Origin of the sequence: Paenibacillus sp. LK1 (assembly GCF_002750415.1) — a bacterium.
GTDB lineage: Bacteria > Bacillota > Bacilli > Paenibacillales > Paenibacillaceae > Paenibacillus > Paenibacillus taichungensis.
This window is the reverse complement of the sequence record NZ_PEII01000001.1, coordinates 690829-748499: the sequence shown is the minus strand read 5'-3', so window position 1 is coordinate 748499 and position 57671 is coordinate 690829. Positions and strand designations below refer to the sequence as shown.

At 46.5% G+C, this 57671-nt stretch carries 57 protein-coding genes and 1 other RNA gene (2 of these 58 only partly in view); 37 read left to right on the top strand and 21 right to left on the bottom strand.

The genetic code is table 11. From position 1 onward, the window contains the following. On the top strand, positions 1-366 hold the 3' portion of the coding sequence (locus tag CS562_RS03375; protein ID WP_099853576.1) for an O-methyltransferase. Its footprint begins 267 nt before the window's first position; 366 of the gene's 633 nt are visible here — the last part of the coding sequence; its start codon lies beyond the left edge, outside the window; its stop codon occupies positions 364-366. Positions 367-610: 244 nt separating this feature from the next. On the opposite strand, the gene CS562_RS03370 is transcribed toward CS562_RS03375, so the two are convergent. Then, positions 611-1822, bottom strand: coding sequence for an asparaginase (locus CS562_RS03370; protein WP_099853574.1), 1212 nt, complete (start codon positions 1820-1822; stop codon positions 611-613). A 507-nt stretch (positions 1823-2329) separates the two neighbouring features. Between CS562_RS03370 and CS562_RS03365 the strand changes: the two genes are divergently transcribed. After that, positions 2330-3544, top strand: a complete 1215-nt coding sequence (locus CS562_RS03365) for a cytochrome P450 (RefSeq protein ID WP_099853572.1) — start codon at positions 2330-2332, stop codon at positions 3542-3544. Between the two features lie 117 nt (positions 3545-3661). On the opposite strand, the gene CS562_RS03360 is transcribed toward CS562_RS03365, so the two are convergent. Next, on the bottom strand, positions 3662-4873 hold the full coding sequence (locus CS562_RS03360; protein ID WP_076292060.1) for an MFS transporter: 1212 nt from the start codon (positions 4871-4873) through the stop codon (positions 3662-3664). A gap of 204 nt (positions 4874-5077) precedes the next feature. Here CS562_RS03360 and hemE point away from each other — a divergent pair, with 204 nt between their 5' ends. The 6 genes from hemE (at position 5078) to CS562_RS03330 (ending at position 11640) form a co-directional block, all read left to right on the top strand. Continuing rightward, a complete protein-coding gene (gene hemE, locus CS562_RS03355) occupies positions 5078-6142 on the top strand; it encodes a uroporphyrinogen decarboxylase (RefSeq protein ID WP_063564891.1) in 1065 nt (354 codons plus the stop codon). Further along, positions 6135-7085: a ferrochelatase gene (gene hemH, locus CS562_RS03350; RefSeq protein ID WP_076292059.1), complete on the top strand. Its 951-nt coding sequence runs from the start codon at positions 6135-6137 to the stop codon at positions 7083-7085. The genes hemE and hemH overlap by 8 nt, the downstream gene beginning before the upstream one ends. Further along, positions 7085-8509, top strand: coding sequence for a protoporphyrinogen oxidase (gene hemY, locus CS562_RS03345; protein ID WP_099853570.1), 1425 nt, complete (start codon positions 7085-7087; stop codon positions 8507-8509). Before hemH ends, hemY begins: the two co-directional genes overlap by 1 nt. Before the next feature lie 188 nt (positions 8510-8697). Continuing rightward, positions 8698-10107, top strand: coding sequence for a CapA family protein (locus CS562_RS03340; protein ID WP_099853569.1), 1410 nt, complete (start codon positions 8698-8700; stop codon positions 10105-10107). A 39-nt stretch (positions 10108-10146) separates the two neighbouring features. Continuing rightward, positions 10147-10899, top strand: coding sequence for a glycerophosphodiester phosphodiesterase (locus tag CS562_RS03335; protein ID WP_076292056.1), 753 nt, complete (start codon positions 10147-10149; stop codon positions 10897-10899). Positions 10900-11004: 105 nt separating this feature from the next. Continuing rightward, positions 11005-11640: a fumarylacetoacetate hydrolase family protein gene (locus CS562_RS03330; RefSeq protein WP_099853567.1), complete on the top strand. Its 636-nt coding sequence runs from the start codon at positions 11005-11007 to the stop codon at positions 11638-11640. 117 nt (positions 11641-11757) lie between these two features. On the opposite strand, the gene CS562_RS03325 is transcribed toward CS562_RS03330, so the two are convergent. Then, complete coding sequence (locus CS562_RS03325) at positions 11758-12165, bottom strand: hypothetical protein (protein ID WP_099853564.1); 408 nt, start codon at positions 12163-12165, stop codon at positions 11758-11760. 357 nt (positions 12166-12522) lie between these two features. Between CS562_RS03325 and CS562_RS03320 the strand changes: the two genes are divergently transcribed. From CS562_RS03320 to CS562_RS03280, 9 genes are all read left to right on the top strand, one after another. Beyond that, positions 12523-13080, top strand: a complete 558-nt coding sequence (locus CS562_RS03320) for a MarR family winged helix-turn-helix transcriptional regulator (RefSeq protein ID WP_076292053.1) — start codon at positions 12523-12525, stop codon at positions 13078-13080. Positions 13081-13126: 46 nt separating this feature from the next. Then, entirely contained in the window at positions 13127-14566 is a 1440-nt protein-coding gene (locus tag CS562_RS03315) for an aryl-sulfate sulfotransferase (RefSeq protein ID WP_099853562.1), read from the top strand. An 84-nt stretch (positions 14567-14650) separates the two neighbouring features. Next, positions 14651-15643, top strand: coding sequence for an ABC transporter substrate-binding protein (locus tag CS562_RS03310; protein ID WP_373561677.1), 993 nt, complete (start codon positions 14651-14653; stop codon positions 15641-15643). A gap of 26 nt (positions 15644-15669) precedes the next feature. Next, positions 15670-16446: an ABC transporter ATP-binding protein gene (locus CS562_RS03305; protein WP_099853557.1), complete on the top strand. Its 777-nt coding sequence runs from the start codon at positions 15670-15672 to the stop codon at positions 16444-16446. A 16-nt stretch (positions 16447-16462) separates the two neighbouring features. After that, on the top strand, positions 16463-17236 hold the full coding sequence (locus CS562_RS03300) for an ABC transporter permease (RefSeq protein WP_076292050.1): 774 nt from the start codon (positions 16463-16465) through the stop codon (positions 17234-17236). A gap of 237 nt (positions 17237-17473) precedes the next feature. After that, a complete protein-coding gene (locus CS562_RS03295; protein ID WP_099853722.1) occupies positions 17474-18283 on the top strand; it encodes a DUF92 domain-containing protein in 810 nt (269 codons plus the stop codon). A 13-nt stretch (positions 18284-18296) separates the two neighbouring features. After that, positions 18297-18875 carry a TetR/AcrR family transcriptional regulator gene (locus CS562_RS03290; protein ID WP_076292048.1) on the top strand — a complete coding sequence of 193 codons (579 nt, stop codon included), beginning with the start codon at positions 18297-18299 and terminating at the stop codon, positions 18873-18875. Positions 18876-18945: 70 nt separating this feature from the next. After that, positions 18946-20883, top strand: a complete 1938-nt coding sequence (locus CS562_RS03285; protein WP_076292047.1) for an ABC-F family ATP-binding cassette domain-containing protein — start codon at positions 18946-18948, stop codon at positions 20881-20883. Positions 20884-21049: 166 nt separating this feature from the next. Next, positions 21050-21988, top strand: coding sequence for a hypothetical protein (locus tag CS562_RS03280; RefSeq protein WP_099853554.1), 939 nt, complete (start codon positions 21050-21052; stop codon positions 21986-21988). A gap of 187 nt (positions 21989-22175) precedes the next feature. Here CS562_RS03280 and CS562_RS03275 read toward each other — a convergent pair whose 3' ends face one another. The 5 genes from CS562_RS03275 to CS562_RS03255 form a co-directional block, all read right to left on the bottom strand. Continuing rightward, positions 22176-23216, bottom strand: coding sequence for a M42 family metallopeptidase (locus tag CS562_RS03275; RefSeq protein ID WP_099853552.1), 1041 nt, complete (start codon positions 23214-23216; stop codon positions 22176-22178). A gap of 116 nt (positions 23217-23332) precedes the next feature. After that, positions 23333-23722 carry a LapA family protein gene (locus tag CS562_RS03270; protein WP_076292044.1) on the bottom strand — a complete coding sequence of 130 codons (390 nt, stop codon included), beginning with the start codon at positions 23720-23722 and terminating at the stop codon, positions 23333-23335. Positions 23723-23861: 139 nt separating this feature from the next. After that, positions 23862-25652: an oligoendopeptidase F gene (gene pepF, locus CS562_RS03265; protein WP_099853550.1), complete on the bottom strand. Its 1791-nt coding sequence runs from the start codon at positions 25650-25652 to the stop codon at positions 23862-23864. A 200-nt stretch (positions 25653-25852) separates the two neighbouring features. Next, a complete protein-coding gene (locus CS562_RS03260) occupies positions 25853-26038 on the bottom strand; it encodes a hypothetical protein (RefSeq protein ID WP_024629224.1) in 186 nt (61 codons plus the stop codon). A gap of 3 nt (positions 26039-26041) precedes the next feature. Continuing rightward, positions 26042-26275: a hypothetical protein gene (locus CS562_RS03255; protein WP_024629225.1), complete on the bottom strand. Its 234-nt coding sequence runs from the start codon at positions 26273-26275 to the stop codon at positions 26042-26044. A 163-nt stretch (positions 26276-26438) separates the two neighbouring features. Here CS562_RS03255 and CS562_RS03250 point away from each other — a divergent pair, with 163 nt between their 5' ends. Further along, a complete protein-coding gene (locus CS562_RS03250) occupies positions 26439-26636 on the top strand; it encodes a cold shock domain-containing protein (protein WP_017689394.1) in 198 nt (65 codons plus the stop codon). A gap of 146 nt (positions 26637-26782) precedes the next feature. Here CS562_RS03250 and CS562_RS03245 read toward each other — a convergent pair whose 3' ends face one another. Continuing rightward, positions 26783-27952, bottom strand: coding sequence for an MFS transporter (locus tag CS562_RS03245; protein WP_099853548.1), 1170 nt, complete (start codon positions 27950-27952; stop codon positions 26783-26785). A 37-nt stretch (positions 27953-27989) separates the two neighbouring features. Continuing rightward, positions 27990-29330 (bottom strand): multi antimicrobial extrusion protein MatE, encoded by a 1341-nt coding sequence (locus CS562_RS03240; protein WP_076292041.1) that lies wholly within the window; start codon positions 29328-29330, stop codon positions 27990-27992. A gap of 179 nt (positions 29331-29509) precedes the next feature. Here CS562_RS03240 and CS562_RS03235 point away from each other — a divergent pair, with 179 nt between their 5' ends. Together CS562_RS03235 and pfkA are read left to right on the top strand one after the other, a co-directional pair. After that, positions 29510-30589, top strand: a complete 1080-nt coding sequence (locus CS562_RS03235) for a tetraprenyl-beta-curcumene synthase family protein (RefSeq protein ID WP_175381611.1) — start codon at positions 29510-29512, stop codon at positions 30587-30589. A gap of 52 nt (positions 30590-30641) precedes the next feature. After that, complete coding sequence (gene pfkA / locus CS562_RS03230; protein WP_076292040.1) at positions 30642-31613, top strand: 6-phosphofructokinase; 972 nt, start codon at positions 30642-30644, stop codon at positions 31611-31613. Positions 31614-31691: 78 nt separating this feature from the next. Here the strand turns inward: pfkA and CS562_RS03225 are convergent, their stop codons facing one another. From CS562_RS03225 to CS562_RS03210, 4 genes are all read right to left on the bottom strand, one after another. Beyond that, complete coding sequence (locus CS562_RS03225) at positions 31692-33053, bottom strand: MATE family efflux transporter (protein WP_076292099.1); 1362 nt, start codon at positions 33051-33053, stop codon at positions 31692-31694. 207 nt (positions 33054-33260) lie between these two features. Beyond that, positions 33261-34442 carry a putative glycoside hydrolase gene (locus CS562_RS03220; RefSeq protein WP_099853546.1) on the bottom strand — a complete coding sequence of 394 codons (1182 nt, stop codon included), beginning with the start codon at positions 34440-34442 and terminating at the stop codon, positions 33261-33263. 161 nt (positions 34443-34603) lie between these two features. Further along, positions 34604-34792 (bottom strand): hypothetical protein, encoded by a 189-nt coding sequence (locus CS562_RS03215; RefSeq protein ID WP_029880762.1) that lies wholly within the window; start codon positions 34790-34792, stop codon positions 34604-34606. A 175-nt stretch (positions 34793-34967) separates the two neighbouring features. Next, entirely contained in the window at positions 34968-35780 is an 813-nt protein-coding gene (locus tag CS562_RS03210; protein WP_373561676.1) for a YitT family protein, read from the bottom strand. A gap of 312 nt (positions 35781-36092) precedes the next feature. Here CS562_RS03210 and cshA point away from each other — a divergent pair, with 312 nt between their 5' ends. The 4 genes from cshA (at position 36093) to CS562_RS03190 (ending at position 39518) form a co-directional block, all read left to right on the top strand. Further along, the gene (gene cshA / locus CS562_RS03205; RefSeq protein ID WP_076292037.1) at positions 36093-37676 is read left to right on the top strand and encodes a degradosome RNA helicase CshA; all 1584 of its coding nucleotides are present in this window, start codon (positions 36093-36095) and stop codon (positions 37674-37676) included. Positions 37677-37859: 183 nt separating this feature from the next. Beyond that, positions 37860-38696 carry a YesL family protein gene (locus CS562_RS03200; RefSeq protein WP_076292036.1) on the top strand — a complete coding sequence of 279 codons (837 nt, stop codon included), beginning with the start codon at positions 37860-37862 and terminating at the stop codon, positions 38694-38696. A 51-nt stretch (positions 38697-38747) separates the two neighbouring features. Further along, positions 38748-38939: non-coding RNA, 6S RNA (gene ssrS, locus CS562_RS03195), on the top strand. Between the two features lie 186 nt (positions 38940-39125). After that, complete coding sequence (locus CS562_RS03190) at positions 39126-39518, top strand: DUF1499 domain-containing protein (RefSeq protein WP_024629239.1); 393 nt, start codon at positions 39126-39128, stop codon at positions 39516-39518. A 73-nt stretch (positions 39519-39591) separates the two neighbouring features. On the opposite strand, the gene tpx is transcribed toward CS562_RS03190, so the two are convergent. Next, positions 39592-40110, bottom strand: coding sequence for a thiol peroxidase (tpx, locus tag CS562_RS03185; protein ID WP_063564797.1), 519 nt, complete (start codon positions 40108-40110; stop codon positions 39592-39594). A 147-nt stretch (positions 40111-40257) separates the two neighbouring features. Between tpx and CS562_RS03180 the strand changes: the two genes are divergently transcribed. Beyond that, positions 40258-40884 (top strand): rhomboid family intramembrane serine protease, encoded by a 627-nt coding sequence (locus tag CS562_RS03180; protein WP_076292034.1) that lies wholly within the window; start codon positions 40258-40260, stop codon positions 40882-40884. Between the two features lie 70 nt (positions 40885-40954). Continuing rightward, positions 40955-41866 carry a glutamate biosynthesis transcriptional regulator GltC gene (gene gltC, locus CS562_RS03175; RefSeq protein ID WP_024629242.1) on the top strand — a complete coding sequence of 304 codons (912 nt, stop codon included), beginning with the start codon at positions 40955-40957 and terminating at the stop codon, positions 41864-41866. Positions 41867-41901: 35 nt separating this feature from the next. On the opposite strand, the gene CS562_RS03170 is transcribed toward gltC, so the two are convergent. Together CS562_RS03170 and CS562_RS03165 are read right to left on the bottom strand one after the other, a co-directional pair. Continuing rightward, on the bottom strand, positions 41902-42582 hold the full coding sequence (locus CS562_RS03170; protein WP_099853542.1) for a zinc metallopeptidase: 681 nt from the start codon (positions 42580-42582) through the stop codon (positions 41902-41904). 29 nt (positions 42583-42611) lie between these two features. Further along, positions 42612-43040 (bottom strand): MerR family transcriptional regulator, encoded by a 429-nt coding sequence (locus CS562_RS03165; RefSeq protein ID WP_076292098.1) that lies wholly within the window; start codon positions 43038-43040, stop codon positions 42612-42614. Between the two features lie 354 nt (positions 43041-43394). On the opposite strand from CS562_RS03165, the gene CS562_RS03160 reads away from it, so the two are divergent. The 3 genes from CS562_RS03160 to CS562_RS03150 are packed head-to-tail and all read left to right on the top strand — an operon-like array spanning position 43395 to position 46657. Beyond that, positions 43395-44795 (top strand): ammonium transporter, encoded by a 1401-nt coding sequence (locus CS562_RS03160; RefSeq protein ID WP_076292032.1) that lies wholly within the window; start codon positions 43395-43397, stop codon positions 44793-44795. Between the two features lie 33 nt (positions 44796-44828). After that, positions 44829-45923 carry a DUF294 nucleotidyltransferase-like domain-containing protein gene (locus CS562_RS03155; protein ID WP_373561675.1) on the top strand — a complete coding sequence of 365 codons (1095 nt, stop codon included), beginning with the start codon at positions 44829-44831 and terminating at the stop codon, positions 45921-45923. After that, positions 45920-46657 (top strand): exonuclease domain-containing protein, encoded by a 738-nt coding sequence (locus CS562_RS03150; protein WP_076292031.1) that lies wholly within the window; start codon positions 45920-45922, stop codon positions 46655-46657. Before CS562_RS03155 ends, CS562_RS03150 begins: the two co-directional genes overlap by 4 nt. Here CS562_RS03150 and CS562_RS03145 read toward each other — a convergent pair. After that, complete coding sequence (locus tag CS562_RS03145) at positions 46643-47131, bottom strand: M67 family metallopeptidase (protein ID WP_099853540.1); 489 nt, start codon at positions 47129-47131, stop codon at positions 46643-46645. The two genes, CS562_RS03150 and CS562_RS03145, sit on opposite strands and share 15 nt — an antisense overlap. 184 nt (positions 47132-47315) lie before the next feature. Between CS562_RS03145 and CS562_RS03140 the strand changes: the two genes are divergently transcribed. Next, on the top strand, positions 47316-47867 hold the full coding sequence (locus tag CS562_RS03140; protein WP_076292096.1) for a TlpA family protein disulfide reductase: 552 nt from the start codon (positions 47316-47318) through the stop codon (positions 47865-47867). A gap of 93 nt (positions 47868-47960) precedes the next feature. Here the strand turns inward: CS562_RS03140 and cimA are convergent, their stop codons facing one another. Further along, positions 47961-49580 carry a citramalate synthase gene (gene cimA / locus CS562_RS03135; RefSeq protein ID WP_099853538.1) on the bottom strand — a complete coding sequence of 540 codons (1620 nt, stop codon included), beginning with the start codon at positions 49578-49580 and terminating at the stop codon, positions 47961-47963. Between the two features lie 545 nt (positions 49581-50125). Here cimA and CS562_RS03130 point away from each other — a divergent pair. The 3 genes from CS562_RS03130 to CS562_RS03120 all read left to right on the top strand — a co-directional run bounded on the left by CS562_RS03130 (position 50126) and on the right by CS562_RS03120 (position 53402). Beyond that, the gene (locus CS562_RS03130; RefSeq protein WP_099853536.1) at positions 50126-51430 is read left to right on the top strand and encodes a DNA polymerase IV; all 1305 of its coding nucleotides are present in this window, start codon (positions 50126-50128) and stop codon (positions 51428-51430) included. 119 nt (positions 51431-51549) lie between these two features. After that, complete coding sequence (locus CS562_RS03125) at positions 51550-51792, top strand: ferredoxin (protein WP_053783645.1); 243 nt, start codon at positions 51550-51552, stop codon at positions 51790-51792. A gap of 170 nt (positions 51793-51962) precedes the next feature. Then, positions 51963-53402 (top strand): L,D-transpeptidase family protein, encoded by a 1440-nt coding sequence (locus CS562_RS03120; RefSeq protein ID WP_180287006.1) that lies wholly within the window; start codon positions 51963-51965, stop codon positions 53400-53402. A gap of 86 nt (positions 53403-53488) precedes the next feature. On the opposite strand, the gene CS562_RS32795 is transcribed toward CS562_RS03120, so the two are convergent. Further along, positions 53489-53626 (bottom strand): hypothetical protein, encoded by a 138-nt coding sequence (locus CS562_RS32795; protein WP_162842436.1) that lies wholly within the window; start codon positions 53624-53626, stop codon positions 53489-53491. Positions 53627-53881: 255 nt separating this feature from the next. On the opposite strand from CS562_RS32795, the gene CS562_RS03115 reads away from it, so the two are divergent. The 3 genes from CS562_RS03115 to CS562_RS03105 all read left to right on the top strand — a co-directional run bounded on the left by CS562_RS03115 (position 53882) and on the right by CS562_RS03105 (position 56411). Then, a complete protein-coding gene (locus CS562_RS03115) occupies positions 53882-54979 on the top strand; it encodes a quinone-dependent dihydroorotate dehydrogenase (RefSeq protein ID WP_099853720.1) in 1098 nt (365 codons plus the stop codon). A 135-nt stretch (positions 54980-55114) separates the two neighbouring features. Further along, complete coding sequence (yjbM, locus tag CS562_RS03110) at positions 55115-55930, top strand: GTP diphosphokinase (RefSeq protein ID WP_053783647.1); 816 nt, start codon at positions 55115-55117, stop codon at positions 55928-55930. Beyond that, positions 55917-56411 (top strand): DUF309 domain-containing protein, encoded by a 495-nt coding sequence (locus CS562_RS03105; RefSeq protein WP_076292026.1) that lies wholly within the window; start codon positions 55917-55919, stop codon positions 56409-56411. The genes yjbM and CS562_RS03105 overlap by 14 nt, the downstream gene beginning before the upstream one ends. A 212-nt stretch (positions 56412-56623) precedes the next feature. Here CS562_RS03105 and CS562_RS03100 read toward each other — a convergent pair whose 3' ends face one another. After that, positions 56624-57172, bottom strand: coding sequence for a thioredoxin family protein (locus CS562_RS03100; protein WP_099853532.1), 549 nt, complete (start codon positions 57170-57172; stop codon positions 56624-56626). Positions 57173-57393: 221 nt separating this feature from the next. Here CS562_RS03100 and CS562_RS03095 point away from each other — a divergent pair, with 221 nt between their 5' ends. Further along, positions 57394-57671: the beginning of an RsmB/NOP family class I SAM-dependent RNA methyltransferase gene (locus CS562_RS03095; RefSeq protein ID WP_099853530.1), read on the top strand. It continues 1411 nt past the right edge of the window; 278 of the gene's 1689 nt are visible here — the first part of the coding sequence; it begins with the start codon at positions 57394-57396; its stop codon lies off the right edge, out of view.

Here is a 57671-nt window from a genome sequence, read left to right as displayed (position 1 = left end):
GCAGCGATGGCACGTGGTCATCTGGAGGAAGGAGGTTTTGGGGATAAAGTCGAATATCGAATTGGCCCCGCAGCCGACAGTCTAGAGCAGTTGGCGCAGGAAGGACGTACCTTCGATTTCTTCTTCATTGATGCAGACAAGGAGAATTATCCCGTATACCTCGATTACGCCATTAAGCTCGCGCGGCCTGGGGCGGTCATTGTGGGAGATAACTGTTTCCTGCGCGGCCGTACGCTGAATCCAGACAAGCAGGGTCCGGCTGTCCTCGCGGTTCGGCGCTTCAACGAGCAGATGGCCAGTGACCCGCGGCTCGTAACGACGATGCTACCGGATTATGATGGTCTGGCTCTGGCCTGGGTGAAGTAAGCATATCAGCTTACAGGAGAAAACTTCGGATGGATCGACATTCAAGCGGTTATTTCTGTTTTGCGATCCTCCAATGAAATAAATAACTCAGCATATAGATGAAACGAAATCCGTGTTGCACCTAAATCTTAAATGCAGGAGATGGAGGGGCAATTACACAAAATACAAGAGACGATCACAACCCTGAGACAGGGAGTGAATCGTCTCTTGTTTTCTTCAAAGATATAAAGTGATGAGAGCCTTATTAAACTTCCGGCGTTCCGTAAGTCTCGAACCATTTTTGGATCGTGTCAAAATCATCGCTGAACGACAGTCCGAGCATCAACAAAATACGTGCTTGCTGAGGACTGAGGTTGTCACCGGCGATAACGCCTTTCCCTCCGCCATATACACTGCCTGAACCTGTCCGAGTGGTCGTTACGAAAATTACGCCATCCTCCACCGCTTGGGTACGTGCTTGTCCCATCGCTCTGGAGATACCGCCTGCTCCTGTGCCGGACGTTACGATTCCCTTGGCGCCGCCTTTCACAAATCCTTCAATAGCCTCGCCGCCAGCTTCCTGATAGGAAATCGCAATTTCCACCTTGGCGAGATCTGCCTTCGTGATTTTGCTCAGGTCGAATGCCGGTTTCAATGTACCTTCAGGCTTCAAGGCGCGTGCAGGAGCACGGTAAATTCGAATGTTTTCTTCATCAATATAACCTACTGCACCAAGCATCGGGGTTTCGAACGTGTCTGTTCGATAATCATTCGTTTTGGTCACGCCGCGTGCCAATTGAATGGTATCGTTCAACATCAGCACGGTTCCAAATGAAGTGGTGCGCCCGCTGCCTGCGAGCTTGATGGCGTTGTATAGATTGGCTTGTGCATCCGAGCCGATAACCGTCCAAGGGCGCATGGACCCTGTAATGACAACGGGTTTATCACTTTGTACGGTCATGTCAAGGAAGTAGGCGATTTCCTCCATGGTATCAGTACCAGTGGTAACTACAACGCTGTCATACTGAGCCAGAGCCTTATCTACCGTCTGAGATAAGTCATAGAGATCAGCCATGGTATAAGAACCTGAACCTGAATTTCCAAATTGGAGTGTGCTAACATCTGCAATCTTCTGTTTGTCCGGTAAGGCATCGACCATTTCTCCAATCGGGAGTGTACCAGCTTTATAGTTCTGGAAGCTGGTTGCATCCTCGGATTGACCAGCAATCGTACCACCCGTTCCAATGACCAGAACATTAGGTAGTGCGGATTGTTTGGACGAATCTGATAGAGCAGGGATGGCCGTATTGCGAGCCGGCGTGGATGATGCAGTCTGAACCGCACTAGTTGTACCGCTCACTTCTACCGTAGCCGCGTGAGCCGCATAGGTCCCGATGGGGGACAGGGAAATGGTCAGAGCTGTCAAAGCGGCTGTGCTCCATACAGCCCAAGGACGAAGATTTGAAGTTTTTTTCATGAATAGCACTCTCCTTCAGGTTAGTTTCGTGTGATGTTTGTTGATGATGATATGTATATGAATTCAAATTGATTGTATTTCATGTTAAATAATATGACAATTAAAGATAAAGCTAGAGTAATCGATTACATTGATAGAAATATAGAGTATATAGCGTGTTTATAAGGTTTTATGGATAAATGTAAGAAGATAAAAAAAGAGAAAGAGGAATATGAAATCATGATAAATGATTTTTGTGTCATATTTTATTACACATGAGTCTTTGGGCCTGGTAGATGTAGAAGGGGATTTTGGGGAAAGTGTTGCAGGATCGTCCATAGCAGAAGTGATCTTATCCAAAACGAATAATAGGGGTGTAAGTTAGCAAGTCTTAACGATTTTTGTAATACGGTCTAGGAAAAGAGGCTCAATTATTGCCAAATATTTGTATGCCCGCAGTGTTGAGTCTATAATATATGGTGATTTCAATATGTAAATAAATATATATCATTGATTGGAGGAGAAACGATGAACCGAGCACCCAGAAAGTATGCCAATTACATTCCGATCCGGGAGCTGGAGGTGGTGGAGCACCAATTACTTCCCTTCCAGGTGTACGCTGAACTTCGTGAAAATACTCCAGTCCGCTATGACAACCATCGAGAATGCTGGGATGTTTTCCGATATGAAGATGTGCAATATGTGTTGAAAAACCCTAAACTGTTCTCTTCTGAACGTGATCGTGCCAACGCCAGCATGCTTACTACAGATCCGCCGAAGCACAAACAACTGCGGGATCTGGTTAATCAGGCGTTCACACCTAGAGCGATCGAAGCATTAGCTCCGCGTATTCAGGAAATCGCTGATGAATTATTGACTCCGCACTTTTCAGAAGGCCATATGCGTCTTATCGATGATCTTGCTACTCCACTTCCGGTTATCGTGATTGCCGAATTGATTGGCGTCCCTGCTTCAGATCGCCAAAAGTTTAAAGACTGGTCTGATGCACTTGTGAAGGGTGCGCGGGATGACAGTGATGAAGCTTTCCAGGAATTGATGGAAGAAAAGAAACGGAACCAGCAGGAACTGGCGAGCTACTTCACGACCATTATCGAAGAAAGACGTCAGAGACCAGAGGAGGATCTGATCTCTTTACTGCTTGCGGCGGAGATTGAAGGGGAGAAGCTAACAGCAGAGGAAGTGGTCGGATTTTGCATCTTGTTACTTGCTGCCGGTAATGAAACTACAACCAATCTAATTACCAATGCCGTTCGTATTCTGTCAGAGCAGCCTGAGCTTCAGCAGCAGCTGCGAGAACATCCTGAACTTATCCCGACTGCGGTAGAAGAAACGTTGCGATATTATCCGCCAATTGTGGCTATTGGGCGTATTGCCAAAGAAAACGTAGAATTGAACGGACAAACGATTCAGGCGGGGGAACAGGTGATATCCTGGGTAGGATCGGCAAACCGGGACGGCGTTCAATTCGATCAGGCAGAGAAATTCGTGCCTGACCGCAAGCCGAACAGACATATGGGTTTTGGATTTGGTATTCACTTCTGTCTCGGTGCGCCGCTTGCACGACTTGAGGCGAGGGTTGTACTTCAGACGATGCTTCGCCAAATGGAAGACATTCAGCTTGTGCCGGAAACGGTTTTGCAGCCGATTCAAAGTGCTTTTGTATTTGGCGTTAAAGAATATCCGATTCAATTCACAAGCTCAATCAATTCAAAAGCCATCTGACACACAATGGATCCATGTTGAGGTTTGAGCAAATGAATGTGAAAAGCCGCTTTCATGCCTGATAAGGCGCTGAAAGCGGCTTTTTCTTAAGAACAAAATATCATTTGAATCCAAGCGTCACGATTCTCTGATCAGAGGGGGCTTTTTGTACAGCTTGAATCTTACCCATACCATGTTGAGCAGCAGCAGCCCACCAGAGACGATGAACAGTCCTTCGATGCCGATGAACCCGGCCATAAAGCCGCCGATTACGGCTCCAAGCATGTTACCCAATGCGAGTGTGCTCGTATTAAAGCTGAACGCGCGGCTAATCATGCTGTCTGGCGTATAGGAGCGAATGAGCGCGTTGACACTCGGAAGCAGGCCACCCATGAACACACCCATCATGAAACGGACGATGATGAGCTGCCATACCGTCTGCACGAAAGCTTGCGGTATAAGCATGAGCCCTGTTCCTATAAGAGAGAATGTAAGTACCTTGTGTGAACCTACCCTGTCACTGAGCTTCCCGAGAATTGGGGACATGGCCATGTTGGATAGTCCCGTGACTGCGCCGACAAGCCCTGCCCAGAAGGCGACGTTGACATCCGAACCGTGTAACTTCTGTACATATAGCGGCAAGAGTGACATCGGGCTGATCATGGCAAATTGCAATAGGAATGTTACAGCAAATAGCGCAGGTAACTGGGGAGACTTGTTCAGTTCCTTCAGACCGGACAATACGGATTGTTCCGGCAGTTTGGCCGCTTCCTTGCGGTCAAACTTCTCTCTGACCAGGAACATGGCGAGCATTGAAGCCGCAAAGATCAGTCCGCCAGTAATATAGAAGATAGGGCGGAAGCCCACTGCATCAGCAAGCAAACCGCCGATCAGCGGACCCAGAATCGTACCGGCCACTTGGCCGGATTGGCTGATGCCCATGGCAAAACCCATGCGATCTTTCGGCGTTGTACCCGAGATCAATGCAACTGCTGCCGGGTTGAAGCCGGAGATCGTACCGTTGAGCAGTCGTAATAAAAGGAGCTGCCATGGGTTCTGTGCAAAACCCATCAAGGCAATAACAATCGCCATCCCGAATCCGGAACGCAGCAACATAATTTTCCGTCCGTACTTGTCAGACAATTTGCCCCACAAGGGCTGGAACAAAAATGAGGTGAGGAAGTTGGCAGCAAATATAAATCCCGCCCATATGCCAATTTCATGCTCACCAACCACGCCAAGATCCCTGGCGAGATAAAGGGACAAAAACGGGGTAATCATGGTCATTCCCGAGTTGACCAGAAATTGTCCAAACCAAAGCACAATGAGGTTTACTTTCCACGTTTTCAAAGTGCTTTCACTTCCTTTCCGATCGTTTCTGCAACGTTTCAAAAAAACACGATTCTTTCATTATAACATAATTTGCATATGGATGAGGGGATGTAAGGAATGTCATAGTATTGTCATCGGAACAGATCGACACGTGGTTGTTACCGCTCTTTAAAAAGGGCATAATGTTATTTATGAGTCCAAAAACTATTGGAGGCTTCTTACATGAGCTATAATGATCGTCTGATTCAGGCCAGCTTCAAACAGCAGGTGGACCGTGTTCCCGTGTGGTACATGCGTCAGGCTGGGCGTTATGATCCCGAATATCGCAAGATTAAGGAAAAGTATTCTTTGCTCGAAATTTGCCGTCAACCTGAGCTAGCAGCTGAAGTTACACTCATGCCGGTACGTAAACTTGGTGTGGATGCGGCTATTTTGTATTCCGATATTATGAATCCGGTTGCTTCCCTCGGTATAGATTTTGATATTGTTAAAAATATTGGACCTGTCATAGACAATCCAATCCGCACGGCGGCAGATGTGGATCGTTTGCGTCCCATTGATGTTGAAGGAGATCTGTCTCATATTCTGGAGACGATTCGAATTCTGGACAAGGAACTGGATGTACCTCTGATTACGTTTGCCGGTGCACCTTTTACCATTGCCAGTTATTTGATTGAAGGCCGACCTTCCAAAGGGTACATACGGACCAAAACGATGATGTACAGTGAACCTGAAGTGTGGCATAAATTAATGCAAAAACTGGGCGATATGGTGATTACATATGTCCGTGCACACATTGCGAACGGCGGTAAGGCATTCCAACTGTTCGACAGCTGGGTTGGCGCGCTTTCGCCAAACGACTTTAGAACGTATGTGTTGCCGACGATTACTCGTATCTTTACCGAATTATCGGATTTGAATGTACCGAAAATTTATTTCCCGGGTGTGGCTTCTGGTGAATTGCTGCCAACATTGCACGATCTGCAAGCTGATGTGATTGGGCTGGATTGGAGAGTATCAATCTCCGAGGGGCGTAAACGACTGGGCGGAAAATTTGCTGTACAAGGCAACTTGGACCCTTATGTGCTGACAGCACCGATGGATCTTATCAAGCAGCATGCCAAATTGATTATTGACGAAGGTATCAAGGAGCCGGGGTATATTTTCAATCTGGGGCACGGACTATTTCCTGAAGCATCTTTGGATAAATTAAGAGAACTCACGGCGTATATTCATGAATATTCAGCTGAAGCACTGAAGACAGGGGTGACGGTTACTAATGACTAATACAGTAGGTGTACTGGTGATGTCGTATGGCACACCTGAGAATATGGAAAGTATTGAAGCGTATTACACACATATCCGGAGAGGACGTCCGCCTGAACCGGAACAACTGAAAGAATTGACCGACCGTTATGAAGCGATCGTTGGGGGTGTATTCCCACTTCGGGAAAACACGGATAATCAGGTTAAGGCTCTCCAGGAGACGTTAAACAAGGATGACCGTTCCAATGAGGTTGAATTCCGTTGTTATCAAGGGTTGAAGCATGCGTATCCGTTCATTGAGGATGGCGTGGAACAGATGGCGAAGGATGGAATTCAGACTGCAATAGGCATCGTGCTGGCACCACATTTCTCCACGATGAGTGTAGGGAGCTACATTAAGCGTGCTCGTGAGAAAGCGGAAGAACTGGGTATTCAGATGTCCTTCATTGAGAGTTATCACCTGCATCCGAAGTTGATTCAGGCTCTCTCCACACGTGTTAGTGCCAAATTGGATGCTTTCGAGGAAGCGGGAGCCAAACGCGGGGATGTGCGAGTGCTGTTCAGTGCACACAGTCTGCCTGCACGAATTGTAGATATCGGTGATCCATATCCGCAGCAACTGATGGAGACTTCGGAAGTCATTGCTTCCCGTTTAGGTATTACGAACTGGCAGTTCACGTGGCAAAGTGCGGGACGGACGGCGGAGCCGTGGCTGGGCCCTGATATTCTGGACACGCTTCAGGATCTTGCTCGTGAACAGGTGGAAGATGTGCTTGTAGCACCGATTGGATTCGTATCGGATCATCTGGAAGTGCTCTATGATCTTGATATTGAAGCTAAAGCGATTGCCAAAGAGATCGACATGCGCCTTATGCGTATCGATTCTCTTAATAGTGACCCACTTTACATGGAAACGTTAAGTGACGTCATTATTAACCAGTGGCAGCAAGGAACGGATGAGTAATGGAAGACCATAAACGTCGTGTCGTTGTTGTCGGCGGAGGTCTGACCGGCCTAAGCGCGGCATTTTATATTCGGAAGCATTACCGGGAAGCAGGGGTTGAACCTGTCATTACCTTGGTTGAGAAGAGTTCTTCCATGGGTGGCATGATTGAAACGCTACACCGGGATGGGTTCGTCATTGAGAAGGGCCCAGATTCTTTCCTTGCCCGCAAAACGGCGATGATTGATTTGGCTAAAGAGCTGGAAATTGACCATGAACTGGTCAGTCAAAATCCGGAATCCAAGAAAACGTACATCATGCAGCGTGGCAAGCTGCATCCTATGCCGGCAGGACTCATTCTCGGTATTCCGACGGAGTTGAGACCTTTTCTGAGAAGTGGTCTTGTATCTCCGGCAGGCAAGCTGCGCGCATTAATGGATTTTGTCATCCCTCCCCGTCGTACAACGGAGGATGAATCGCTTGGTTATATGATTGAGCGCCGCCTTGGAGCGGAAGTGCTGGAAAACCTGACTGAACCGTTGCTCGCAGGCATCTATGCAGGTGATATGCGGCGATTGAGTCTTCAGGCAACCTTTCCGCAATTCGGTGAAGTGGAGCGGGATTATGGTAGTTTGATCCGAGGAATGATGACTGGCCGCAAACCGACAGAGACCCATACGGGAACGAAGAAAAGTGCTTTTCTGAACTTCCGTCAGGGCTTGCAGAGCCTGGTTCATGCGCTTGTACATGAGTTGCAGGACGTGGATCAACGGCTGAACACTTCCGTGAAATCTCTGGAGGTTCAGACTGGAGATTCGGCCAGGTATAGCATTCAACTGGATAACGGAGAGTGTCTTGAAGCGGATGATGTAGTCATTACCGTGCCTACGTATGTTGCATCTGAACTGCTGCAACCACATGTGGATACAGCGGCTCTGGATGCAATCAATTACGTATCGGTAGCGAATGTGGTGCTGGCTTTTGAGAAAAAGGATATTGAACATGTATTTGATGGGTCTGGTTTCCTCGTTCCGCGTAAGGAAGGCCGCAATATTACAGCATGTACTTGGACTTCAACCAAGTGGCTGCACACCAGCCCGGATGACAAGGTACTGCTTCGTTGTTATGTTGGCCGTTCCGGAGACGAACAGAATGTGGAACTTCCGGATGATGCACTGACGGATCTGGTACTCAAGGACTTGCGCGAAACAATGGGCGTAGAGGCCGTTCCGATCTTCTCGGAAATTACTCGGCTTCGCAAATCCATGCCGCAGTATCCGGTAGGTCACCTGCAGCAGATTGCAGCACTCCGGGAGGAACTTGGCAGCAAATTGCCGGGGGTATACATTGCGGGTGCTGGTTATGAAGGGGTAGGCTTGCCTGACTGTATCAGACAGGCGAAGGAAATGTCAGTGCAAGCTACGCAACTCATTGCTGCAAAATAATTAACGTACATGGCTGTCTCGATCGTAGAGTTTTTCTACAGGGGAGACGGCCTTTTTTTGCACCATAAAGCGAAAAGGGGAGAGAGATGAATTCTTTCAATGTTCGCACTTCCAAGGAATGATGGAAATCCAGAATATGCCTGATATAATATGATAAGGATTGCTGTGAACAAGAAGAGGAGTTGCCTATGTATCCCCCAAGATCAAAACGAAGTGTACAAAAGAAAAAAGTAAAACGTGCCCGCAAACGTATGGTCTGGATCATTAATTTGGTATTGATTGTGGCTATCGGACTTGTCTGCCTCTATTATGCAGTTGGAATGAAGGAACAGCAGGCGGACCCGGAAGTAAAAGAAACGGTTGTGAATCAGGAATCTGTGAATGAAGAGAGCCCTCAAGGCGGTGAACAGGTAAGTTTACCTGATACTGACACGGAGGCAGGTAATACTTCGGATGAGGGGTCGGAGGGTTCTACTGAACAGGTAACTGAAAATTCCGGCGGTAAGTCTGGTGAGAAAAAGCCTGATGCTGCAGACTCCAAGGCAAATGGAAAGACAGATACGGGAACGAAAAAAACGACGGATACTTCTGCTTCTTCCGGCTCCAAGGGGAGTGAAGGTACTGGAACTGAGACGACACAGCCATCTAATTCGGCAAACGATGTAACCATTAACTTTGTTGGGGATATCCAGTTTTCGGGCAAAGTGGCTGAATTGTTGGATAAGAATGGTTATGACTATCCCTTTGCAAAGCTCGGCAACTTGTTCAAGGAAGATGATCTGACCATTGGAAACCTCGAAACCCCCGTAACCCTTGGTGGAACTGGTGCAGCAAACAAAACCTATGTATACAAGTCTTCGCCAAAAGCGCTCGAAGCGATGGCTTCAGCAGGTTTTGACGCCGTGAATCTCGCCAACAATCATATTCTGGATCAAGGTGTAGAAGGTCTGGTTGATACGTTAACTTACCTTGAGCAATACGGTATAGCGCACACAGGAGCGGGTATGAACAGGGATGAGGCTTATGCACCAGCTTATCTGGAGCGCAAAGGCATGAAGATTGCACTGCTTGGATTCAGTCGGGTTGTGCCTGAAACAAGCTGGAAAGCGGAAGGGAATCGGGCAGGTGTTGCCGAGACCTACGATTCTACTGGAGCTGTAAAAGCAATTCAGGAAGCCCGCCAAAAGGCTGATCTGGTCATCGTTGTTGCACACTGGGGAGAAGAACGGGTCAGCACTCCGAATAATGATCAGACCCGACTGGCTCATGAATTTGTAGATGCAGGTGCCGACCTGGTCATAGGTGGGCATCCCCATGTCTTGCAAGGTGTGGAGTACTACAAGGGCAAATGGATTGCATATAGTACAGGCAACTTTATTTTCTCGAAATCAACAACAGAGGAAACGTGGAAAACAGCAGTTTTTCAGGCGAGCTGTAGTAAGGATGCCAAATGCAGCATGAAGGTTATCCCTTATGAGGCAGGGTTGGGTCAGGCCATTCCCATGGTGGACCAAGCCAACAAACTTCTGCTGGAGCAGATGACCCAGCTCTCGCCAGGTATTCGTTTTGATGCGAACGGATTCGCATCGGTAAATTAAGGTTCGATTTATTTATATATTTATTTAGGAGGGGATGAAATGAACAACCTTTGTGTAGCGCACCGTGGTTTTTCGTCCATTGCACCAGAAAATACGATGGCTGCATTTCTGCTTGCCATGGAACAGCCTGAAGTTCAGTGGATGGAGTTGGATGTACAGCTGTCACGTGATGGTGTACCGGTGGTTATTCATGATTTTACTTTTGATCGGACTACGAATGGAAAAGGATTAGTTCGGGAAAAGGACTGGGCAGATATTCAACAGCTGGATGCGGGATCTTGGAAAGGAAAAGCTTATAAAGGGGAACGTGTTCCTTCGCTTAGTGAAGTGCTGGAACGCACCTGTGGCAAAGTGAGATTGAATATCGAACTGAAAACGCAAGGCAATATGTATCCCGGCCTGCCGGCAGCGGTTATTCATGAGGTGAGGAAGAGACATATGCAGCATGATGTGGTCATCACTTCGTTTGAACCTGCGGCTCTGGTTGAAGTGAAGAAACTGGCCCCGGAGTTCAAAACAGGTTTGATTATTGATGCACGCCCAGGGGATCTGGCAGCAGTGCTGCGGCAGATGAATTGCAGTTTTCTTTCCATCGGTTACACCAATGTGGACAAATCGCTGATGCGCGAGATGCGAAATGAAGGCATTCAGGTCATGGCCTGGACAGTGGATGACAAAATCATCATGAAGCGTCTTGCGGCGATTGATCCGGAGCTGATGTTATGCACAAACCGGCCTGATGTGTGGGAACAGGCTTTTCAGGAAACGAGCAGCCGATTTTTCAGACCCTAAACTCCAAATTTTTGAATAGCGAAAATATGATATGTACTTATATAATAAATAGATGAACATGCTCCATATACGCTAATGAATCCGATAAAGGTGGTCGTAAAATCCATGCTGACAAACATTCGCAATGTATACTGTGTAGGACGAAATTATAAACTTCATGCAGAAGAACTGGGTAACGCGGTTCCGGATGAACCAATGATCTTTATGAAACCTTCCCATGCGGTTGTGGCCTTGAATAGTGAAACGCTGCAATTGCCTGCGACAAAGGGCGAAGTTCATTATGAGGCTGAACTGGTCATTCAAATCGGGCGGGATTATGAGCCGGGTATGGCTGTAGATGAGTTGGTTGACGCGTATGCGTTTGGCATTGATTTTACATTACGTGACGTACAGACGGTCATTAAGAAAAAGGGCCATCCGTGGACGGCAGCCAAAGGGTTCAAGAATTCGGCTCCGGTTACTGAATTCCAGCCATTTCCAGGGTCCCAGGCTCTTCATGAGAAAGACTTTACACTCACCAAGAACGGTGCCGAGGTCCAACGTGGCAATATTCGTAACATGATCTTCAGTCTACAGGATATTGTGGATTATGTAGGTCATCATTACGGACTGGGACCTGGAGATATCATCTTTACAGGCACACCAGAAGGGGTTGGACCAACGGCAGCAGGAGATGTGCTTGAACTAGCCTGGGACGGCGAATCTTTGGGCAAATGCACGATTGCAGCAGCAGTTCAGTAAGTATCATACATCATCAATTTGCTTATTTAGAGTAAATATGAAACAGATAAGGGGCGTTTCGACGCTCCTTTTTGGCGTGCCCTCATTCTCTGCCTTAGCACATGGGAGACTATTCATTCACGCGAAGCTGTATGCTGTATTGGCACTCTCCGTGACCAACTCTTCCAATTCACTGCTTTGCACTGCGTGCTGCTCCACGCTAATACTCCCACTGGCGAGTCGTTGATCTAACTGCTCCTTGAGCTGCCTTATTTGCAATGCAACAACCTCGTTGAAGTCACCAGCGTTCTCATCTGCAATCATCCTCAGCGATTTACCCGCGTACAGATCCTGAACCAAGTCATCTTCAGAATGTTGATTCAGAGCACTCAGCAACTCATCCTCGCTATTGTCTTTGGTATCTATGTTAACGATGGACCATTTCGTCAAAGGTATCGGGGTTATCGCTGATCTGCCCCAGGCTGTTCCGGCGAAAGACATGGTGACAATCATTGTTCCGACAATGATTACGCGCTTCATATTCATATGTGTCATCCTCATTTCTATGGTTAAGTACGAACTGAATCGTAGCTGGTTTGATGTAACGCTCTGAGGATAGTGTAACCGGGAAAGCTGAAGTGAAACTTAAAACCGGATAAGTAATCTAGATATGAGACATCGAGCTACGAAAAAATAAATCTAAATTCACACTTGACAGGTTGGGTTAGTGGGTTATATGATGAACTCAATTATTTTAACACTAATTAAATGAACAGTGAAATAAATTGAACTGAAGCGAGCTGATTGGACCACCAAAGGCTCCCGGGACTACTCCATTATGGAATGTCCGCGGGAGCCTTTTTTCGTATTTACTGCCGTTTTCAGTTAGACAGGGAGGATGAAATGAGCAATAACGACTGGGAAGCGTTGGAGAAGACAGATTGGTTGTTTCGTAAAATGGTCAGACGATTCGTGAAAGAACGAGATCGTATATCGGTAGAGGGGGTCAGTTTACCGGGCATGCTTATCCTTCACAAAATCATTCGTGAAGGGGAACAGCGATTGGGTGATTTGGCTGAACAACTGGACTTCACTTCAGGTGCCATTACAGCGTTAACAGACAAGTTGGAGAAAAAGGGACTTACGATCCGCAGGCGCAAGGAAGATGACCGCCGGACGGTTTTGCTCGACATTACTGCCAGTGGACGGGAGATGTTTGCACGTAATAGCAATATCGGTGCCCGATGTATCACGCTTCTGTTTGAGGGCTTTACGACGGAGGAACTGGAGCAGCAAAGCCAATTTTATGAGCGGGTGATAGCGAATCTGGAGGGATTCTCGGATACGCTGCTGGAATTGGCAGAGAACAACGGGAGGCAGGAACACGATCCATCCACCGAAAGTGACCCTGAACAGAAGCAGAGGGAGAATACCGGAAAGAGCAACTATCTCAGTTATTAACGTTTGATCCGATGTGAAAACAAACAATCCAAGGGAGAGATGATCAATGGGGCATTCAACAATTTATCCAACCGGGGCAACCGTATATAACCCTGATAAGGCTTGGGGCGGTTATACCGTCTATCAGGCAGGTGAGGAAGGGGTTGTGCTGATTGATATGAATGGTAAGGAGGTTCACCTGTGGAAAGGGCTGCTGGGTTTTCCGGCCAAAGTTTTCCCCGGTGGCTTCGTATTGGGCAGCACAGGGCGAAGAGATCCGAAGTTCGGTATCCAGGACAACGTCGATTTGGTTCAGGTGGATTGGGAAGGCAATATTGTATGGAAATATAACAGCTACGAACACATTGAAGATCCGGGATATGAACCGCTGTGGTACGCTCGTCAGCACCATGATTTTCAGCGTGAAGGCAATCCGGTCGGCTATTACGCCCCTGGGCTTGCACCTAAGACCCAGAGCGGGAAGACACTGATTCTTGCTCATAAAAATGTGAATAACCCGTCCATTTCGGATAAACCTCTTCTTGATGATGCGATTATAGAAGTCGATTGGGAAGGGAATGTATTATGGGAATGGCTGCCGAACGAGCACTTTGAGGAACTTGGATTTGATGAGGCCGCCCGTAATGTTCTGTACCGTGACCCGAACACACGCTCATTCGGACATCTCGGTGGTGGTGTGGGCGATTGGCTACATATTAATTCAGCTTCTTATGTTGGTCCAAACCATTTCTATGAAAATGGAGACGAGCGGTTCCATCCCGACAATATTATCTGGGATGCCAGAGAAGCAAATATTATCGCAATAACCGACAGACAGAGTGGAAAGATCGTATGGAGACTAGGGCCGGATTACTCTTTGCCTGAAGTAAAGCATATTAGCACCATAATTGGACAGCACCATGCACATATCATTCCCAAAGGTTTGCCTGGAGAGGGGAATCTGCTGGTATTCGACAATGGTGGCTGGGCCGGTTATGGCCTGCCCAATCCGGCTTCTCCATACGGCTTGAAACATGCTGTTCGCGATCATTCACGCATACTGGAGATCAATCCGGTGACGCTGGAGATCGTTTGGCAATATACATCCGCAGAAGCCGGATTTTCCGTTCCGACAGATTCCTATAAATTTTATAGTCCGTATATCAGCTCCGCTCAGCGCCTGCCTAATGGTAACACGCTAATTACGGAAGGCTCCAATGGTAGATTGTTCGAGGTTACATCCGAGTATGAGCTGGTTTGGGAATATATTTCCCCTTATAAGGATGGACGGAACACCAATATGGTCTATCGTTCGTATCGCGTGCCTTATCACTGGGTACCACAGCTGAAGAAGCCCCAAGAGGTTGCTATTGAAGCCATTGATGTTTCCGCCTACAGAGTGCCGGGAGCAGCGCCCAAAGGTTCTTCATCCGTTGTAAGTGTTGAAGTAACACTGCCGTTTGTTGAAGGTGCAGCCTGTGTGGCAACGTCAGATGAAGGCAAGTAAGGTGGCGCAGAGCGACGAACAATGATTAGAACGAATGGGGTGCATATTGTGAGAAAACCATCCACCTTAACTGGTGCGTTATTAATGCTCTTATCCATGTTATTGATATTATCGGGATGTTCTGCAAACGAATCGGTATCCGAAGCAAAGGGTGCCTCAGGCACAGAGGCCAAAAAAGTGAAAATCCGGATCGCAGATACAAGTACTAACCCAACGTTCAGGGTAGCTATTGCCAAAGGTTTCTTTGCAAGCCACGGTATTGATGCAGAGAGCATTACGTTTGGTTCGCCAGCGGAAGGTGTAAATGCGCTATTTATCAAGCAGGTGGATATTGCGTACGGAGCTGACTTTCCTGTATTAAACGCTTTGGCAAAAGGGGATTACTCCGTCATTGCTTCCGCAGGTCAGGCTACGAATGAAGCAGCAGCTGCGTGGAAGTTGTATGCCAAGAACGATATACAGAGTGGTGCAGATCTGAAGGGTAAAAAAGTAAGTTTCATCCGCGGTACATTTATTCCTTACCTGTGGGATGATTATTTGAAGGACCAGGGATTGGAGTTAGGTGCAGTAACTCAGGTCGGTCAGGGAGCATTTGACGAAGCGTACATTGCACTAAAGCAGGGCGATCTAGATGCAACCTGGGTCATTGGTTCCGCCTTGACTGATAAGTTCGATGCGCTTGAAGGCGTGCATCAGCTCACCGATATGTCCCAAACTCCTGTACGCCTTGGAATGGGGCTTGTAGCAAGCAATGAGTTCATTCAGGCGAACCCTGAAACGGTGAGTGGTTTTCTCGCAGCGCTGGATGAAGCCTCCGTATATGCCCAGGCGCATCCTGAAGAGGTTGCAGACCTGATGTATAAGGAAACCAAGCAGCCTAAGGAGGCCACCTTGAAGGATCTTCCGATCAATCCATGGGAAGTTGGATTTACCCAGGCAGCTTATGACAGTCTGGCAGGGCAGAAGCAGTATATGGTGGATAACGGAATCATCGAACACGATTTTGATCTCGATAGCAAACTGAACCTGGAGCTCCTGAAGCAGACACTGCCAGATAAAGTGACTTATAGTAAATAACTCGCAAATTGAATGGAGGTGTTCTCATGTCCTTACCTGCAGATCAGCATACGATTCGTATCGAGCAGCTTCGCAAAACATACAATGCCCCCACCCATGGGGATGTACACTATATTATCAAGGATGTCGATCTGGTCATCAAGGGAGGGGAATTCTTTGTCCTGCTTGGCCCCAGCGGATGTGGCAAGTCCACGCTTCTAAATATGATTGCAGGCTTTATCTCCAAGTCTGGCGGTCAGCTCAAGGTGGATAATAAGGAGATCGATAGACCGGGCAAGGATCGGGCCATGGTATTTCAGCAGGCGGATTCTTCTCTCTTTCCCTGGCTTACCGTAAGGGAGAATGTGGAGTTTGGACTTCGGATGGCCAAGGTGCCCAAGTCTCAGCGGCGTACAATATCAGACCGATACATCGAGCTTGTTGGACTAGGTAGTCATGAAGCAAAATTTCCAAAGGAACTGTCAGGTGGCATGAAGCAGCGGGTGCAATTGGCCCGGGTGCTAGCTAACGATTCGGCCATCCTGTTGATGGATGAACCCTTTGGAGCGTTGGATGCAATGACTCGGCGTACGATGCAGAAAGAGCTGGTCAATATTTGGCAGGAAACTCACAAGACCGTTATTTTTGTCACTCATGATATTCAGGAGGCGCTCTTGCTGGGTCAGCGGATAGGAATTATGTCAGTAGGACCTTCATCCAAGATAACGGATATATATGACAATGCTCTGTCTTATCCGAGGAACATTGCTTCATCGGAGTTCAACATTCTATATGACCAGATTCAAAGCCATTTTGAAGAATAATTGAGGTGATAGCAAGATGAGGTGGTTGGAGAAAAAGTGGGTGTCTATCCCTCTATTGTGGGTGACGGTAATTCTGATTTGGCAGCTAGGGGCCATGCTCTATGGTCCTGAAGTGATTCCCGGTCCGTGGGATACCATTCTTGGTGCCCGTGAACTGCTTGCTGACGGTACACTGATGCAGTATATCGGAATTAGTTTTACACGTGTGCTTGCGGGTTGGGTGCTTGGCAGTGTGATAGCGATCCCGGTAGGGCTTATCATCGGCAAGGTTCATATGATCCGGCTGTTCGCCGAACCTTTCCTTAATTTTATCCGCTTTATTCCGCCGATTGCATTCATTACCCTATTCCTGGTCTGGTTCGGGATTGGGGAGCAATCGAAGATTGCACTCATCATGTATGCAACGTTCTTCATCGTTGTGTTAAACACGCTGACAGGTGTACTCTCCATTGAAGAAGACAAGATCCGGTCAGCCCGCAGCATGGGAGCAAACGAATGGCAGATTTTGCTGCATGTCGTTGTTCCGGCGACGACTCCGTATATTTTCACGGGGGTACGACTGGCAATGGGCACTTCCTATATGGCTATTATCGGAGCAGAAATGATTGCTGCAAATGAAGGCGTGGGTTATCTGATCTGGAATTCTCGATTATTCTTTCGCACAGATTGGATCTTTGTCGGCCTGATTTCTCTGGGCTTTATGGGCTTTCTCACCGATCGGTTGTTCAATTGGTTTGGTCGCAGCGTGCTCTACCGTTATGGTGTAATTGGTGGAACGAAGCGTGTCTGAACTGGCACTTGAGTTGATGGCATCCTCGAATCCTTGATTAAACGGAAGCAGGATCATTCATCACAGTTTTATCACAATATCATAGACCTGATTTGGCAGCTTTCAAAGTTGCCAAATCAGGTTTTTTGTATGCGGGGTCAGGGAGTTTCGGCATTGGGTTCAAACCGTGGTATAATTAAATTTCAAAAATATAAAACGTCATGTGGGCCATAGATGCTGCCACATGCAGGAGAACTTATGGACTGGATTATTGGCGCCGTATGCGCTTTTATTGTGGCGGGTGCTGCCTACGCGAAGAAGTCGCTAACCCTGTCCGGCTGCCTGGCGGCTGTGATCATGGGTACGATATATTACGGAGCGGGCAACCTGTTCTGGTTTGGAACACTGCTGCTGTTTTTCATTACCTCAACACTGTTCTCCAAATTTCGCAAGGATCGCAAGCAGGAGCTTGAGAAATCGTATGCCAAGACGGGCAATCGTGATGCTGGACAGGTCATGGCTAACGGTGGAATCGGCATGTTTCTTGTTCTGGGGAACTGGATCCTTCCACACCCGGCCTGGATGTATGCTTTTATTGGTGTCATGGCTACCGTTACTTCAGATACATGGGCAACCGAGTGGGGAAGTCTCAGCCGTAAGCCACCGCGCTCTGTCGTGACGTGGAAGGTGCTGACTCCAGGTACCTCTGGAGGTGTTTCATTACTTGGGACGCTGGCTGCTGCCATAGGTGGAGCTTTGATCGGGGTGGGTGCGTTTTTCTTTTCCTGGATTGCCGGGATCGGAGGATTGAGTCTGCTCAGCTGGACGTGTGTCGGCCTTGTAGGCGGATTGGCAGGAGCTTTTGCCGATTCTTATCTGGGCGCAACGGTTCAGTATATGTATCGTTGTACTGTGTGCGGCCGTGAGGTCGAGGTTAGTGAACATTGTGGACACAGAACCGTTCGAGCGCGTGGCTGGACTTGGATGAGTAATGATCTGGTGAACGTGCTCAGTTCGGTGATCGGCGGATGTTTAGCGATCGGTTTGGGTATCATTTTGGCGTCGTAGGGAGGGAGTGCGTTTGAGCACTGTGCAAGGAGACAAATCGGAGGCAATTCTGGATGCAGCTTATGGTATTTTCGGTTCAAAAGGATTCTATGAGACGAAAATGTCCGATATTGCGGACGAAGCAGGCATCGCGAAAGGCACCATTTATTTATATTTCAAAAATAAGGAACAATTATTTATCGCCGTATCCAAGCGGGATTGCGACAGTTTTATCAGTCGCCTGGATTATGCATTGAAATCACATGAGAGTACGGGGGATAAGCTGGGTGCGATCGCCAAGACTCACCTTACGTATTATTATGAGCGTCGCAATCATACCAAGCTGTTTTTTATGGCACCCAATAATGATCCGGATCTGATGAAATTCATGAAGGCATTTATGAATGAGTATATGAGCATGGTGCGTGAGGTGTTAGAGAATGCTGGTGTGCCTGAGCCTGTGCTGCTCGCAGAAGCTTATATCGGGATTCTCGATCGGCTAAAGATGGATATCATGTTGAATCCGGAATTTAATGAGGAGCACCTGAACAAACGAATTGCCTTTGCAGCAGCTCTGTTTCTGGACGGATGTCGTTCCTTTTTGCAAGTATAGCGTGAGTGTAGTTGCATCTTATGTGCAGCCTCATTTTGAATACATTTTACAGAGAAGTAGGTTACGAGCAATGAACATAATGACGGTAGAGCAAGTTGCGAAAAGCTATGGTGAGAAAATATTGTTTAAAGACGCCTCATTCGGTATGGGCGATCAGGACAAGATTGGTGTCGTTGGTGTCAATGGAACCGGGAAGTCCACATTTTTGCGTGTCATTGCAGGTATGGAGCCAGCGGATGAGGGACAGATCTCGATTGGGAATGACGTGCGTATACAGTTCCTGGCACAGAATCCGCAGTTTAACCCGGATAATACAGTTTTGCAACAAGTATTTGAGGGCGACAGCCCGGAGATGAAAACAGTACGTGAGTATACAGAAACAATGGAGCTATTGGAACTTAATCCTTCCGATCCGGCACTGCAAGAGCGTTTATTGCGTTTGAACCAGCAAATGGAGCAGCTCCAGGTTTGGCAGATGGAAAGTGAAGCGAAGAGCATTCTGTCCAAACTGGGCATTCGTCAATTCGATGCGCTGATGGGCACATTGTCTGGTGGACAACGTAAACGGGTGGCGCTTGCTTCTGCGCTGATTCATCCCTGCGAATTGCTCATTCTGGATGAGCCTACGAACCATATTGATAATGATTCTGTAGTTTGGCTGGAACAGTATTTGCAAAAACGGCGCGGCGCCCTGCTCATGATCACGCATGATCGTTATTTCCTGGATCGTGTAGCAAATGTGATGCTGGAGCTAGATCATGGGCGTTTATTCCGGTATGAGGCCAACTATACCCGCTTCCTGGAACTGAAGGCTGAGCGTGAAGAGCGTGAATCCGCATCCGAACAAAAACGGCAAAATCTGCTGCGTACGGAGCTCGCCTGGATTCGTCGCGGTGCAAAAGCACGGACCACGAAACAAAAAGCGAGAATTGATCGCTTTGAACAGTTGAAGGATCAACAGGGACCCAATCGTTCAGGCTCATTAGAGGTATCCGTGGGTTCCACTCGTTTGGGCAAAAAAATACTGGAGATTGAGCATCTGTCCAAATCGGCAGATGGCCGCAAATTGATTGAAGATCTCAGTTACATTGCGGTACCAGGTGACCGGGTAGGTATTGTCGGCCCGAACGGCAGCGGTAAATCAACCTTGCTGCAAATGATTTCTGGTAAATTGGAACCCGATGCCGGTGAGGTTGTTGTGGGCCCGACGGTTAATCTGGGCTACTTCACTCAGGAGCATCAGGAGATGAATGAATCTCTGCGGGTTATTGAGTACATCAAGGAAGTGGCCGAGAATATAAAAACGGCTGATGGATCTCTTATTACAGCAGCTCAGATGCTGGAGCGTTTCCTCTTCACCCCTGCGTCACAGTGGACACCCATCTCCCGTCTGTCTGGCGGAGAAAAGCGTCGTCTGTACCTACTGCGTGTGCTGATGGCTGCACCGAATGTCCTGCTGCTGGATGAGCCGACGAACGACCTGGACATTCAGACACTTGCAGTACTCGAAGATTACCTGGATGATTTCCCAGGTGTTGTATTTGTCGTATCCCATGACCGGTACTTCCTGGATCGGACGGTGGATAAAGTACTGTCTTTTGAAGGTGGCGGTGCTGTGCGTGTGCATGTTGGGGACTACAGTGAATATGCAGAATGGATGTTAAAAAATGCCCCTGCATCTTCTCAGGATAGTGCGACGGGAACAGCTGCTAAATTGAAACCGGCAGCAACGGAAGAAAGTAAACCTGCTGTCTCGGCCGCTAAACCTAAGTTGAAGTTCAGCTTCAAGGAACAGCGTGAATATGACCAGATTGATGAGAATATCGAGAAAGCTGAAGCCAATCTGGCCCGCATTAATAAAGAGATGGAAGAATCGTTCAGCGATTCAGCCCGTCTACAGGAGTTAATGGCAGAGCAGGCGGAGGCGGAGCGTCATCTGGACGAACTGATGGAACGGTGGACCGTTCTGAATGAGCTTGCGGAACAGATTGAAAACAGCAAGTCTTAAAGTATATTTCAGTGAATCGTCTTCTCTTCAAAAGCGACTTGTAGTCGTCTTTTGGGGGAGGGCGATTTTTTTTGCATTGATGAAAATGAATTTATATGAAACGTTAACCATATTCAAACCGTTTATTAAATAAAGAATTCCATAGAAGGGGGAGAACTCCACATCCATGTACAGAGAACTGAATGAACAATTGGCAGTGATCAAGGAAAAGGGAAGAATGTACGATAAATGGAATGATCGGCTGGAGAAGCTGAATCAGGAGGAAGCGGAATGGAAAAGGAAAGTACAGCAGCGTCTGGAGCATCTACAGAAGGAACAAAACGATGTGGATCGCCTCAACAACATGACGTTATCAGCATTCTTTTATCATTTAATCGGCAAAAAAGAGGATCGACTGGAAAAAGAAGAACTGGAGTTGATGGAAAGTAAGGCAGAGTACGATACAGCATGCCAGATGTTAACGGATATCCAGAAGCAGCGCTCGCAAGTTAAGCAGCAACTGGACGGACAGCGGCAATACCAATTCTGGCAAAGTGATTACAAGGTGTTATTGGGCAAGAAGGAAAACGATTTGCTCGATAAAGATGCAGAATTGCAGCAGATGGCTGAGGATCGGGAACATCTCTCGGGAGAGCTTCAGGAGCTAAATGAAGCGGATCGAGAAGGTCAGTATCTGCTCGATGCACTTGAACGTGCTGAAAAGGCTTTGTCCTCTGCGGGAAATTGGGGAGTATACGACATGATGGGTGGGGGGATGATCTCGACCCATATTAAGCGCAGCAGAATGGATGACGCTCAGGTTGCTATTGTCGATGCCGGAAGACGTCTTCGCCGATTTCAGAAGGAGCTGGAGGATGTGAAGATGGCTGTAAACACGGAATTACACCTTGGAGGCCTGCTTTCATTCGCAGACTATTTCTTCGATAATCTCTTTGTGGATTGGATGGTACAAGACAAAATTCGCAAAGCTGAAACTCAGGTGAAGGATGGATTGAGTGCAGTGCGAAGCACGTTGCATGTGCTGAAGGATGAGATCCGGGATCACAAAGTGAAGCTGGAGCTTCTGGAACGTAGGTATAGCGAATATATTGAACGAGCAAATTGAGACATTTCAAAGAAGAAGGACACTTCCGGCTTGCGCCTAAACGGCGCAGCTGAAGTGTCCTTTTTTACATGATAAAAGTGAATGATAGATATCCAAGTCGGCATGCCCGATCAGATCGAGATCACAACTCTGATCATTTATTCAAATGCTGTATTTCCATTCGACTTGTGTATGACCATGTCACAATTTACTTGGTCGTAATATATGCGGCGAGCAGTCTCGCTGTATTCAGGACAGCGTCTTTATGCGTGCGTTCCATGGAGTGGGAAGCATGAACGCCCGGACCAATCAATGCAGCACGAATGTTATTTCCTCCACGTAATGCTGCACTGCCGTCGGAGCCGTATTGTGGATAAATATCAACGACATAATCAAGGCTTGCTTGTTTGGCCAGTTCGATCAGTCGCGAGGTCATATCGTAGTCATATGGTCCGGACGAATCCTTGGCACAGATGGATACATCCGTCTCCTTGCAGCTAAGGTCGTCACCCATTGCGCCCATGTCTACAGCAATCAATTCGCTGATTTCCGCAGGAATATAAGATGCGCCGTGTCCAACTTCTTCATAGTTCGAGATGAGCAGCGAAACGTTATGCAGTGGTTTCCAATTTTCCCGATGTGCAGATTCCAGGATACCGAACAAAGCAGCTACGCTGGCTTTATCATCAAGGTGACGCGATTTGATATATCCGCTGGGTGTAATGACCGCACGGGCATCGAAGGAAATAAAGTCCCCTACAGAGATACCCAATGCCAGAACATCTTCCTTGGAAGAGATCACTTCATCAATGCGTACTTCCATATGGCTCTCGCTTCGCTCAAACGTACGTGCATCCGGATAGACGTGTACAGAAGGGTGCAGGGAAAGGATGGTGCCTGTGTAGGTCTTTCCATCGCGTGTGTGGATGGTGCAATACTCATTCTCGATACTGTTCATGGTAAATCCACCGACAGAGGTAAGCTTCAGTGTGCCGTAGGATGTGATGGAACGCACCATAGCTCCCAATGTATCCACATGTGCACTCAATCCGATCGTTCTGGAAGAGTCCTGCCCAGGCAATGTGAGCACAGCTCCACCCTTGTTGTTCAATTCAAAATCAACATGCAGTGATTCAGCTTCCTTGCGGATCATCTCAATAATATCGTGGGTATAGCCACTAGGGCTGGGAGTATCGAGTAACTTTTTCAGAAAAGACAGGACATAGGATTCGTCAATGGTAAAACTCATATGGAAATTTCCTCCTCGTTAATAATTGTGCAGTAAGTTGTTCTTAAAACAGAATACAGCCTGTCTGGCAGAATGTACAATTCCATTCTTGATAGCCAGCAGGCTGCTCTGATGTGTTACAGCGTACCCGAAGGATTTCCTTTTCGTTGACTCTGAATGGAATCGGACTCCACAGAAACGTTGTCCGAATCGATCGTTCCGAATGTATCCATGGATTTAAACGAATCCAGAGAAGAGGTAGAGCTGCTTGCTGCGGAGTTTTCCAACTCGGATACACGCAGCTTCAATTGCTTGTTCTCGCGTTGCAGTCGATATTGGCGGAAGATGCCATAAGACCCTACAATGATTCCACCGATTAGGGTGCAGCCAAGAATGAGCAGAATCAGCGGGATTTGAACCGTGTTAAATAGCAGGTTGACTTGTACGGAATCCACATTAATGACCGCAAAAATTCCCGTAAGTAATGCAAAAACGAGACCTGCGATGAGTGCCCATTGCATTTTCATGGTGGTGCCTCCTTGTTGAACAATTCTTCAGGACTATGTATGCAATTACCCTAATTTATGGAGCTTGCATCTTGCTTGATTATAAAATCCCTTGCCCGAATGGGCAAGGGACACAGGTCACAGGGACGAGAAAGCAACCTTATTTCGTTAGTTGTTCCATTTGCTCAATCAATTCCTTGAACACACTCATAGCTTCGCGAATCGGCTCTGGCGTAGACATATCCACTCCTGCTTTTTTCAGGATGTTGATGGAATAGTCACTGCCACCGCTCTTGAGGAATCCAAGATAACGGTCTACAGCAGGTTGCCCCTCTTCCAGAATTTGCTTGGAGAAACTGGTCGCTGCTGAGAAGCCGGTCGCATATTTGTACACGTAGAAGCTGTTATAGAAGTGGGGAATACGCGCCCATTCCATTTCAATACCTTTGTCCACCACCATGCTATCTCCATGGTATTTGACATTAAGGTCATAATAAATCTCGGAAAGCAGCTGAGGTGTGAGAGCTTCACCCTGTTCCGCACGCTCGTGAATGATTTTTTCGAATTCTGCAAACATGGTTTGACGGAATACCGTGGTACGGAACTGATCTGCATAATACGTCAGCAAGTATAGCTTTTCCTTCGGATCTGTCGATTTATTGAGCAGATAATCCATTAACAAAGCTTCATTCGTTGTAGATGCAACCTCAGCCAGGAAAATGGTGTACTGTGCATCACGATATGGAAGCGTAGTGTCTGAATAGTGGGAATGAAGTGCGTGGCCCATTTCATGTGCCAGTGTAAACATGCTATTCAGGTTATCTTTGTGATTCAACAAGACGTAAGGGTGGGTGCCGTAGGCTCCCCAACTATATGCGCCTGAACGTTTATTCTCATTTTCGTATACATCAATCCAGCGATCATCATAGCCGGCCTGTAATGCGTCTGCATAATCCTTGCCAAGCGGCTTCAAGCCATCTTTAACCGTTTGTTTGGCTTCCTCGTAGGTAATGTCCATTTTGTATTCATCCACCAGTGGGGCGAAAAGGTCATACATATGCAGCTTATCTACGCCGAGCAATTTTTTGCGCAGGTCCATATAACGGTGTAACAGCGGAAGGCTCTCATGAATTGTATCCACAAGATTGGTATAGACATCCTTCGGAATGTTGTCGCCGTAAAGGGACATATCCATGACGGAAGGGTATTTCCGAACATCGGCATAAAACATATTTTTAGTTACGTTAGCGTTCAGAGCTGCAGCAATGGTGTTCTTTTGCTTGCCATAGGTTTCATACACCGCTTTGAAGGCACGTTCGCGAACTTCCCGATTCGGATTTTCCAAGAACTGAATATAGCTGCCATGAGTCAGTTCCACTTCGTTTCCATGCTCATCCTTGATTTTTGGGAACTTGAGATCGGCGTTGTTCAACATGCTAAAGATGGTCTGTGGTGCCTGGGATAGATTACCCACCTGTGCAAGCAATGCTTCCTCGGCTTGGCTCAGTACATGAGCCTTTTCACGTTTCATCTCTTCCAGTGTGAACTTATAGGCAGAGAGTTTCTCGTTGGAGATGAGGGCATCCAACTGATCATCCGGAAGGGACAAGATTTCGGGTGTAACATAAGATAGTGCTTCACCAACCTGCACGCTTAACTTTTGTGCTTTTTGGGACAGGTTTTGATATGTAGGGTTAGCTGTGTCTTCATCTTGATGCATCCGTGCATACACAAAGAGGCGTTCGGTTTTGAGACTGATCTCATCTTCGAGTTCAAAACAGTTTTTGAGTGTCTCAGGTTTGTTCAGTTTGCCTTGGAATTCGGAGGCTTTCTTAGTCAAAGACGATACTTCTTCATATTCCTGATCCCAAGCTTTCTGATCGGCGAATAGATCTTCCAGTTTCCAGGTTTGTTCAGTAGGTACCTCGGAACGTTTCAATAGTTGACTCATGGGAATCCTCCTTTGATGAAGTGATGAATATATAGACGAAGCTGCCTTCGTCCCACTCGCTTGTGCGGAGAGAGACGAAGGAATCAGACTAAGTACCAGCAAAATGAACAGCGATTTGCGGTATTTCAACGGCCTTCCTCCTCACTATACGAATAATCCCGTATAGTATGACCTGAGGGGCATTGAAATATTTGATGAAGCTAGGCTCCCATATTGACCAAAAAGTAAACGATCAGGAAAAATGCGAAACAGATCAGCAGGGTGGCAATCAAAGCCATGCCCCGTCTTAGACGATCCGGGATGGAGTTGCGTCCCAGAATCAGCACGATTCCTAAGGAAAAAGCAAGAATAATAAAGATGACAACATTGCTTGAGTCAAGCTGCATGGGCTAGACCCCTTTGAAGGCAGCCATAAGTTGACGCCATTCGTCCTCGCGGTTCTCGAAATCTTCTTTCGGGAAGCGGCGTTCAGCCCAGTGCATCAACGCAGGACGGCTGAGGAAGGTATGGCATTCTTCGCCCCATTCTTCCGAGATTTCACGAAGCACCAGATATTTGCCTTGAACTTCTACGGTCATCATATTCCACTTGTCTGTTTTGTATATTTCATGTTTTTTTATCATAGGTAGTCTCCAAACTAACGGTTTTGGTAAAATGATACCGTACCCTTGGATTCAAAGCAAATTTTTTCGACTTTTATGGAAAAGATAAATTGCAATGTAGAAGGTCATACAGTATAATGAGGGTATTCGCCATAGATGGCGATATTTTTAGGAGGTTGTTCATTTGAAAGGTACAGTTAAATGGTTTAACGCAGAAAAAGGCTATGGCTTTATTTCAGTTGAAGGCGGCGAGGACGTATTCGTACATTTCTCCGCAATCCAAGGCGACGGCTTTAAAACATTGGAAGAAGGTCAAGCGGTAGAATTCGAAATCACTGATGGAAACCGTGGTCCTCAAGCAGCTAACGTAAACAAATTGTAAGAATTTTTCCGATCATACGGATTTCTTATAAATGATTGGCTTCTAGCTGAATATACGAACCCAAGCACAGTCCCCCCATGGGAGACTGTGCTTTTTTTGATATATTTGATAAGTGGAGTTCCATATGGGAAATCCTTTTTGGATGTTTATGTGCGGCTAGTCATGCTTGACCAAAGCTTCATGCAAAATCCCACAAGTGCGGCCAGGGAAAACGCCATCGCAGTGAGATAGAAGGTGCTTCTGTTGGTATGCTCTAGCAGCAATCCTCCCAGCGTTCCGCTGAGCAGACCGGAAGCGCTGGACCACACAATGGTGAACAAGGCCATACCAGTGGCGCGATAGCCATCCGGAACAAGGCGGGTAATATAACGGACTGCCGTCACGTAGAAGATGCCAAAGGTCACGCTGTGCATCGTCTGAATGGCAACGACCGCCGCGGGTGTATCCGAGATGGACATCAGAAATAAGCGAATCGTATACATCAGCGCAGCGATCGTCAGCAAAGGAAGTTCTTTGTAGCGATTGCCGTATCTGCTTAGCAGCAAAAACACCGGAATTTCACTGACCGAAGAGATCAACAGGGACCAGCCGATGAGCCCTTCACTGGCACCTAGATCTTTCAGTGTGATGGTGAGAAAAGCTTCATTCATCCGGTGACCCAGAGCGAGCAGAAAAACGCATCCGAAAAAGGTGAGGACATCCCTTCGTTTCAAGATGGACCATAGTCCCGAAAGATCCATTTTAGTGCTGCTGCCCGAAGGCTGATCTTTTAATCGAAAACCGATTAGGAGAGTAGTCGCGGCCAGAGCAATACATACCCACATCGTCCATCCTGGTCCGAAAGATCCGAGAAAATATCCAATGCTTAAGGCAAAGAACGCATATCCGATCGAGCCAAATACACGAATGGAAGTGAAATTTCGCCCATACTTGCTTGCGGTTGTAATCGCCATCGTATCCGAAAGTGGATAAACCGGGTAGTAGAAAAAGTAAAACAGGGTCACCAGTACAAACACCTGACCAAAGGTTGTGGCATTGGCAAGCATGACACCTGTGATCAGTTGCCCGGCAAGCAGGATGATCATCACTTTGCGTACAGTTTTGTAACGGTCACTGGCCATACTCCAGAACATGTTGGAGAATACGGAGACGAGAGGACCGATTCCGTACAGGTAACCGATTTCGGCCCGACTGAACCCCAGATGACTGAAATAAAGCTGGAAATACGATACCACCAGAACGGTGGAACCGAAGATGGTGAACATAAGTGCCCGCAGCCAGTTTTGATCTGGCCGGGCGGTATGACTTGATTTCATGATGAAAGGCTCCATTCTTGATTACAGTTCAAATTTATTATCCCTTGAGGGAAGATGATTTCCCGGATGAGTGTACAGACATGCTAGGTTCCTTCTGCGTACGCCGGATGACAAGCCAGACAATGACAAGCTCGGCAAGCAGGCCTAGGGATTGAGCCACTGCACCGATCATGCCGTTCCACGCAGGGAATATGCTAACTAGAATGAGCAGGACGATCACCGTACATATGGCATTGGCCGTCTGGGAGCGAAACATTGTTTTGGTCTGTCCGCGCAGTAGAATCAAACCATTACTGAAGTCGAGAAAAGGTGAAATCAGCGGAAAGAGCACAAACGCACGTAGTGTCCACAAACTTTGCTGTAGCAGATTGCCCTGAACGCTCATTACATTTTCCAATACCCACGGTCCAAGCGGGGTGTAGGCAATCGACACGGTCATGGCAAAAGGAACAAATCCGGTGACCAGTGCGAACTTCTTCACCAGTTTGGCATCAACAAGATAGAAATTTAGTACGATTTGGTGGATGTATGTAAAAAAGCTTAGCATCAGCTGCATCAGGCTACTCGCAACGGCAAAGGAAGAGATGGCCAGAGCAATCCCGGTCGTTTTGCCAAGTACGATATTAATGACGGGGCCGATAAACAGGGCCACAAAACTGGATAATAACAGCGGTTTGTAAAAGCGAAAGACGTCTGCCTTGTTTTCAACAGGATGATCTTCCAGCTTGGCTGGCATCTTGCGTTTAATGCTGTTACCTTCAAGAAAACTGACCAAAGCCTCAATCATCATTCCTGCCGCAAAAATGATAGCGCCTACACGTCCACTATCAATACTGTCAGTATATATGAAATACAAGGACAGGCCATACATTCCGGCAAGACGGAATAGCATGCCGATCGTCAGCCATTTCGTACGGTTATTCGTAATAATGATGCCTTGATAGATATTGCGGATGACCGAAAAGATGCTGACATACATGAGAATCTCGTAGACGTCGATCACTTTGGATAACAGATCCGGGCTTACGCCAAACAGATATTTGAATACACCTGTACCAATGGGAGAATATACGATGAGAAATCCGATTAGAAGTACACAAGCGAGAAATATTTTGGTCACAAACGTGAGGGCCTGAAAGGAAAGGCGGTCCCGAACCAGCGCCGAACAGGTTTGACGCAGTAGGGTTGAAGGGCGCTCGGTGAGGGTTAGCAGGCTACCAGCGATGGCGTAGCTGGCAATGACCGTCTCGGGATGAGCGGAACGAGCGAGTGTACTGTTAATGATTACGTGCGAAATGGTAACGAGAGAGGCGGATATGCCCAGCGGCACAAAAAATGCAAATAACCGTCTCCACGAAAGTGGTTCACTTGACGTCATGTCAACGACTCCTTTGATGGATGAAATATGCCTAGTATATCACAAAGCCTTGAAAGCGGATGCGATTTTTTGTGCGGAATATGCGGGAGATCATTTGTACAATTAAGGGGATCATATTATAATAGGATTGGTTAAAAATCGCTCTAATACGTATTCAACCAAGTGGAGGCACATTTATTTTGAGCCAATCAAATCGAAATCGTCATCAATATCCGCGTGGACCGTTGGCATTGATGAGAGGGGTGTACAAATACACCATTCCGGAAACGCGGAAGGAATTGGATGGATGGCGTGCCCAAGCTGAGAAAATTCCGAATGAGGAATTGCGCAATCAGGCACTGGCCAGTCTCAGGGACAAGCAGTTCCACTGTGAAGGCGGGACCGTTTATGCTTTACCTGATTTGCCGAACAGGCACATTCTGATTCCACTGATCGTTTCATATCAGACTATTAGTGATTATTTGGACAATCTGTGTGATCGCAGTACATCGATGGACCCGAATGACTTTCGGCTTCTCCATCAATCTATGCTTGATGCGGTAGATCCCGAAGCAACCCCTGTCAATTATTACGCGCTCCGTGAGGAGCAGGATGATGGTGGATACCTAAGGAATCTGGTGACCTCATGTCAGGAGCTGACTCGTCAGCTGCCAGGCTATGCATCCGCCAAGCCTCAAATTCAGGATCTGGCAGGCCTATACACGGACCTGCAGGTATATAAGCACATCAAGCCGGAACTGAGAGAAACGGCTTTGCTGGAATGGTGGTCGGAACATCGCCACCGCACACCTCAGTTCCGTTGGAACGAATTTGCCGCCGCTACCGGCTCTACGCTGGGCGTATTCATGCTGTTTCTGGCTGCGAGTGATGATCAGCTGACAGAGGAGCAGGCGGCTTCGATCCACACTGCCTATTTTCCTCATGTATGTGCTCTGCATATTATGCTCGATTATTTAATCGATCAGGATGAAGATCGTATCGGAGGAGATCTCAACTTCTGCAATTATTATGAGAATGTGGAGACAATGCTGGACCGAATTGCTTTTATTGTGGAGATGGCCCGCAGTGATGTGCAGAAGATTCCGGGAAGTTCGTTCCACCGGATGATTATCGAAGGACTGCTTGCCATTTACCTGTCTGATCCCAAAGTCAGCGAACAACAGGAAGTTCGCGTCGTTTCCAAGCGTTTGATGAAGAATAGTCCGATGACAAGAGTATTTTTCTTTATCTTTAGCCGCTGGATTCGTAAGCATATGTAAGTCAGGCGTATTGGTGGGAGCCTGAAGTGAAACTAGAGGAGGAAGAAACATCATGACAGCAGTAAAGAAAATCGCAGTTTTAACGAGCGGTGGTGATTCACAAGGGATGAACGCGGCTGTTCGTGCGGTTGTTCGCAGCGGACTGTTTCACGGTCTCGAAGTGTACGGGGTTCAACGCGGATACCAGGGTCTTTTGAATAACGATATTTTCCCAATGGATTTGCGGAGTGTAGGGGATATCATCCAGCGTGGGGGAACGGTTCTGCAATCGGCACGCTGCAAGGAATTCTATACCGCTGAAGGTCAACAAAAAGGTGCAGACATTCTGCGTGCACGCGGTATTGACGGCCTGGTTGTTATTGGTGGAGACGGTTCATATAACGGTGCCAACAAACTGAGCAAGCTGGGCATCAACACGATGGGTCTTCCGGGAACGATTGATAATGACGTTTCTTTCACCGATTATACGATCGGATTCGATACAGCAGTAAGTGTAGTAGTAGATGCAGTAAACAAATTGCGCGATACCATGTCTTCACACGAACGCTCTTCCATCGTTGAAGTAATGGGCCGTCACTGTGGCGATATCGCTTTACATGCAGGACTCGCATCGGGTGCAGAAACGATTCTTGTACCGGAAGTTCCGTTTGACATGGACGAAGTGGCAGATCGGATGAAAGCCAATTTTGCACATGGCAAACGCCACAGTATCATCATCGTTGCTGAAGGCGTGGGCAAAGGTGAAGATGTAGCGAAAGAACTGATGGAACGCTGCCCAACGTATGAGCCACGTGTAACTGTTTTGGGTCACATTCAGCGTGGAGGTACGCCAACTCCGTTTGACCGTAACCTTGCCAGTCGTCTGGGAGATTTCGCCGTACGCAGTCTGATCGCAGGTGAGACAGACAAAGGTTGCGGTATTATCAAGGGAGAACTGACCCTGACGGATATTGATAAAGTTGTTAATACGAAAAAAGACTTCGATATGGAGACTTACCAGCTTGCACAGCGTTTGTCCCAATAATCCAGTCATCAACAAAAGTTTAAATTAAATGAGCACAGTCCCGTTTTATCGCGGGCTGTGCTCTTTGTTATATTTCCATTATTTATTTTCAGCCATACGAACCGAGGCTTGCTTCTGAACAAGGAACAATCTCCAGAGAAGCGCTGTTGCTCCAACGGCGAGGCCGGCAATGAGTCCAACCCAGTATCCAAAGGCACCGAGTGAGGTATACGTAGCCGTGATGTAGCCGACCGGTAGACCGATGATCCAATACGCGACAAACGTTATGATCAATGCAGGATTCACGTCCTTGTAACCCCGAAGTGCTCCCTGCGTTGGGGTGGCAATGGCATCAGAGATTTGAAAGAAGATGGCGTAAATCAGGAAATGCTGTGTCAAAGCAATAACTTCGCGATCATTCGAGTACACGCCTGCAATTTGTTCCCCGAATACCAGTAATACCACAGCTGTTAACAGAGAGAGCCCAATGGCTCCTCCGATACCCAGGAGGCTGTATTGCTTTGCGTCTCTCACACGCCCTGCGCCCGCCTCATAGCCCACAAGAATCGTAAGGGCCATACATATACTCACAGGCAGCATATACAGCGTAGAAGCGAAATTCAGGGCTGCCTGATGGGCAGCAATCGTAATAGTGTCGAACCGGCTCATTAATAATGTGACCGCTGCAAAGATAGAGGTTTCAAAAAAAGTAGCGAAACCGATGGGAACACCGATCTTGAGCAGCTCTTTCCATTTGGTCATTGAAATGTTGGGCAATTTTCGAAAGATCCCATATTGGGCAAAGGGCTCAATTCGGTGTACGAAAAAGAGGCTGAGGAGAAAAATGAGCCAGTATGTACTTGCTGTAGCTACACCTGCTCCGACACCTCCCAGTTGAGGGAAGCCCCAGCGTCCAAAGATAAGTAAATAGTTCAGGAAGATGTTTACAGGCAGCGAAACCAGCGTAATCATCATGGTGATCCGTGTCTGGCCCAGTGCATCCATAAAACTCCGCAGCACAGTGTAGCCGAAAAGGGGGATAACCCCAAAAGCCAAAGCACACAGAAAATAGAAGGCGACTTGGGCAACCCGCGGCTCCAAAGGCATTCCGTTAAGAATGGGACTGAGCAGTAATGTACCTGCTGCAAGAACGACGATTCCGACCGCCACACCGAGATATAAGGCTTGAATGACGCTATGACCAATCTTGTCATTACGATTCGAACCGAGCAGGTGTGAGACAACAGGTGTAATGCCAATCAGAATACCACTGAGTCCTGTCTGTACGGGCAACCACAGGCTTGCACCAATGGCGACACCAGCGAGATCAGCCGGGGAGAACTTGCCTGACATATTGGTATCAAAAAACGACATGGCAGAGAGGGCGATTTGTGTGGTGAAGATGGGTAGAAATATAATCAGGAATTGCTTTACTTTTTGAGAAAAGCTGGTGGTGGTCATGTTCACTGGCAGTGCCTCACTATTCTTAAGAGTTATCACTAAACTGTCATGTACGGACAGCTATTTATTGTAGTGGATTTTGCCCAATTTGAATAGGGAGAGGAATATAGTTGTGCGGAAGGTAAGGTTGAGAGCATAGTAAATAACCTCGCTCCAGAGAATACGGAACGAGGTTATTGGAGTAAAGTGAACAAAAATAAGAGCGCATTATTTATAGTTTACATCTGGTGTATATCGATTGGAAGCATTCCAGAGCAGGTACTCATCCACATCCATGTCTTTCATCGCACGAATTTGGTCTTCTACCTGTTTTTTGCCGTATTTGATGTAATGTCCGCTGCCTAACCAGCTTGCTGTAAAGTCCTGAATCCATGGGCGGATAACGGGTTTCAGCTCCTTGGTTGGATCGAGTTTCTTATGTGTATCTTTCATGGAGCCTTTGATGGTCGTATAGGGATCTTTGTCAGGGTCCTTCACACCGTACCAGCCGGTGGAGTAGTGACTCGGGTAAACCATCGGCGAAATGACATCCACGTTTTCAGATATCTTCACAAAATCCTGTCCAATACCCTCGGCTGCTGGTACTGAGGCTGCGTAACCGAATATATCTACTGAGACTCGGACACCCAGCGGTGCGAGCTCTTTGCGTGCATACTGCACGAATTCAGCTACAATGTCGACCCGGGACTTGTCGGACTTGGTGTATTTCAATGCGTCTGCACGCGTTTCAAAACCTTCCGGAAAACGAACATAGTCGAACTGAATTTCCTTAAATCCCAATTTAGCAGCTTCCTTGGCGATCTCTATGTTGTAATCCCATACTTCCTTACTGTAGGGATTCACGAAGCTGTCGCCTTTGCCATTGGCCCATACAGAACCGTCCTTGTTGCGGAAAGAGAGCTCCGGATTTTTCTTGGCGAGAATCGTATCCTTGAATACAACCACTCGTGCGATCGGGTAAACATCATGTTTTTGCAGGCGTTTCATCAAGGCATCAATATCACGGATAAAAGGCTGAGATTTGCCCATTTCCTGTAATGTCTTGTTCTCCGTAGGATAAGTTATGTATCCGAGATCGTCCTTGATATCAATGACCATGGAATTGAGCTCTGTGTTATCCATCAGATCGAGTAATGATGTCATGCGTGCACCACCGGCGCTGTAAGCCGTCACATAGATGCCTTTGACAACGGGTGCATCGGGTTGAGGGTCAATTTTGGCAGGTGGGTTATCCGCATCAATAACGACTTGATCTTTTTGAGATTGAATAATGGCGGTATTGAAACTGTTTGTTAAAGATTGAAAAGGTTGATTCCCTTGATCGGCTGTAGCGGGTGCACCACTGATAGTTCCCCAGGCCATAGCCAGTAAAGCCCAAAACATGTTCATTCATTTCCACTCCCCTATGTGCATTCCATGTTTGAATTATACATTAAAGCCTCTGGGCTTTTAACCATATTATTCAAGTGATGAAACACATGGGGAAAATGAAAACCGCTTCCTGTTGAGGGGTAACCCCCACAAGAAGCGGCGTGATCAATCTAAAAAAATTATTGAATGTAAATCTCATTTTGATGCTCACAAATACTGTACTGAATGATTTCCATTGCGTCTCCCTGTTCCAAGATGCCCAGCCCATCCCGGAGAACAATCAGTGAGTCGAGCTCATTCGGTTTTAAGAAAGGGAGCATTTCCGGGCACCATCTGTTGACGATTTCAAACAGTTTTACCGTTTCCATATCCACAATAATCACCCTTTCCTACTCGAATTCCAAAATGGTAAGTCATTCGGCGCGAATCGGAAAAGCACATGGTTCTGTGAAATTGAAGGGCACATCCTGCTATACAACATATTTAGGAGCCGTACACCGTTATTATACCACAATGTTTAGAATTGTTAACCGTACATCTGTCTCAACTTCGGCGGAAAGAGCCCATAACTCCAACCGTTTCCACAATATTAACAAAGGCGTTCGGATCCGTTTCCTTGATAATTCGTTTGATTTCAACGAGTTCGTAGCGAGTAGTCACTGTCATTAACATGTCCTTTTCGATGTCTGTATATGCTCCCTGGGTTTTGATTTTGGTGACCCCACGAGGGCGAACAAGCAATTTTTTCAACATCGCTTCGGTTTCATTGGTAATGATGTACAATGTGACTTTGACATGGCTGATGTGAATCAGATCCAGCACTTTGCCTGTGATATAGATCGATACCATGGAGGCAAGCGCGATGTTCCAGTCATCATTCAGATAGCCTGCGAGCATAATAATGGCTCCGTTCATGCCAGCCATTACCGTACCAATCGGGAAATCACGATTACGGGTGAAAATGGAACCAACAATGTCGAGCCCGCCCGTCGAGCCGCCGACTCGGAAGGAAACTCCGGTACCCAATCCCACTAACACGCCGCCAAAAACACAGCTCAGAAGGGGGTCTGTTGCCACAGCAAAAACAGGCAGAAGCCCGATGAACCATGAAGTGGCTGCTACCGAAACAATACTTAATGTAATGAAACGTCGTCCAAGAATAAACCAACCTGCAATAAGCAGAGGAATGTTTAGAACAAAATACATTATACTAAGATTCAAATTCGTAAAATAGCCGAGAAGCATGGAAATACCGGATACTCCGCCGCTAAGAAGCTGATGGGGAACCAAAAACCAGTTGAAGCCGCAGGCAATAGCTGCAGCACCCAATACGATCACTAAAAAGTGCCAAACCATTTTGGGCAATTTAATCACCTCATTTATATTTAAAACCAGATTGCTGGTAATCTTGAATTGTTTTGTGATATAATGATTTGTGGATATTCTTGAGTAGGAAACTTTTTCCAAATGGAACTATAAAATTTGAAATGTTTCAAACGCATGTATGTAGTTTTAGTCTTATGTTGGGGACCCATTCACGAATTATGTTCGTTTGTGAAAATAATTCGACTTGATGGGATAACCTATAAATATTAACGCTACTTAAGAATACAGACAACAAAGTGGATTGTCCACCATGTCCACCATATAGAAGGAGTATGAATAATTTTGACAAATTTAAATTTCACAGATTTCAATCTTGAACCACTGGTGCTGCAAGCGATCACCGAACTTGGTTTTGAAGAGGCAACTCCGATTCAATCCAAATCAATCCCTCTTGCTCTTGAAGGCAGAGACTTGATCGGTCAAGCTCAAACGGGTACTGGTAAAACCGCTGCATTTGGTATTCCATTGATCAGCAAAATCTCCAAAAGTGATGAAAAAATCCGCGCCCTCATTATGGCACCTACACGTGAACTCGCGATCCAAGTTGCCGAAGAAATCGAAAAACTCACCCGCTTCAAAGGTTTGCGCTCCCTGCCAATTTACGGAGGACAAGATATCGTTCGTCAAATCCGTGCACTGAAAAGAAAACCACAGATCATCATTGGTACACCAGGACGTCTCTTGGACCATATCAACCGCAAAACAATCAAACTTGATGATGTACAAACTGTTGTATTGGATGAAGCAGATGAAATGCTCGACATGGGTTTCATGGAGGATATTCAATCCATCCTGAAACAAGTTCCAGACGAGCGTCAAACGATGCTGTTCTCAGCAACAATGCCTCCTAACATTCAAAAATTGGCTCAACAATTCTTGAACAACCCTGAGCACGTTTCCGTAATCCCTAAACAAGTAAGCGCGCCTTTGATTGACCAAGCTTACATCGAAGTGCCTGAGCGTCAAAAATTCGAAGCACTCAGCCGTTTGTTGGATATGGAATCTCCTGAACTGGCGATCGTATTCGGACGTACTAAACGTCGTGTTGACGAATTGGCTGAAGCTCTGCAAAAACGTGGATACTCTGCTGACGGTCTTCATGGTGACTTGTCGCAAAACCAACGTGATACAGTAATGCGTAAGTTCCGTGACGGCAGCATTGATGTACTCGTTGCAACAGACGTAGCTGCACGTGGACTCGACGTATCCGGCGTAACTCACGTTGTGAACTTTGACCTTCCGCAAGATCCGGAGAGCTATGTTCACCGTATCGGCCGTACAGGTCGTGCGGGTAAAGAGGGTGCTGCATGGTCTTTCGTAACTCCGCGTGAAATCGACCACCTGCACTTCATTGAGCGTGTAACACGTCACCGTATTCCGCGCAAACCACTGCCAACAATGGCTGAGGCTGTAGAAGGAAAACAACGTTTGACAGCTGAGCGTTTGCTCGAAATCGTACAATCTGGCGAACTGAACGAATACAAAGGTATCGCGATTCAAATGCTTGAGCAATATGATTCTGTTCAACTGTTGTCAGCTGCGCTGAAGCTCCTGACAGGTGACAAAAAAGATGCTCAAGTTGATCTGACTCCTGAAGATCCGATCCGTGCAAAACGTCGTAAACCGGATGTTCGCTCTGGCGGACGTAAACCATCTGGTTACAGCGGCAACCGCAGCAGCAGTGGTGGCGGTGGTTACAACCGTGATCGCAACAGCAGTGGCGGCGGACGTGGCGGATACAACCGCGATCGTAACAGCAGTGGAAGCGGAAGTGGAAGCAGAGAAGGTGGTTACAACCGTGACCGCAAACCACGTCCAAGCAACAACGAAGGACGTCGTCCTGCCAAAGATTCTTCTTTCGAATAATATACAAGTGTGAACTGGAAAATGGAGCAGGGCAACTGCTCCATTTTTTTATGTGCAGATTATGCGAAACCACTATGCTGTCGATCTCTTTTCGGGAAGGGCTGGCTTTTCCTATCTATAATAAGGTATATTAATATTATTAGAATTAAGGCTAGACGCAAGGCTGCGGAGGAGGAGAATTGTTTGGAATTTAAAGGAGCTATGGGTGGGATCTACCGACTTACAGAGTGGATTACGAGACTGGCCGCAACCAATTTGTTGTGGGCTATTTGTTCGTCTCCGTTCTTGTTTTTCTTGTTTATGAAACTGCTCGTGATGCAGCAGAACCTGGCTAACGAATCACTACAAATGAACTGGGCTATAGCCATTGTGGCACCGCTTACACTATTCCCGGCGACGTCGGCGCTGTTTACGGTTGTTCGTAAATGGAATATGGGTGATACGGATGTGCCGATCTTCCGTACTTTCTTTGTAGGTTACAAAGAGAACTACAAACAGAGTTTAATCGGAGGCGTCTTCTATACCTTGCTGTTTGCCATCATGTATCTGGATTACACAGTATACATGACACAATTCAAGAATATGCAGCTGGTCGGAATTATTATGCTCGTACTGCTGCTGCTGCTGTTTGTTTCTCTCTTTAACTTCTTCTCGATGGTTGTGCATTACCACATGTCCATCGGAATGATTATCAAAAATGCAGTTCTATTGACGCTGATCAGACCATTCCGTGTATTTTCCACGTTGCTGGGAAGTGGATTGTTGTTCTATATCGGTTTTCGTTATCCGGTCTTGTTCATCTTCTTCATTATTAGTATTGTTGCTTGGTTTGCTTTCTTCAACTTCTACGCTACGTTTAATAAGATGCAGGAGCAGATGGAGAAGATGCAACTAAAGAAAGAAGAAGAGGAAGCTGCACAAGCCGCTGAACAGGCAGGGGAGTCAGTTGAGACGATAGAGACGGCTGAACCATCTGAGCTTAAGTCATCTGACGAAAAACAAGATAATATCCAAAAATAAAACATGAGCTGTCACCATTTACTTTTTACACAGTTAGGGATATAATAATTGTACATCCTGCGATGTACGTTTCGGTTATTCGTTGTTTTGAACCAATGATGATGTCTTCGGGAGATCAATACAGAATGTTGCTGAAACGCCCTGTCTATATGACATGGGGACTTCAAAAAACATTTTTGCGGCCACCCACCTGCCAAGCAGGTTCATAAGACAATGTAGCCGGACGGCATAGGCGGGTTCCTATTTTATCATGTACAGCACCCTGACTCTTTCCTCTAATCCAGGAATTTCAGGGTGCTTTTTATTTGAGCTTATTTTGTTGAATTGGCTGTATTTTGTTAAAAGTGTCGCTTGCCCTTTTGTTACTACATGAACAATGTTACACTAGTATACATAAATGGAACGGTTACATTCAAAGGAGGAAGGGTCTTGACCTTAAAGAGAACGCTCGTCGGTATCATCCGCAGCATGGAGGGAACCAGCGATCGAGCCAAGGATCCCAAATTAAAAACACGGTATTATAACTTATCCAAAGACAGAGCCTGGGAAGAGGTTTCTTCGACACTCAAAAAAATTCCGGGTTATAAAGTGCTGCATGAAGTGCCTTCTGTGGGAGAGGTCATACTGGAGAAGCGGACTACCTTTGGACGGACGATGGATATTACAGTTTCCATTATATCGGTAAGTCCTGTTCGTAGTGCGGTCGATATGTATTCGGCTTCACGTGGTTCACTTGGAGATCTGGGTTCTAATTATCGCACGATCATGAACTTGTTCTCCGTATTGGATAAGAAGCTGAGTAAGTATAAGTCAAATGATTGAAATAGATGGGTGAATAACAAAAAGCGAGAGAAGGTTAACCTTCCTCGCTTTTGTTCTGAACGTGAACTACCTTTTACAGCAAGGCTTTTACAGCGGAAATCGCTTGCTCGAAGTTAGGGGAGTCTGTCATTTCAGGCAGATATTCCACATATGTAATTCGGTCTTCAGCATCCAACACGAAGATGGAGCGCATGTCCAATTGGAATTCTTTGATCAGAACACCGTAGTCTTCACCGAATGAACGTGTTTTGTAATCGGAAAGTGTTACGACGCGGTCAACTCCGGCTGCTCCACACCAGCGTGCTTGTGCAAATGGAAGGTCAACGCTTACTGTCAATACGACAACATTGTCTCCAAGATCTCCTGCTTCAACATTGAAGCGACGAGTTTGGGCATCGCATACGCCAGTATCCAGTGAAGGAACAACGCTGATTAATTTGATTTTACCTGCGAAGTCTTTCAGGGATGCATCTTCAACCAGGTTTTTACTCAGTGTAAAATCGGGTGCTTGATCGCCCACTTTCAACTCGGGTCCGATCAATGTAATAGGGTTGCCTTTAAAGGTGGCTGCGCCTGTACGTTCTTGTGCCATAATAATGTTCCTCCTTATAAGTTGGTGATCCGTGCCAAAATCCATTATAATCTTTTATGAAAGGCATTGTCCAATTCGGACGAGGATCATTAAAATGGGCCATACTTGAAGGCTGATCTGAACAGGGTGGAGTGAAAGCAGAAACTTATGATATTTATAAGGTATGAGAACTGGAAAAGTTATTTGAAATTTTTCCCTTTGACGTCGATTCTTTTAATTGCCAATGTTGTTATGTTTATTGTGTTGAGTTTGAACGGTGGTTCCACAAACAGTATGACGCTGCTTAAGTTTGGAGCGCTTGTTAACCATGAGTTGTTTGCAGCAGAATGGTGGCGTTATATTACGTCGATGTTCTTGCATGCTGGTTTCAGCCATTTGTTGTTTAACAGTTTTGCTCTCATCGTATTTGCACCACCAATGGAACGGTTGCTTGGTTCAGTAAGATATGGTGTGTTGTACTTGGGTGGAGGCATTTTGGGCAACATTCTGGCTGTTGCGTGGTATAACTCGGTTGGGGCGACGACAATCTCAGTAGGTGCTTCAGGAGCAATCTATGCAATCTATGGTGCATTTCTGTATGTTGCCTTGTTCCAGCGGACAATGATGGACGAAACCTCACGTAAAACGTTGTATACACTGCTTGTATTCGGAATTATTTTTTCCTTTGCCATGACAGGCATTAACTGGATGGCGCATTTGGGTGGGTTGTTAGGTGGATTCTTCATTTATGGACTGCTCATCCGCTTGTGGAAACCCCGCAGCTTTAAGCAGTAGTCGGATTGGTCTGAAGACGGAATGCAATCAAGGGTAAGTAGGGTATAGTAGATTGGAGAGATCAGTGGCAGTGGAATTAAGACAGTTGCATTACTTTTTGAAAGTGGCACAGAAGGAGCATGTTACGCAGGCGGCGGAGGAATTGCACGTAGCGCAGTCTGCGGTGAGTCGTCAGATTCATCAGCTGGAGGAAGAACTGGGAGTAGACCTCTTTATGCAAAAAGGGCGAAATCTGCAGTTGACCGCAGTCGGGCAGCTCTTTTGCAAACGGGTTGAAGGCATATTGAAAGATCTGGACAAAGCGGTCGGTGAGGTTCATGAGTTTCTCGACCCAGAGCATGGTGAAATTCGTATCGGTTTTCCTCACAGTCTCGGTATTCACTTGATTCCTTCGGTTGTAGCAGCGTTCCGTCAGCGTTATCCTAACGTCAAATTCAGATTCAAGCAAGGCATGTTCCCAACGCTCATTCGCGATGTGTTATCGGCTGAAGTGGACTTGGCCTTCATATCTCCATTTCCGGAAAAGCATGACCAGGTAGATGGAGACATTGTGCTTACGGAAGAACTGCATGCAATCCTTCCACCCAATCATCCGTTGGCCGGTGAAGAGAGCATTGCGTTAGAGCAACTTAAAGATGATAAGTTTGTATTATTCAGCAAAGGGTATTCTCTGCGTCCGATTGTTTGGCACGCATGTCTCGAAGCTGGGTTTACCCCCAAGATTGCTTTTGAGGGTGAAGAGACGGATACCATTCGTGGGCTGGTTGCCGCCGGCATGGGTGTAAGTTTGCTGCCGGAAATGGCCCTTTTCCAGACGAACCCGCTGCAACCGGCGCATGTAGCCATTTCTCATCCAAAAGTGACACGTACGATTGGGTTGATCCATCGCGCGGATGACAAGCTTCCACTTGTTGCGCAGTCATTTCGTTCATTCTTGCTTAATTATTTCGGTTTACAGCAAAACAATACCCCATCCGATTAACGGTGGGGTATTGTTGTTTTTGTTTGTGTATTCAATTAGTCACGGCTATTGAAAATTCCGATGTAACGAACCAGTTCCAGTAATGAGATTAAGGCTGCAGCGACGTAAGTTAATGCTGCGGCATTCAGTACTTTGGCGACGCCTCTTTCTTCTTCGTTCCGGATATAACCTTCCGATACCATAATCTCTCTTGCACGATTACTAGCATTGAACTCGACCGGCAACGTAATGAGTTGGAACGCAACGGTTACGGAGAAGAAAATAATACCAATTCCGACTAGGTTCATTGCATTAAAGATGAATCCGGCAATGAGCAAGAAGGGCGCGAGTCCGGATGCAAAGTTGACGATCGGGAAAATCCGGTGACGTAGTGCCAACATCGGATAACTTTCCTTATGCTGGATCGCATGGCCAACTTCATGGCACGCAACGGAGACAGCCGAGATTGAGTTTTCATAATATACAGGCTCAGACAACCTCACGACACGATTGATTGGATCGTAGTGATCGGAGAGTGCTCCACGCACCGGTTCAATAGGAACGTCGTGTAGGCCGTTAGAGTCCAGCATATGACGAGCAGCATCGTAACCGGTCATTCCATTCAGGTTTTTAACATCAGACCAACGATTGAATGTGCTCTTAACGCGGAATTGCGCCCACAAGGAGAGCACAAAGGCGATAATGATCAAAACGAACATACCGTTATTAAAACTCATATTCATTCCTCCGCTTTCTAAATATTAAGTTACATCATGGTGTTCTCAAGCAAGATTTTTAAAGCTTCCATCGTACCAGCACTTTTGGCGAGCAGTCCGGCCATCATCTTACGTGCTTGTACAGGTTTCATCTCGCCTAGCAGCGGTTTAAGCTCATTTACCTCTCGCTCAAGCTGTTGCACATGGAGTTCCAATGTTGTCAGTTTGCTGGCAACCTGTTCTTCCGTGCTCACCATACTCCACTTCTCAAGAGATTGTTTAATCTCGTCGAGACTATACTTCTCTTGTTTCATGTGTACAATACGTTCGAGCCTGGTTAAAGTTTCATTACTATAAAGACGATAGTTTTTTTCTGTGCGCTCTTCTGGAGCAATGAGACCGAGCTTTGTGTAATAATCAATCGTCCGTTCGCTCACACCTGCGGTTTTGGCAAGTTCGCCAATCCGAAACAATTTCATATCCCCAATGATATTCACCTCGCTTGCAAGTTCAAATGTAGGGAATTGTAGATTCCAGTTGCGGCTTTGCATAACCCGCCCAATTTTTTTCTTACTAATAGTTATGATACATGATCTTTAACCATACAGTCAAACGTTACGCTTTGGCGGCAGTCAGGCTGCGTTTCTATATCTATGTACTCATAGGACATGAATATGTACTTAAGTGCAAGAAAAAGACGTAAGACTTTATTCCCAGAAATATTTTTCATTTTTGATGAAAATACTCTTGTCAACTTTCCTGTCTTCTGCTTATAATGGCATTAAGAGTTTCACGATATGTGAAGAAACTTAACATAAGAGGGAGTGGGGTATATGAGAAAGAAATGGTTGGTTTCGGTGTTAATAATGCTTACTTTATTGGCTTTCCCGGTCAGCGCATTTGCAGCTGCGGAGGGGCCGACTAACATCGAGCTTCAAAGCGGTCTGAACTCAGCCTTTACGTTTCTGGCTGTTGTGCTGGTTTTCCTGATGCAAGGGGGATTTGCTTTACTTGAAGCGGGTTCGACTCGAATGAAAAACGCAGGGCACATTGCGGGTAAAACAATCCTAACATTGGGAATATCGGTTATTGCCTTCTGGGCTCTAGGCTTCGGTCTTGGTTTCGGTAATGGTAACAGTTTCTTCGGAACAACTGGATTTTTCCTGAGTGGGGACGGAATGGCGGCTTCTTTCGAATCATTGGCCTTCTCTGATGTTCCGCTAACAATTAAGTTTGTATTCCACCTTGCCTTTGCGGCAGTATCCCTGGCCATCGCCTGCGGTGGTATGGCTGAACGTGCAAAGATGAGTGTATATATCGTTTTCGGTACGTTGTATACCATTATCATGTATCCGGTTGTTGCTCACTGGGTATGGGGCGGCGGCTGGTTGGCTGAGCTTGGTATGCAAGACTTTGCAGGTTCGACGGTTGTCCACTTGACAGGTGCAACTGCTGCACTGGTAGCTACTATCTTGTTGAAGCCACGTATCGGCAAATATAACAAAGATGGTAAACCTAACATCATTCCAGGTCATAACCAAGTATACTCCGTACTTGGTGTAATTATCCTATGGATCGGTTGGTTCGGTTTCAACCCAGGTAGTACATTATCTGCCATGGGTGATGGATTCTTCGGTTATGTAGCATTGACTACAAACGTAGCTGCGGCTGCTGGTGGCGTTGCGGCACTGTTGATCTCATGGGCTGTATTGGGTAAATCCGATATTCCGAGCATGCTGAACGGCGTGCTTGCGGCACTCGTTGCCATCACAGGTGCTTGTGCTTTCGTAGAACCATGGGCAGCGTTGGTTATTGGTGCTCTGGCAGGTATTATCACATTCTTCACTGCTCAATTCTTTGAACGTAAAGGAATTGACGATCCAATCTATGCTTTCTCTGTACATGGTATTGCCGGTATGTGGGGAGCGATCTCCACAGGTCTGTTCGCAACACCAGAACTTGCTGAGAATGCAGGTGTAGGTCAAGCGGGATTGTTCTACGGTGGCGGTTTCCACCAACTGGGCGTTCAGCTTCTGGGTCTGGCAGGCGCATTTGCCTTCGTATTGATCATGTCCTTCATTATTCTTGGTGGTATGAAAGCTGTCATGGGTATCCGTGTAACGGAAGAAGAAGAAACAATGGGTCTGGATTTAAGTGAGCATGGTACTTACGGGTACCCTGAACAAATGAAAAATGTAGAAACTAAATCCAATGGCGGTACGTTCAGCTCCTAAGAGGAATGATTGCTGAATCATGCTTCAAGGAGGCTGGACATGATGGAACCCATCCCGTATATAAATCAATCCTGGTCCTATCAGGGAATAGATGGTGCGGCATCTTCTCAAGAACTGCGCCAGGCACGTGTGATATTGCAGAATGAGCTCCAGGAACTGTTGTCCGCTTCCTTGTCGCCGATTGAATGGTACCAGACGGTAAATGAACTGCATGACCGGGTTGCTCGGCGAGCAGTAGAGTTATGCATCCAGGGGATGGTAGAGGAAGGCTTAGGCCGACCTCCCGTCCCCTATGCCTTTATCGTTTTTGGCAGTTCCGGCAGGCAAGAAGCGACGTTATGGAGTGATCAGGATAATGGCATGATTATCAGCGATTTCCCTCATGAGGGGAAAGAGGCATATTTCGCTGAACTCGGACTTCGAATGACCGATATGTTGGAGGCACTTGGTTACGCCAAATGTGAAGGCAAAGTGATGTGTTCAGAGTCTTTATGGAGGAAAACGCTGGTATCTTGGAAGGAACAACTGAAAACATGGGGATCGGACCTGTCATGGGAGCCGGTTCGCAATCTAATTATTGCTTCAGACATGCGCTTTGTTGCAGGTGAGCCAGAACTCGCGGAGGAATGGATTTCTGCATTTTATGAAGAGTTCAGATCGCTTCCCGATCTTTCCGATGCTGTGTTGCGCAATACCGTTAAACACAAGGCGACACTGAACATTCTTGGAAGGGTCGTAACGGAACGATTCGGTGAACATGCAGGTGGATTTGATGTGAAATACGGCTTGTATATTCCTCTGGTGAACAGTGCGCGTTTTCTGGCTTTACAGCATGGTATCAAAGAAACGTCCACGCTGAAGAGAATTCAGAGGTTGGTGTCACTCGAAGCAGTTCCATTTACTCTGCTGGATGCAGCTCAGCGTGCATTTATGACGGCTTTGAAGCTGCGCCGCAGTACACCCATTGTTTTGAAACAAGGGTTGCAGCATAGCGGTGGTTTTCTGAATGAGAAACAGTTGAAGGAAAAACAAATGCTTTATGAACTAAGGGATACGTTAGGGTTGGTGCGGCGAGTACATCGTGCGCTGCAAAGACAACTTCGTTTTGCAGAAAGGAGACGTCCATGAGAGAGCCGGCAAGGGGCAATACTGGATTCTGGAATTCGCTGCGCCAGGGAGGGGTTCCTTCCGCCATCGCTTCCATAATGGGAGCCCCTACGGCGCAACATATGGCGTTTATCCGTTCGATGATGAGAGAACAGCGCAGACCCGAGGTGCTGCACACGCCCTTGAATGAATTGAATGCTGTCGTATTTGATCTGGAAACGACGGGCTTCTCTCCCCAGCACGGGGATGAGATCCTTTCCTTTGGGGCGGTGCGAATTAATGGTGGTGTGATGCTGGATAATGAGCAGTTCTATACCTTGGTTCAGTCCAAAGTCTCCGTTCCGGAACACATTACGGAACTGACAGGAATTACACAGCAAATGACGATGGATGCTCCGTCGCTGCTGGAAGGCTTGCATGACTTCATGTCTTTTGTTGGTGGAAGTGTACTGGTTGCTCATGCAAGCGCGCATGATCGGGCTTTTCTGAATGCGGCCTTGTGGCGGACATCCAAAGTAAGGTTAACGCACCGGCTCATCGATACGATGATGCTGGCACGTTGGCTTGAGCCGAGTAGGCCTGGTTATGGACTGGATGAATTGCTGGAATCCAAAGGCATTCCCATCTATGGGCGCCACCACGCTTTGGAGGACGCTAAAATGACTGCACAGCTATGGTCCTGTTATCTGGAGGATATGTCTCGCAAAAATGTAGAAACATTGGGTGATCTGTACACCCAGTTAAGTCACGCATAGTGGGGTGGGCTGTAAGCTGTATGGTTGGCCGAGGCTCGTTACAATGCTCGAATCAACATTTGAATGAATTTGATAACCATTTAGAAGCATCTTTGATTGTGTGTCAGATGTAAGGTCTGGTGAGCCTATAAAATAGACCTGGAGTAGTCCAGCGAAAATCGGTAGGTTGCGCAGATCCTCATTGGAAGGTATGGGAGTGGTTCGAGGGTGGGAGTGAAAGAGCCCGATAAGTTGCGGCTCATTGAACACACATCGGATCCATTCTGCATCTTCCAATGCGAAATGGTGCAGCGGGTCAGGCGCTACGTTACGAATGGGCTGAAACCGACTGATTCGTATGCCGCCCGCTGCGGCTTCACCCAGCACAACCCCGCAGGCTTCCAGCGGCAGCGAAGCGAACATGTACTTAGACATCTCCTGCTCTACGGAGGAAGGGATGTAGAAGGTGTTTTGCTGCCCATGAAGTGCTGCCATTTGTATTCACCCCTCTCTCTTTGGCTCCTGCTTCGGCAGGAGTCCTTTTTTATTTTATTTTGTGTGACTCGGATTGTAAAATTTTAAAGGAAAAGGGTACAATATGAGAGAGAACTTGAAATATCTCACATGTTATAAAAGCGTAAATCTCGATATGTTTGATTATACAAAAGGGTGGCTGGTCATGAAACGAAATATATACATACTGCTGGGTGTTGTATTGCTGGTGGGCATTGCTTTGGCTCAAAATGCAGACAATGGAATCGCAGCTGTGTTTAAGCAGGAGGAGCCGATGCCCACGGAGACGGGGCCGAAAGCGGGTTTACTGGCACCAGCGTTCTCTTTGCAAGCCATGGATGGGAAAACCTATTCTGTAGGCGGAGCCAAGGAAAAGGCCATCTTCGTCAGTTTCTGGGCATCATGGTGTGAACCATGCAAGCAAGAAGCTCCTGCGCTCAATACACTGGCAGCAAAATACAAGGATAAACTGGATCTCTACGGTGTGAATGTAACCACGTACGACAAAATCAGAGATGCCAAAGCTTTTGTAGATGAATACAAACTGACGTTCCCTATTCTGCTTGATGAAGACGGAACAGCATATGCCAAATATAATGGTTTAGCTTTTCCGACGAATGTACTGATTGATTCCCGAGGAGTCGTTCAGGAAATTATCTTGGGGATTTTGCCTGAGAAAGAGCTGGAGCGAAAAATCAAGGAGTTAATTGCGGATTAACTAAGCAAGAAGCTAGCCGAGCGAGAAGCAAAAGCGCCTGTCTTCCAATGTTTTTGGAAACAGGCGCTTCTTTTATTTTCCGGGAAATATGCATTAATGGTTGCTTAGACCGTGAGCTGGAATGTTGACTACATCAGGCTCGTCCTGCAATTTTTCTTGAAGAAGGGCATAACGGAAACTGTGTACGAGAGCTTCCCAACTCGCTTCAATCACGTTCTCGGATACACCGACCGTATTCCAGGTGTTTTCTGTGTTTTTAGATTCAATTAATACACGAACCTTCGCGGCAGTAGCATCTTTTTCATCCAGAACACGTACTTTATAATCGGACAGATGCATGTTGGCAAGGGAAGGGAAGTACTGCACAAGTGCTTTCCGAAGTGCGTTATCCAGTGCGTTGACGGGACCGTTGCCTTCAGCTGCGGTATACGCACTTGTTCCACCTACGTTAAGTTTAACAAAGGCTTCCGAAACAACTGACTTGCCAGCCACTTTTTCAACAAGCATCTTGAACGATTCAAAGGTAAATAATTCTTTCATGTCACCGTTGGCTTCACGGATCAACAATTCAAGAGAGGCATCAGCGCCTTCAAACTGATAACCCTGATGTTCCAGATCTTTGATTTTCTCAATGATCTGACGTGAGTTGGCACTGCTTGGATCAAATTCAAGACCCAGTTCCTGTGCTTTGGACACAATGTTACTTTGTCCGGCCAGTTCGGAGACGAGCACACGCTGCTTGTTACCAACCAACTCAGGAACGATGTGTTCGTAGGTCCGGGAATCACGCAGTATGGCAGAAACGTGAATACCGCCCTTGTGAGCGAAAGCAGCATTTCCGACATAAGGCTGGTTGATTGGCATATTTACGTTGGCAATCTCACTGACATAACGGGCAACATTCGTGAGCTGTCTCATCGAATCCTCAGAAACGCACTCATATCCAAGCTTCAGTTGCAGGTTAGGGATAATCGAAGCCAGATTGGCATTGCCACATCGCTCTCCATACCCGTTCATTGTACCTTGCACCTGTCTTGCACCAGCTTGTACTGCGCTTAAGGTGTTGGCTACAGCAAGTTCACAGTCATTATGTGTATGAATGCCCAGATGGGCTTGTGGAAGCCGTCCAGCGAGTGAGGATACGATCTCGTACACCTCATGAGGCATCGTTCCACCATTGGTGTCACACATTACAAGCCAGTCCGCTCCAGCTTCATGGGCTTTGGTCAATACAGCCTGTGCATATTCCGGATTGTGTTTAAATCCATCGAAGAAATGCTCTGCATCGAAGATGACTTCCATACCGTTTTGTTTCAGATAGGCAATGGAGTCGTAGATCATGGACAGATTTTCTTCCAAAGTGGTCTGCAAAGCAGTGTGTACGTGGAAATCCCATGACTTGCCTACCAGAGTCGCTGCCTGAGCACCGGATTCAATCATGCGCTTCAAGTTCGCGTCTTCACTTGCGATGCTGCCTTTACGACGTGTACTACCAAAGGCGACAACCTTCGCGCTCAGGTTCAGTTCCTTGACTCTTTTGAAAAACTCAATGTCCTTGGTGTTGCTGCCTGGAATTCCGCCTTCAATATAATGAGCACCCAGGTCATCGAGCTTCTTGGCAATTTTGAGCTTGTCATCTGCCGATAAGCTGACTCCCTCCCCTTGTGTGCCGTCACGTAAAGTCGTATCGAAGATGGAGATGGCCTTTGACATGAAGATCCTCCTTTAAGATGAAGCGCTTTTTTTAGAAAGTTTAATGGTGTGTTTAAAAAACATATGAGCATGTTGGTGACGAATCCTTCGATTCTGTACCGCTACACTGTATTAAATTCAAAGTGTAGATTTGTCCTAAAATCGTGAATTTGTATAATTAATTATTATAGCACCATTATCGCCAAATGCTACATCGAATTCACCATTTGGTGTAACAAATGATGGATTGTAGAGTTAAGTGAGCTGTGAACGTAGTCTTGTAATATGTTATGCTTCATCTAAATACAAGTATTCCAGGATTAAATATGGATTCAAATCTTGTCTTTATAAATGGAGGGAAAAGAATGCATTTTGTGTGGGAGAATACAATTATTTCATTCATTATTATTGCTATTATTGTCGTTGCCGTGTGGGGTATCATTCGATCGATCGTTAAACCTCGCCGAAAATAAGGGAATATAAATGATTTTTACATAAGGGACTTTGATATAATAGAGTAGATTGCATTTCACGGAATTGTGTATACGAAAGGGCGGTGGTGGATCATGTCTTCGGATGAGACGCATAACAACATAAATGTAGATCGATATTATCCTACCGCCGGACGAGTGATTTTGCATGTCGATATGAATGCTTTTTATTGCTCTGTACATGAAGCCGAGGAACCGGAATTATATAGAGGAAAAGCGACGGCCGTTGCTGGCAGTAGTGAAGTGCGCAAAGGTGTCATAGTAACTTGTTCATACACAGCTCGAAGCAGGGGGATTTCTACAGGCATGGTTGTTCATCAAGCATTGAAGAAATGTCCTGATTTAATTGTGATTCGTCCGGATTTTCATTTATATCGTCGGTATTCGAAAGAATTCATGAAAATAGCTTACAGTTATACACCGTTACTTGAAGCGACCTCAATTGATGAGTGTTATCTCGATATTACGGGGTCCAGACAGTTCGGTACACCGCTGGAAATTGCGGAAAGTATTCAGACCAGAATCCGGGATGAGTTAGGGATGCCTTGTTCGATCGGAATTGCACCCAACAAGCTGCTTGCCAAGATGGCCTCTGATCTGAAAAAGCCAAATGGCATTTCGATCTTGCGGATGAGGGATGTACCTCAGATTTTATGGCATAGACCTTGTAACGAGATGTTTGGAATTGGCAAAAAGACAGCGGAAAAGCTGAAGAAACTGGGCATTGAAACCATAGGACAGCTTGCCAAATCAGACGAGCGGATGTTAACCGATGTGTTTGGAATTAATGGCTCCTGGTTAAAAAATTCAGCAAACGGCATTAATCATTCGGCAGTTCAGGCTGAACGTGAAGCGAACAAATCGATTGGACACACGACAACGTTACCCGCGGATATATCTGAAATGGATGATGTACATCGGGTGTTACTGAATATAAGTGACCAGGTTGCAAGACGGTTGCGCAAACACGAAATGCTCAGTCAGGGCATTCAGATTACGATTCGTACACCGGATATGAAGACGATTACGAGATCACGGATGATGGAGGTGCCTACTGAAGATGCCTCGATCATATACCGGGAGGCCTGTGCTTTATTTGCAAAACATTGGGGCGGCGGGAAGCCTGTTCGTATGTTGGGTGTGACCCTTCAAACGCTGATTCCGCGTGAGGAGTCGGCGATACAGCTTGATCTGTTTGAATATGAGCAGAAGCCGAAGAAGGAAAATCTGATTCGCATCATGGATCAGTTACGTGACAAATTTGGCGAAAATGCTGTCGTTACTGCTGGCATGCTGGGAGATGATCCTTCCGTATTACTGCGCAATCATAAAGTCCGGGGAACATCGCTGCAAAAAGATAATTTGCAAAGTCTCGATTAAATAGGGCATAATGAAGTCTTGAGGCTGTTAAAATTATTTGTAATAACTCTTACTTTGTATTAATATGTTTCTAGATAAAAATACTGTACGTTTTTGAATAATAGGAGGAGAGATTGGTAATGAGTAAATTTACTTGGGTAGAAAAAGATACATGTATTGCGTGCGGAGCATGCGGAGCAACGGCGCCAGACATTTATGATTATGATGATGAAGGTTTGGCAGAAGTAATCTTCGATGGAGATGCTAACCAAGGGATCAAAGCAATTCCGGATGACTTGTTCGACGACATGCAGGATGCTTGTGACGGCTGCCCTACGGACTCCATTAAAGTTGCGGATGAACCTTTCAACAAAGAAGGTTAATTCCTTTCATATGAACATACAAAAGCACATTCTTCTGTCATTTGGACAGTGGGGTGTGCTTTTTTGTCGAATGTTGAGGCTTAGATCCGGGTACTCAAGTCCTATGGATTTCTTGTGATCATTTGCCGATATATATAGAAACGGAAAAAGGCGAAATGATGGAGGATCGGATGCAAAATACTCACCTAAGAACATATGTAAAGAAACATCCAGATAATAAAATGGCCTGGTATTTACTCGGTAAGGAATATTTAGGTGAAGGGCAGGAGGCCAAGGCGAACTATTGTTTTCAACAGGCGGGTGAAGTCTACGAGGCTTTCGAGCGAAGCAAGGCTCCGGCAGATATATGGGTGGATTATCAGGAGAAGCTGGTTGAGATGGCTGAGCAAAAAGAGAAAAAACATCGTGTTCGCAAGATGTGGCTTACCCTGCTGATGCTGCTTGTACTGGCAGGATTACCACCTGCGGATGCTCCTGGTTTCAATCGTGATGCAGCCGAGGCGTTGGCTTCTGCTTTGGAATCGACGGACGATTCCATGGATAACGAATCAGGTAATAACCCGAAGGAAGATTTGGCTCTTGTTGTGAACTCCAATGTGTTTACAGCTGGAGCATTCGGTGGAGGTGACCAGGGGGAGGTTGCACTTGCAGCTGCATGGTCGGGTTCTGGTGCGAAAGTGCAGACATCGGCTGTGCTTGGAATGCAGGTCGCAGGTAACTGGACATTATGGAAGCGAAATATGGCGGTGAAATATATCGTTCAGACGAACAGCAGTGGCAAATTAACGGCACAGAGTTATGATGCCAAACAGTGTAACTGTGAACCGCCGGAAGTATCACCGGAGATCAAGCGTCTGGCGCAAGCCTGGACAGCCAAACAGGAATCCGCTGCAGCTCTGTCGAGTGCAATGATTACATATAAGAAACGAAACGGAAACTGGCCGAAAAGTGTTGCGCAACTTGCCCAGCCATTTCCAAATAATATTCTGGGCGAGACTGCACCTGGCATGACCCGGATGTTTCCGGAACTACTAGCCATGCATCAACAAGGACAAATGGGTAAAGGAAAAAACACAGCCGAGGGAAAACGTGAAGGTTCAGATTCGCAACAAGGCAAAAACGCTGCGTTTGTGGATACGTTAGGCGGAAAGCCTTTTTTGCAGGATCGGCTTGAGATTATCGTGGACAAGAGCAGACATAAGCTTGCACTGATTAGTGGCGACACCATTATTCGGAATTACGAGGTAGGGCTTGGGGGAGATCGTACTCCAGAGGGTTCGTTTGTCATTTCAGACAAAGTTGTAAATCCCAATGGCCGCTCCAATGGCGAATTTGGAAGTAGGGGCATGCAGCTATCGGATACGAATTATGCCATCCATGGGACCAACGAGCCAAACAGTATCGGGCTGGATGAATCCCTTGGATGTGTGAGGATGAGTACTGAAGATGTGGAAGAGCTATTTGCTCTTGCTCCTCAGGGCACTCCGGTACGCATCGGGAAAGATCTGCTGCCAGAGACAGCTATGGTTCCAGAAGCGAAGGATCGCTACCGGTACACACTTGTTCCCAAGCAAAATAATCCGAATAAGACGTATCATTGGTTGAATTAAACGATAAACCAAGTGATTCAGACCGAAGAAAACGTAAAATCCATGCTGGATTGGTATGTAGATGCAGAAACAGTAGGTTGAAGCATTTACAGGTTGGCGATAATAATAAGCGCACCAATGATAATGATCAGTCCACCGACGCTGGCTGCGGTCCAGATAATGGCTTTCCGGTTGACCTCATCTTTCTTTTGCTGCAAAGTAGGTGGTTTGCGTTTGGGAGCCATGGGCTGTTCCTCCTTCATGGAATAAGGCTATATAGATGTAGCCATGCTCCCATTGTAAAGAATTCAACTCGCCATTTCCAGTAGGCGGGTGGATTTCTTGTGAGCATTTTGCATATTACGAATCCTTCTGTCTATGCTCAAACTACTTTCCTTTTGAAGAAGAAACGGATAGACTTGTGTATAGAGTGTTTTTTTACATATGAAAAAGACGGAAAGCATTTTTTCAGCGTACCGGACCAGAACGGAGTGAGTGATTTGTTATACAGAAGTCTTGCTAAACCCTTGTTGTTCAAAATGGACCCTGAGCAGGCCCATCATCTAATTATCGGCGGCCTTAGTGGAATGGGGAGTATTCGCCCGGTTCCTTCCGGTTTGCGTGTCATGTATGGTGTGCGTGAAACATCGGATCTGGCTGTGGATATGTTCGGCTGTCATTTCCCTACACCTGTAGGACTTGCGGCTGGTTTAGACAAAAATGGACAGGCTGTAACGGGCTTTTCTTCCATCGGGTTTGGCTTCATGGAAGTGGGTACAGTCACACCGCTTGCACAGCCAGGTAACGACCAGCCAAGGTTATTCCGCTTGCCTCCAGATGAGGCATTGGTGAACCGGATGGGCTTCAATAACCTTGGCGCCGAAGCAATGGCGGGTGAATTGGCACGCCTCACGGAGCGTCGTATTCCAGTGGCCGTAAATATAGGTAAAAATAAGGCGACATCGAATGAAGAAGCGCATTTGGATTATGCGAAATGCATTCGGGCGCTATACGATTATGCGGACCTGTTTGTGGTCAATATTAGTTCACCAAATACACCGGATTTGCGTAATCTGCAACATGGGAATGAACTGAAAGAATTGCTTGCGGCTGTGATGAATGAGATGGAGACGCAACGCAAGAGAGCAGGCGGTTCTGTTAAATCGGTACTGGTCAAAATCGCACCTGATGTGAATGACCAGGAGCTCGAATATATGGTGAGTACCATTGCAGATAGTGGAGTTGCCGGTATCATTGCAACGAATACAACGATCAGCCGCGAGGGTCTGTCTCATCAGCATGCCAAAGAGACAGGTGGACTAAGTGGCAAGCCGCTGCGTGATCGTTCCACAGAAATCATTCGCCAAATCTATCGCCAGACCGAAGGCAAACTGCCAATCATCGGATCGGGGGGCATTTTCACAAGCGAAGATGCTTACGAAAAGATTAAAGCAGGTGCCAGCCTGGTGGAAATATATACGGCATTGATCTATGAAGGACCTGAAGTGAACCGGCGCGTTCATGCCGGACTGCGTGAATTGCTGCGCAAAGACGGTTATAGTCATATTTCGGAAGCTGTCGGTGCAGAGCATCGTTAAGCAATGTTTCGGAGTTCCCCGGATTGAAAATTAGAAGCGTGGAAGAGGGTAATGTCGTACGGAACTCTTCCCCCCGCTTAACATCATGTATAATGGATAAGAACAGGGGAAGCTATAGAGACAGGAGGCATAAGCATGGACGGTAGAGACTGGGGTACATTTTTACTTCCTTATGAACAAGCGGTAGAGGAATTGAAAGTTAAGTTTAAAACGATGCGGGCGGAGCTTAAGAAAAGGGAAGAATACGCCCCGATCGAATTCGTTACCGGTCGTGTCAAAAAAATATCCAGCATTCTGGAGAAATCCAGACGCCTGAATGTGCCGCTTGATCAGGTGGAAACAGGCATTGAGGATATTGCAGGTATCCGCATTATGTGCCAGTTTGTGGATGATATTCGGCGGGTAGCCGAGTATATTCGTGGTCGTAAGGATTTGACGGTATTAATCGAGAAAGATTATATCACCAATTTCAAAGAGAGCGGCTACCGCAGTTTCCATATGATTATTGAGTATCCTGTTCAGACGGCTCTAGGGCAGAAAAATGTGCTGGCCGAGATTCAGATTCGGACGCTGGCGATGAACTTCTGGGCCACGATCGAGCACTCCCTAAGTTACAAGTTTCGGGAGAGTCTACCGGATGATATGCGTGCAAGATTGAAAAAGACGGCCGAAGCCGCTTTTGTACTCGATAATGAGATGTCGGCGATCCGTCTGCAAATTCTGGAGGCGCAAAAGGCCTTTGAAGATGACTCCAATATTGTATCAAGAACGCTGAACATCATACATCAATTGTACTTCTACCACCTCGTGAACGAAGCAATAGAGGCACAAAAGCGCTTCAATGACTGCTGGGAGCGTCATGATATGGAAGGGTTAAAAGACCTTCTGGATGATGTGAAAGCACTTCTGAATGCGGCTAGAAAGGGCGAAAACCCGGATGAGCAGCTATGAGCCGCTGTATGTGGACTATCTGATCTACTTCAACCGGGATCAGGACTACTTTGAATGCCATGAGGTATTGGAAGAACTATGGCTTGAACGGGATCGGGATTCTCTGTATAAAGGATTGCTGCAGATTGCAGTGGGGCTGTATCATTTCAGGAATGATAACCTTCGCGGAGGACGCATGATGTTACAGAGTTCGGTAGATCTGTTAAAATCATATCCGGAAACTTCGCGAGGCATTGCCCTTGGGCCGTTGGTGCAGGAAGTACAGGAGCTGGTTCATGGACTTTCCGGTCCTGAGCCGCAGAATTTTCCTTACAGAGACTTGCATATTCAGATTCAGGATGAGGTGCTGGTGCAGGAAGTTCGAGAACGAGCTCTTGAACTGAAGCCTAATATTCCCCAACGCCGAAGTCCTACACGTGGACGAATCTATGAAGAGAAGATGAAAGCATTGCAGCAAGAGCAGAACTTGCAGAGCGAGTAAGCTTGTAATGTAAAGACATCATTCATTTCATCATTAACATATTTTCAGACATATGATATTAAAAAAAACACCCCGGCAGTTCCTATAGAGGAATTGGCCGGGGTGTTCAATATTAAAGGACATCATTAAAGTTTGGAATGATTCCAGAGCTTGTCCATACAAAGGACAATATGATCCATGCGGGTCCATCGCAACCACGAAGAGTTATACGATTAGCTTGCTGATGGAGTGGTACTGCCTTTATATTTCTCGAAAAATTGCTTGTAGTCATCCAGGGTATAACCGTTGTCACTGCCATTTTCCTGCAGCCCGCCAACCATGCGGTCTTTCTCAATACCATCCTGATAATATACCAGAGTTGGTGTGTACTCAATGTTATAATCGGTCCAACCGGAATCGAATTCGCGCAGATTGAACTGTGGTAGTTGAATCCCTTCCTCATCGACCAGTGGCATCAACTGAGGTGTTGTCGCACGGCAGTGTGAGCAGTCGGAGGCAAAGAAATAGACAAAGAAGCTGTCTTTGTTATCAATTCTAGCTTTCAGATCGTCAGGCAAAATAATTTGTTGGTAGTTCGGATCGTTCAGCAGTTCGCGTGTTGCAGGATTAAGCTTGGAAGCGGCGATGCCATAAGCATTCCCCACAGCGTCCATTTGTTTCTTGGATTGCTGGTTCACCAGGACAAGTGCTGCAATCAAAACGACGAAAATACCCAGGAAAATAAGGATCGCAGCGCTTTTCTTTTTCTTCTTGGATTTCATTAAGACATCCCCCATCGATCATATCGAAATATAGTTTTGGCAAAAATACAGGATGGGATAATATGCATAAACACCCGAATTTTTGCACATCAATCAATCTACTTGCCATTATACTACATTACACGCTGTAGTGGAATATGTATGAAGCAATAGGAAAGCATTGCCCGGATATGATAACATAGAACTATATGCAATTTTAACAAGACAGGATGAGTGGGATTATGGCTGTACAGCTGCCTTCGATATTTGCCGAGCGGATGAAAAGCTTGTTAGGCGATGAATTTGAACAATTTATGAAATCTTATGAGCAGTCGCCACATGCGGGGCTGAGAGTGAATACGTTAAAAATATCGCTGGAACAATTCAAGGAAATTGCTCCATTTGATATGCGACCCATTCCGTGGTGCGGAACGGGTTTTTATGTGCCTCATGGAGTTAAGCCGGGGTTACACCCTTATTATCATGCGGGTTTGTATTATATCCAGGAACCAAGCGCCAT

What these genes read in the sequence shown, in the direction of transcription:
- pepF (WP_099853550.1), bottom strand. Translation starts at nt 25,652, where the DNA reads ATGAGTCAACTATTGAAACGTTCCGAGGTACCTACTGAACAAACCTGG.
- CS562_RS03150 (WP_076292031.1), top strand. Translation starts at nt 45,920, where the DNA reads ATGAGAGAGCCGGCAAGGGGCAATACTGGATTCTGGAATTCGCTGCGC.
- CS562_RS03335 (WP_076292056.1), top strand. Translation starts at nt 10,147, where the DNA reads ATGAACAACCTTTGTGTAGCGCACCGTGGTTTTTCGTCCATTGCACCA.
- hemE (WP_063564891.1), top strand. Translation starts at nt 5,078, where the DNA reads ATGAGCTATAATGATCGTCTGATTCAGGCCAGCTTCAAACAGCAGGTG.
- CS562_RS03245 (WP_099853548.1), bottom strand. Translation starts at nt 27,952, where the DNA reads ATGAAATCAAGTCATACCGCCCGGCCAGATCAAAACTGGCTGCGGGCA.
- CS562_RS03170 (WP_099853542.1), bottom strand. Translation starts at nt 42,582, where the DNA reads ATGAGTTTTAATAACGGTATGTTCGTTTTGATCATTATCGCCTTTGTG.
- CS562_RS03220 (WP_099853546.1), bottom strand. Translation starts at nt 34,442, where the DNA reads ATGAACATGTTTTGGGCTTTACTGGCTATGGCCTGGGGAACTATCAGT.
- CS562_RS03310 (WP_373561677.1), top strand. Translation starts at nt 14,651, where the DNA reads ATGCTCTTATCCATGTTATTGATATTATCGGGATGTTCTGCAAACGAA.
- CS562_RS03180 (WP_076292034.1), top strand. Translation starts at nt 40,258, where the DNA reads ATGATATTTATAAGGTATGAGAACTGGAAAAGTTATTTGAAATTTTTC.
- CS562_RS03340 (WP_099853569.1), top strand. Translation starts at nt 8,698, where the DNA reads ATGTATCCCCCAAGATCAAAACGAAGTGTACAAAAGAAAAAAGTAAAA.
- CS562_RS03125 (WP_053783645.1), top strand. Translation starts at nt 51,550, where the DNA reads ATGAGTAAATTTACTTGGGTAGAAAAAGATACATGTATTGCGTGCGGA.
- hemH (WP_076292059.1), top strand. Translation starts at nt 6,135, where the DNA reads ATGACTAATACAGTAGGTGTACTGGTGATGTCGTATGGCACACCTGAG.
- CS562_RS03275 (WP_099853552.1), bottom strand. Translation starts at nt 23,216, where the DNA reads ATGAGTTTTACCATTGACGAATCCTATGTCCTGTCTTTTCTGAAAAAG.
- CS562_RS03365 (WP_099853572.1), top strand. Translation starts at nt 2,330, where the DNA reads ATGAACCGAGCACCCAGAAAGTATGCCAATTACATTCCGATCCGGGAG.
- CS562_RS03260 (WP_024629224.1), bottom strand. Translation starts at nt 26,038, where the DNA reads ATGCAGCTTGACTCAAGCAATGTTGTCATCTTTATTATTCTTGCTTTT.
- CS562_RS03240 (WP_076292041.1), bottom strand. Translation starts at nt 29,330, where the DNA reads ATGACGTCAAGTGAACCACTTTCGTGGAGACGGTTATTTGCATTTTTT.
- CS562_RS03160 (WP_076292032.1), top strand. Translation starts at nt 43,395, where the DNA reads ATGAGAAAGAAATGGTTGGTTTCGGTGTTAATAATGCTTACTTTATTG.
- CS562_RS03140 (WP_076292096.1), top strand. Translation starts at nt 47,316, where the DNA reads ATGAAACGAAATATATACATACTGCTGGGTGTTGTATTGCTGGTGGGC.
- yjbM (WP_053783647.1), top strand. Translation starts at nt 55,115, where the DNA reads ATGGACGGTAGAGACTGGGGTACATTTTTACTTCCTTATGAACAAGCG.
- tpx (WP_063564797.1), bottom strand. Translation starts at nt 40,110, where the DNA reads ATGGCACAAGAACGTACAGGCGCAGCCACCTTTAAAGGCAACCCTATT.
- CS562_RS03255 (WP_024629225.1), bottom strand. Translation starts at nt 26,275, where the DNA reads ATGATAAAAAAACATGAAATATACAAAACAGACAAGTGGAATATGATG.
- CS562_RS03210 (WP_373561676.1), bottom strand. Translation starts at nt 35,780, where the DNA reads ATGGTTTGGCACTTTTTAGTGATCGTATTGGGTGCTGCAGCTATTGCC.
- cimA (WP_099853538.1), bottom strand. Translation starts at nt 49,580, where the DNA reads ATGTCAAAGGCCATCTCCATCTTCGATACGACTTTACGTGACGGCACA.
- CS562_RS03330 (WP_099853567.1), top strand. Translation starts at nt 11,005, where the DNA reads ATGCTGACAAACATTCGCAATGTATACTGTGTAGGACGAAATTATAAA.
- CS562_RS03130 (WP_099853536.1), top strand. Translation starts at nt 50,126, where the DNA reads ATGTCTTCGGATGAGACGCATAACAACATAAATGTAGATCGATATTAT.
- CS562_RS03100 (WP_099853532.1), bottom strand. Translation starts at nt 57,172, where the DNA reads ATGAAATCCAAGAAGAAAAAGAAAAGCGCTGCGATCCTTATTTTCCTG.
- CS562_RS03305 (WP_099853557.1), top strand. Translation starts at nt 15,670, where the DNA reads ATGTCCTTACCTGCAGATCAGCATACGATTCGTATCGAGCAGCTTCGC.
- hemY (WP_099853570.1), top strand. Translation starts at nt 7,085, where the DNA reads ATGGAAGACCATAAACGTCGTGTCGTTGTTGTCGGCGGAGGTCTGACC.
- CS562_RS03145 (WP_099853540.1), bottom strand. Translation starts at nt 47,131, where the DNA reads ATGGCAGCACTTCATGGGCAGCAAAACACCTTCTACATCCCTTCCTCC.
- CS562_RS03285 (WP_076292047.1), top strand. Translation starts at nt 18,946, where the DNA reads ATGAACATAATGACGGTAGAGCAAGTTGCGAAAAGCTATGGTGAGAAA.
- CS562_RS03165 (WP_076292098.1), bottom strand. Translation starts at nt 43,040, where the DNA reads ATGAAATTGTTTCGGATTGGCGAACTTGCCAAAACCGCAGGTGTGAGC.
- CS562_RS03225 (WP_076292099.1), bottom strand. Translation starts at nt 33,053, where the DNA reads ATGACCACCACCAGCTTTTCTCAAAAAGTAAAGCAATTCCTGATTATA.
- CS562_RS03120 (WP_180287006.1), top strand. Translation starts at nt 51,963, where the DNA reads ATGCAAAATACTCACCTAAGAACATATGTAAAGAAACATCCAGATAAT.
- CS562_RS03105 (WP_076292026.1), top strand. Translation starts at nt 55,917, where the DNA reads ATGAGCAGCTATGAGCCGCTGTATGTGGACTATCTGATCTACTTCAAC.
- CS562_RS03370 (WP_099853574.1), bottom strand. Translation starts at nt 1,822, where the DNA reads ATGAAAAAAACTTCAAATCTTCGTCCTTGGGCTGTATGGAGCACAGCC.
- CS562_RS03270 (WP_076292044.1), bottom strand. Translation starts at nt 23,722, where the DNA reads ATGAAAATGCAATGGGCACTCATCGCAGGTCTCGTTTTTGCATTACTT.
- CS562_RS03320 (WP_076292053.1), top strand. Translation starts at nt 12,523, where the DNA reads ATGAGCAATAACGACTGGGAAGCGTTGGAGAAGACAGATTGGTTGTTT.
- CS562_RS03280 (WP_099853554.1), top strand. Translation starts at nt 21,050, where the DNA reads ATGTACAGAGAACTGAATGAACAATTGGCAGTGATCAAGGAAAAGGGA.
- CS562_RS32795 (WP_162842436.1), bottom strand. Translation starts at nt 53,626, where the DNA reads ATGGCTCCCAAACGCAAACCACCTACTTTGCAGCAAAAGAAAGATGAG.
- CS562_RS03325 (WP_099853564.1), bottom strand. Translation starts at nt 12,165, where the DNA reads ATGAATATGAAGCGCGTAATCATTGTCGGAACAATGATTGTCACCATG.
- CS562_RS03215 (WP_029880762.1), bottom strand. Translation starts at nt 34,792, where the DNA reads ATGGAAACGGTAAAACTGTTTGAAATCGTCAACAGATGGTGCCCGGAA.
- CS562_RS03315 (WP_099853562.1), top strand. Translation starts at nt 13,127, where the DNA reads ATGGGGCATTCAACAATTTATCCAACCGGGGCAACCGTATATAACCCT.
- pfkA (WP_076292040.1), top strand. Translation starts at nt 30,642, where the DNA reads ATGACAGCAGTAAAGAAAATCGCAGTTTTAACGAGCGGTGGTGATTCA.
- CS562_RS03300 (WP_076292050.1), top strand. Translation starts at nt 16,463, where the DNA reads ATGAGGTGGTTGGAGAAAAAGTGGGTGTCTATCCCTCTATTGTGGGTG.
- CS562_RS03295 (WP_099853722.1), top strand. Translation starts at nt 17,474, where the DNA reads ATGGACTGGATTATTGGCGCCGTATGCGCTTTTATTGTGGCGGGTGCT.